General features: G+C 63.2%; 54 protein-coding genes and 4 tRNA genes (1 of these 58 running past the window's edge). 12 read left to right on the top strand and 46 right to left on the bottom strand.

Annotated elements, in window-relative coordinates; genetic code table 11:
* The 3 genes from rplX to L540_RS06775 form a co-directional block, all read right to left on the bottom strand.
* Window positions 1-134: the 5' portion of a 50S ribosomal protein L24 gene (gene rplX / locus L540_RS06785; protein ID WP_043207304.1), read on the bottom strand. Its footprint begins 187 nt before the window's first position; only the first 134 of its 321 coding nucleotides appear in the window; its start codon is at window positions 132-134; its stop codon lies beyond the left edge, outside the window.
* A 10-nt stretch (window positions 135-144) separates the two neighbouring features.
* Window positions 145-513 carry a 50S ribosomal protein L14 gene (gene rplN / locus L540_RS06780; protein WP_005017313.1) on the bottom strand — a complete coding sequence of 123 codons (369 nt, stop codon included), beginning with the start codon at window positions 511-513 and terminating at the stop codon, window positions 145-147.
* Window positions 514-881: 368 nt separating this feature from the next.
* A complete protein-coding gene (locus L540_RS06775; RefSeq protein ID WP_043207305.1) occupies window positions 882-1634 on the bottom strand; it encodes an aspartyl/asparaginyl beta-hydroxylase domain-containing protein in 753 nt (250 codons plus the stop codon).
* Window positions 1635-1924: 290 nt separating this feature from the next.
* Between L540_RS06775 and L540_RS06770 the strand changes: the two genes are divergently transcribed.
* On the top strand, window positions 1925-3352 hold the full coding sequence (locus L540_RS06770; protein WP_043207306.1) for an NAD-dependent succinate-semialdehyde dehydrogenase: 1428 nt from the start codon (window positions 1925-1927) through the stop codon (window positions 3350-3352).
* A gap of 35 nt (window positions 3353-3387) precedes the next feature.
* Here the strand turns inward: L540_RS06770 and L540_RS06765 are convergent, their stop codons facing one another.
* Window positions 3388-4359: an AraC-like ligand-binding domain-containing protein gene (locus tag L540_RS06765; protein WP_043207312.1), complete on the bottom strand. Its 972-nt coding sequence runs from the start codon at window positions 4357-4359 to the stop codon at window positions 3388-3390.
* A gap of 152 nt (window positions 4360-4511) precedes the next feature.
* Here L540_RS06765 and L540_RS06760 point away from each other — a divergent pair, with 152 nt between their 5' ends.
* From L540_RS06760 to L540_RS06735, 6 genes are read left to right on the top strand one after another with little or no spacing between them, the layout of a single operon-like run.
* Window positions 4512-5381, top strand: a complete 870-nt coding sequence (locus L540_RS06760) for an alpha/beta fold hydrolase (RefSeq protein ID WP_043207314.1) — start codon at window positions 4512-4514, stop codon at window positions 5379-5381.
* Window positions 5378-6550, top strand: a complete 1173-nt coding sequence (locus L540_RS06755) for a substrate-binding domain-containing protein (RefSeq protein ID WP_043207316.1) — start codon at window positions 5378-5380, stop codon at window positions 6548-6550. Before L540_RS06760 ends, L540_RS06755 begins: the two co-directional genes overlap by 4 nt.
* Window positions 6551-6554: 4 nt before the next feature.
* Window positions 6555-7310 carry an ABC transporter ATP-binding protein gene (locus L540_RS06750; protein ID WP_043207318.1) on the top strand — a complete coding sequence of 252 codons (756 nt, stop codon included), beginning with the start codon at window positions 6555-6557 and terminating at the stop codon, window positions 7308-7310.
* On the top strand, window positions 7307-8041 hold the full coding sequence (locus tag L540_RS06745) for an ABC transporter ATP-binding protein (RefSeq protein ID WP_043207319.1): 735 nt from the start codon (window positions 7307-7309) through the stop codon (window positions 8039-8041). The genes L540_RS06750 and L540_RS06745 overlap by 4 nt, the downstream gene beginning before the upstream one ends.
* Window positions 8038-9057, top strand: coding sequence for a branched-chain amino acid ABC transporter permease (locus tag L540_RS06740; protein WP_048026136.1), 1020 nt, complete (start codon window positions 8038-8040; stop codon window positions 9055-9057). Before L540_RS06745 ends, L540_RS06740 begins: the two co-directional genes overlap by 4 nt.
* A gap of 4 nt (window positions 9058-9061) precedes the next feature.
* Window positions 9062-10108, top strand: a complete 1047-nt coding sequence (locus L540_RS06735; protein ID WP_043207320.1) for a branched-chain amino acid ABC transporter permease — start codon at window positions 9062-9064, stop codon at window positions 10106-10108.
* A 126-nt stretch (window positions 10109-10234) separates the two neighbouring features.
* Here L540_RS06735 and rpsQ read toward each other — a convergent pair whose 3' ends face one another.
* From rpsQ to L540_RS06655, 16 genes are all read right to left on the bottom strand, one after another.
* Window positions 10235-10516, bottom strand: a complete 282-nt coding sequence (gene rpsQ, locus L540_RS06730) for a 30S ribosomal protein S17 (protein ID WP_012415741.1) — start codon at window positions 10514-10516, stop codon at window positions 10235-10237.
* Window positions 10517-10518: 2 nt separating this feature from the next.
* Window positions 10519-10710: a 50S ribosomal protein L29 gene (rpmC, locus tag L540_RS06725; RefSeq protein WP_012415740.1), complete on the bottom strand. Its 192-nt coding sequence runs from the start codon at window positions 10708-10710 to the stop codon at window positions 10519-10521.
* Window positions 10711-10721: 11 nt separating this feature from the next.
* Complete coding sequence (rplP, locus tag L540_RS06720) at window positions 10722-11138, bottom strand: 50S ribosomal protein L16 (RefSeq protein ID WP_029579982.1); 417 nt, start codon at window positions 11136-11138, stop codon at window positions 10722-10724.
* Between the two features lie 2 nt (window positions 11139-11140).
* Window positions 11141-11932 carry a 30S ribosomal protein S3 gene (gene rpsC / locus L540_RS06715; protein ID WP_032955621.1) on the bottom strand — a complete coding sequence of 264 codons (792 nt, stop codon included), beginning with the start codon at window positions 11930-11932 and terminating at the stop codon, window positions 11141-11143.
* 9 nt (window positions 11933-11941) lie between these two features.
* The gene (rplV, locus tag L540_RS06710; protein ID WP_029579984.1) at window positions 11942-12271 is read right to left on the bottom strand and encodes a 50S ribosomal protein L22; all 330 of its coding nucleotides are present in this window, start codon (window positions 12269-12271) and stop codon (window positions 11942-11944) included.
* Window positions 12272-12274: 3 nt separating this feature from the next.
* Window positions 12275-12550, bottom strand: coding sequence for a 30S ribosomal protein S19 (gene rpsS / locus L540_RS06705; RefSeq protein ID WP_005017283.1), 276 nt, complete (start codon window positions 12548-12550; stop codon window positions 12275-12277).
* A 12-nt stretch (window positions 12551-12562) separates the two neighbouring features.
* The gene (gene rplB, locus L540_RS06700; RefSeq protein ID WP_029579985.1) at window positions 12563-13390 is read right to left on the bottom strand and encodes a 50S ribosomal protein L2; all 828 of its coding nucleotides are present in this window, start codon (window positions 13388-13390) and stop codon (window positions 12563-12565) included.
* Window positions 13391-13687, bottom strand: a complete 297-nt coding sequence (gene rplW / locus L540_RS06695) for a 50S ribosomal protein L23 (RefSeq protein WP_005017278.1) — start codon at window positions 13685-13687, stop codon at window positions 13391-13393.
* On the bottom strand, window positions 13684-14301 hold the full coding sequence (gene rplD / locus L540_RS06690; RefSeq protein ID WP_029579986.1) for a 50S ribosomal protein L4: 618 nt from the start codon (window positions 14299-14301) through the stop codon (window positions 13684-13686). The genes rplW and rplD overlap by 4 nt, the downstream gene beginning before the upstream one ends.
* A 4-nt stretch (window positions 14302-14305) precedes the next feature.
* The gene (rplC, locus tag L540_RS06685; RefSeq protein ID WP_032955622.1) at window positions 14306-14995 is read right to left on the bottom strand and encodes a 50S ribosomal protein L3; all 690 of its coding nucleotides are present in this window, start codon (window positions 14993-14995) and stop codon (window positions 14306-14308) included.
* Window positions 14996-15311: 316 nt separating this feature from the next.
* Window positions 15312-15623, bottom strand: coding sequence for a 30S ribosomal protein S10 (gene rpsJ / locus L540_RS06680; protein WP_003806903.1), 312 nt, complete (start codon window positions 15621-15623; stop codon window positions 15312-15314).
* Window positions 15624-15686: 63 nt separating this feature from the next.
* Window positions 15687-16877, bottom strand: a complete 1191-nt coding sequence (tuf, locus tag L540_RS06675) for an elongation factor Tu (RefSeq protein ID WP_043207328.1) — start codon at window positions 16875-16877, stop codon at window positions 15687-15689.
* A 76-nt stretch (window positions 16878-16953) separates the two neighbouring features.
* A complete protein-coding gene (gene fusA / locus L540_RS06670; protein ID WP_043207330.1) occupies window positions 16954-19056 on the bottom strand; it encodes an elongation factor G in 2103 nt (700 codons plus the stop codon).
* Between the two features lie 18 nt (window positions 19057-19074).
* Entirely contained in the window at window positions 19075-19545 is a 471-nt protein-coding gene (gene rpsG / locus L540_RS06665) for a 30S ribosomal protein S7 (protein WP_029577156.1), read from the bottom strand.
* Between the two features lie 165 nt (window positions 19546-19710).
* Window positions 19711-20088, bottom strand: coding sequence for a 30S ribosomal protein S12 (rpsL, locus tag L540_RS06660; protein ID WP_005017264.1), 378 nt, complete (start codon window positions 20086-20088; stop codon window positions 19711-19713).
* Between the two features lie 445 nt (window positions 20089-20533).
* The gene (locus tag L540_RS06655) at window positions 20534-21223 is read right to left on the bottom strand and encodes a response regulator transcription factor (RefSeq protein WP_231584744.1); all 690 of its coding nucleotides are present in this window, start codon (window positions 21221-21223) and stop codon (window positions 20534-20536) included.
* Window positions 21224-21520: 297 nt separating this feature from the next.
* Between L540_RS06655 and L540_RS06650 the strand changes: the two genes are divergently transcribed.
* From L540_RS06650 to L540_RS06640, 3 genes are read left to right on the top strand one after another with little or no spacing between them, the layout of a single operon-like run.
* Window positions 21521-22219: a response regulator transcription factor gene (locus L540_RS06650; protein ID WP_043207335.1), complete on the top strand. Its 699-nt coding sequence runs from the start codon at window positions 21521-21523 to the stop codon at window positions 22217-22219.
* A 50-nt stretch (window positions 22220-22269) separates the two neighbouring features.
* On the top strand, window positions 22270-23373 hold the full coding sequence (locus L540_RS06645; protein ID WP_043207337.1) for a FecR family protein: 1104 nt from the start codon (window positions 22270-22272) through the stop codon (window positions 23371-23373).
* Between the two features lie 11 nt (window positions 23374-23384).
* Complete coding sequence (locus L540_RS06640; RefSeq protein ID WP_043207339.1) at window positions 23385-25688, top strand: CHASE2 domain-containing protein; 2304 nt, start codon at window positions 23385-23387, stop codon at window positions 25686-25688.
* Window positions 25689-25693: 5 nt separating this feature from the next.
* Here L540_RS06640 and L540_RS06635 read toward each other — a convergent pair whose 3' ends face one another.
* The gene (locus L540_RS06635) at window positions 25694-26875 is read right to left on the bottom strand and encodes a membrane protein (RefSeq protein ID WP_043207405.1); all 1182 of its coding nucleotides are present in this window, start codon (window positions 26873-26875) and stop codon (window positions 25694-25696) included.
* Window positions 26876-27088: 213 nt separating this feature from the next.
* Here L540_RS06635 and L540_RS06630 point away from each other — a divergent pair, with 213 nt between their 5' ends.
* Window positions 27089-27451, top strand: coding sequence for a TssQ family T6SS-associated lipoprotein (locus L540_RS06630; protein WP_180961716.1), 363 nt, complete (start codon window positions 27089-27091; stop codon window positions 27449-27451).
* A 125-nt stretch (window positions 27452-27576) separates the two neighbouring features.
* Here L540_RS06630 and rpoC read toward each other — a convergent pair whose 3' ends face one another.
* From rpoC to L540_RS21485, 19 genes are all read right to left on the bottom strand, one after another.
* A complete protein-coding gene (gene rpoC / locus L540_RS06625) occupies window positions 27577-31818 on the bottom strand; it encodes a DNA-directed RNA polymerase subunit beta' (RefSeq protein ID WP_043207343.1) in 4242 nt (1413 codons plus the stop codon).
* Entirely contained in the window at window positions 31818-35930 is a 4113-nt protein-coding gene (gene rpoB / locus L540_RS06620) for a DNA-directed RNA polymerase subunit beta (RefSeq protein WP_043207345.1), read from the bottom strand. The genes rpoC and rpoB overlap by 1 nt, the downstream gene beginning before the upstream one ends.
* Window positions 35931-36091: 161 nt before the next feature.
* Entirely contained in the window at window positions 36092-36472 is a 381-nt protein-coding gene (gene rplL / locus L540_RS06615) for a 50S ribosomal protein L7/L12 (protein ID WP_029577164.1), read from the bottom strand.
* A gap of 84 nt (window positions 36473-36556) precedes the next feature.
* On the bottom strand, window positions 36557-37081 hold the full coding sequence (gene rplJ, locus L540_RS06610; protein ID WP_029577165.1) for a 50S ribosomal protein L10: 525 nt from the start codon (window positions 37079-37081) through the stop codon (window positions 36557-36559).
* A 243-nt stretch (window positions 37082-37324) separates the two neighbouring features.
* Complete coding sequence (gene rplA / locus L540_RS06605) at window positions 37325-38023, bottom strand: 50S ribosomal protein L1 (protein WP_029577166.1); 699 nt, start codon at window positions 38021-38023, stop codon at window positions 37325-37327.
* A 2-nt stretch (window positions 38024-38025) separates the two neighbouring features.
* Entirely contained in the window at window positions 38026-38457 is a 432-nt protein-coding gene (gene rplK / locus L540_RS06600) for a 50S ribosomal protein L11 (protein WP_029577167.1), read from the bottom strand.
* 59 nt (window positions 38458-38516) lie between these two features.
* Window positions 38517-39050: a transcription termination/antitermination protein NusG gene (nusG, locus tag L540_RS06595; RefSeq protein WP_029577168.1), complete on the bottom strand. Its 534-nt coding sequence runs from the start codon at window positions 39048-39050 to the stop codon at window positions 38517-38519.
* Window positions 39051-39058: 8 nt separating this feature from the next.
* A complete protein-coding gene (gene secE, locus L540_RS06590) occupies window positions 39059-39439 on the bottom strand; it encodes a preprotein translocase subunit SecE (protein WP_029577169.1) in 381 nt (126 codons plus the stop codon).
* Window positions 39440-39496: 57 nt separating this feature from the next.
* Window positions 39497-39572 (bottom strand) — tRNA-Trp (locus L540_RS06585).
* Window positions 39573-39736: 164 nt separating this feature from the next.
* The gene (tuf, locus tag L540_RS06580; RefSeq protein WP_043207328.1) at window positions 39737-40927 is read right to left on the bottom strand and encodes an elongation factor Tu; all 1191 of its coding nucleotides are present in this window, start codon (window positions 40925-40927) and stop codon (window positions 39737-39739) included.
* A 56-nt stretch (window positions 40928-40983) separates the two neighbouring features.
* A tRNA-Thr gene (locus tag L540_RS06575) sits at window positions 40984-41058 on the bottom strand.
* Window positions 41059-41062: 4 nt separating this feature from the next.
* A tRNA-Gly gene (locus tag L540_RS06570) sits at window positions 41063-41136 on the bottom strand.
* A gap of 118 nt (window positions 41137-41254) precedes the next feature.
* Window positions 41255-41341 (bottom strand) — tRNA-Tyr (locus L540_RS06565).
* 84 nt (window positions 41342-41425) lie between these two features.
* Entirely contained in the window at window positions 41426-42427 is a 1002-nt protein-coding gene (locus L540_RS06560) for an asparaginase (RefSeq protein WP_043206728.1), read from the bottom strand.
* Window positions 42420-43334 carry a ParB/RepB/Spo0J family partition protein gene (locus L540_RS06555; RefSeq protein ID WP_043206733.1) on the bottom strand — a complete coding sequence of 305 codons (915 nt, stop codon included), beginning with the start codon at window positions 43332-43334 and terminating at the stop codon, window positions 42420-42422. Before L540_RS06555 ends, L540_RS06560 begins: the two co-directional genes overlap by 8 nt.
* Window positions 43335-43417: 83 nt before the next feature.
* Entirely contained in the window at window positions 43418-44212 is a 795-nt protein-coding gene (locus L540_RS06550; RefSeq protein ID WP_043206736.1) for a ParA family protein, read from the bottom strand.
* Window positions 44209-44880 (bottom strand): 16S rRNA (guanine(527)-N(7))-methyltransferase RsmG, encoded by a 672-nt coding sequence (rsmG, locus tag L540_RS06545; protein WP_043206739.1) that lies wholly within the window; start codon window positions 44878-44880, stop codon window positions 44209-44211. The genes L540_RS06550 and rsmG overlap by 4 nt, the downstream gene beginning before the upstream one ends.
* The gene (gene mnmG, locus L540_RS06540) at window positions 44877-46796 is read right to left on the bottom strand and encodes a tRNA uridine-5-carboxymethylaminomethyl(34) synthesis enzyme MnmG (RefSeq protein ID WP_043206742.1); all 1920 of its coding nucleotides are present in this window, start codon (window positions 46794-46796) and stop codon (window positions 44877-44879) included. The genes rsmG and mnmG overlap by 4 nt, the downstream gene beginning before the upstream one ends.
* Before the next feature lie 1098 nt (window positions 46797-47894).
* Window positions 47895-48101, bottom strand: a complete 207-nt coding sequence (locus L540_RS21485; protein WP_029577884.1) for a cold-shock protein — start codon at window positions 48099-48101, stop codon at window positions 47895-47897.
* Between the two features lie 372 nt (window positions 48102-48473).
* On the opposite strand from L540_RS21485, the gene L540_RS06535 reads away from it, so the two are divergent.
* Window positions 48474-49640, top strand: a complete 1167-nt coding sequence (locus L540_RS06535; RefSeq protein WP_043206747.1) for a pyridoxal phosphate-dependent aminotransferase — start codon at window positions 48474-48476, stop codon at window positions 49638-49640.
* Window positions 49641-49738: 98 nt separating this feature from the next.
* Here the strand turns inward: L540_RS06535 and L540_RS06530 are convergent, their stop codons facing one another.
* The 6 genes from L540_RS06530 to L540_RS06505 form a co-directional block, all read right to left on the bottom strand.
* Window positions 49739-51250, bottom strand: coding sequence for a tripartite tricarboxylate transporter permease (locus tag L540_RS06530; protein WP_043206749.1), 1512 nt, complete (start codon window positions 51248-51250; stop codon window positions 49739-49741).
* Window positions 51247-51684, bottom strand: a complete 438-nt coding sequence (locus L540_RS06525) for a tripartite tricarboxylate transporter TctB family protein (RefSeq protein ID WP_043206754.1) — start codon at window positions 51682-51684, stop codon at window positions 51247-51249. Before L540_RS06525 ends, L540_RS06530 begins: the two co-directional genes overlap by 4 nt.
* Before the next feature lie 76 nt (window positions 51685-51760).
* Window positions 51761-52762, bottom strand: a complete 1002-nt coding sequence (locus L540_RS06520; protein ID WP_043206756.1) for a Bug family tripartite tricarboxylate transporter substrate binding protein — start codon at window positions 52760-52762, stop codon at window positions 51761-51763.
* An 89-nt stretch (window positions 52763-52851) separates the two neighbouring features.
* On the bottom strand, window positions 52852-54309 hold the full coding sequence (locus L540_RS06515; protein WP_043206757.1) for a sensor histidine kinase: 1458 nt from the start codon (window positions 54307-54309) through the stop codon (window positions 52852-52854).
* A complete protein-coding gene (locus L540_RS06510) occupies window positions 54296-54976 on the bottom strand; it encodes a response regulator (protein ID WP_043206761.1) in 681 nt (226 codons plus the stop codon). The genes L540_RS06515 and L540_RS06510 overlap by 14 nt, the downstream gene beginning before the upstream one ends.
* 572 nt (window positions 54977-55548) lie before the next feature.
* A partial coding sequence (locus L540_RS06505; protein WP_048026122.1) for a phosphate acyltransferase occupies window positions 55549-56621 on the bottom strand: 1073 nt, incomplete at its 5' end.

Here is a 56621-nt window from a genome sequence, read left to right as displayed (position 1 = left end):
ATGTGCTTCTTCACGACGTTCACGCCTTCGACCAGCACGTGGTCGGCGTCAACGCGGGCCAGCACAACGCCGCGACGCTTCTTGTCGCGGCCGGTCAGAACGATGACTTCGTCGCCTTTACGGATGTTGTTCATCGTGGGCTCCTTACAGCACTTCCGGGGCCAGCGACACGATCTTCATGAACTTCTCGGTACGCAGTTCGCGCGTAACGGGTCCGAAGATGCGGGTGCCGATGGGCTCCAGCTTGGCATTGAGCAACACGGCGGCATTGCCACCGAAACGAATCAGCGAACCGTCTTTGCGGCGCACGCCCTTGGCGGTACGAACCACCACAGCGTTGTAGATTTCGCCTTTCTTGACGCGCCCGCGCGGGGCCGCATCTTTGACGCTCACCTTGATGATGTCGCCGATACCGGCATAGCGGCGCTTGGAGCCACCGAGCACCTTGATGCACATGACAGCACGCGCACCAGTGTTATCGGCCACGTCCAGCGTGGTCTGCATTTGGATCATGATTTTTCCTGTTCCAACTTAACTGAAAACACGTCCTTCCCGGTTGGATAGGCCCGCATTTCCTGCCAGTTTTGGTCCCGTCAGGTCCGCGCCGCCTGCTGGCGGCAACGACCCTGGGTTGAAATCCTGCTGGGGATTTCCCGCAAGTCAGTCAAACCGGCGCCAAGCCTATCTTTCCCCCGGGACTAATCCCTGGGATCCGTTTTGCGCGGCGCAACCTTAAGATCGCACTGCGGCTATGGCCTGGGCCAACCCAACTAACAATTTGGGAAAGCTGTTTATTCTATCCCAGCCCGCGAGGTAAAGCAAGCCGCTTTTGGGCGAAAAAACAAGGGCTTGTCCTTGCCGCGCAACATTCTGCACGCGCCTTAACCGGCCCCGTTTTTGTCGTAATAGGCTTTTTCCCAGGCATCGTGGTTGGCTTTGCCGCGCCGGATCTCATCGCTCATGGGCGCGGCGGCCAGCACCAGGCGGTTGAGCCAACGCACCGGCGCCCGGCACGGGCGCTCGAAATCCACGAAGAGGACGGCGCGCAGGCCTTGGGTGTCGTTATGCACCTGGTGGGGGTAGAGATCGTCAAAAATGACCGCCTCGCCCTCGCGCCAGGCGTAGCGCTGGCCGTCGACCTCGATCCAGCACTGTTCGCGCGGCTCGGGCACCCGCAGGCCCAGGTGCAGGCGCAGCACGCCGTTATACGGCCCTTTGTGCAGCGGGATGCGCTTGCCGGCCTCCAGGATGGAGAAAAAAGCGGTACGGACCCCGGGTATGCCCCGCAGCGCGCGGGCCGTGGCCGGGCAGCGCGCCAGGTTGCGCTCCGAGCGCATGCCATAGCCCATGAAGACAAAGGTCTTCCATTGGTCATCGCCGGTGATCATGCCCACATCAGGCGATATTTCGTGAAAGGCCGGCAAGCGGTCGCGCTCGGCGAGCAGTTGTTCCAGCTCGGCGCGGATGGCCGGCGTCTGCGCCTCCAGGGCCGGCACCCAGGGAAACAGGCGATTCTCGAAGATGGGCTGGTCCCCGACCTTGGAGGCCCGGGCGATCCTGACATGGAGCCAATCGATGAAACGAAAGAGGATTTTCGAAAACAGGCTTTGCTTGGTCTCGGTGGCTGGCTGCACGGTCTGAGGTCGGCTGGCAAAGTGGGTTTGACCGATCGTCCGGCTCTGGCCGGAGCCGGCAGTGATGGGCCCAAACGCGCTGGATTTCCGTATTAGTAGGGAACGATCATACCGAATCAGCCCCCCGCCGCGTCTACGGGCTATCCCCGCCCTCCGCGCATTGGATCCCCCTCTTGTGTCCGGAGTGGCCCCTCCCCACGGAACCAAGCTGGTTTAGACTGGCGCCACACCGGGCGCGGCACGCGCCTCGCGCTTCACCCCAATCCCCTCCTCCCCAAGGAAAGACAGGCATGTACGAACAGTTGGCTTTGTATATCGATGGTGAATTTCTGAGCGGCGACGGCCGCAAGACCCAGGATGTGGTCAATCCGGCCACGCGCGAAGTGCTGGGCCAGCTGCCCCATGCCACCCAGACCGATCTGGACCGCGCCCTCGAAGCGGCCGCCCGCGCATTTGAAACCTGGAAGCGCACCTCGCCAATGGAGCGCTCGGCCATCCTGCGCAAGGTGGGCGCGCTGTCGCGCGAGCAGGCCAAGGAAATCGGCCGCAATATGACGCTGGACCAGGGCAAGCCCCTGGCCGAGGCCATCGGCGAAGTGACCAGCTGCTCCGAGCATGCCGACTGGCACGCCGAAGAATGCCGCCGCATCTATGGCCGCGTCGTGCCGCCGCGCAATCCCGACGCCCGCCAGTTGGTGGTGCGCGAACCCATCGGGGTGTGCGCCGCCTTCACGCCCTGGAACTTCCCGTACAACCAGGCCATCCGCAAGATCTGCGCGGCGCTGGGCGCCGGCTGCACCATGGTGCTCAAGGGCCCCGAGGACTCGCCCAGCGCGGTGATGGCCATTGCCCGGCTCTTTCATGAGGCCGGGCTGCCCAAGGGCTGCCTGAATATCGTGTGGGGCGAGCCGGCCCGGATTTCCGACTACCTCATCCGCTCGCCCATTGTGCGCAAGGTGTCCTTCACCGGTTCGGTGCCGGTGGGCAAGCAGCTGGCCGCCCTGGCCGGCGCCCACATGAAGCGCGTCACCATGGAACTGGGCGGCCATTCGCCGGTGCTGGTTTTCGATGACGCCAACGTCAATCGCGCCGCCGAGATGCTGGCCCGCTTCAAGGTCCGCAACGCCGGCCAGGTCTGCGTGTCGCCCACCCGCTTCTATGTCCAGGAAGGCGCCTACGAATCCTTCCTGGCGCGCTTTACCGAGGTGCTGGCCGGCATCAAGGTGGGCAACGGCCTGGAAGCCGGCGTTGAAATGGGCCCGCTTGCCCATGAGCGCCGCGTTCCCGCCATGAAGCAATTCGTCGATGATGCCCGCAAGCATGGCGCCAAGGTCGTGCTGGGCGGCGAAGCGCCTTCGGACAAGGGTTATTTCTTCAGCCCCACGGTCGTGACCGATATCCCGGACCACGCCATGCTGATGACCGAAGAGCCCTTCGGCCCCCTGGCCCCGGTGGTGCGCTTCAAGGATACCGACGAGGTCATCAAGCGCGCCAACAGCCTGCCCTTCGGCCTGTCCTCGTATGTGTTCACGGAGTCGCTGAAGACCGCCACCAAGGTGTCCAATGCGCTGGAAGCCGGCATGGTCAACATCAACCATTTCGGCAGCGCCCTGGCCGAGACCCCGTTTGGCGGGATCAAGGACAGCGGCATCGGCAGCGAAGGCGGCCTGGAGACCTTTGACGGCTACCTCGTCACCAAGTACATCACCCAGATCTGAGCCGCGGCCCGGGCACGGCGGGCGGGCCGAGACAATCAGCCGCGCCCGCCCGCCGCGCGGTACTCGCGCGCCGTCACGCCGAAACGCTGGCGGAACGCGCGGCTGAAATGCGAAGGATGGGCAAAGCCGCTTTGATAGGCCAGTTCGGCAATCGAGCGATGGGCGTTGGCCGGATCCCGCAGCAGGCGCTGGCAATGCGCCAGGCGCAGCGCATAAAGCTGCGATTCCACCCCCAGGCCCGCGGCCTGGAACACCCGGTGCAGATAGCTGGCCGAAAGCCCGCAGGCCTGGGCAACCCGGGCCGGGGTCAATGCGGTGTCCGACAGATGGCGGCGCATATAGGCCAGGGCCCGTTCGCGATGCGCCAGGGTCACGCTGCTGTCGTTCTCCGAGGCTTGGGCGGCCTGCGATTGCACCAGGAAGAGCACGATGAGATCGATCAGGTGCTCGCCCAGGACGCCCACTTCGGCATCGCTCCAGGCGGCCATGCCGCCCAGCAGATGGTCCAGATAGCTTTTGAGCAGCTGCCCGCCGGGCGCGCCGCCATCGACGCGCAGCTTGTAGAAGGACTCCAGCCGCGCGGCGCGCTGGGCCAGCGCCGAGCGCGGAAAAGAGATGCTCAGGCTGCGATAGCCGCCCTGGCCCAGCGCCACGGCCTGATAGGGCGCGCTCTGGTTCATGAGATAGACACAGCCGGGCTCGACTTCGAAATGCCTGCCCGATTGGGTGACGGCCAGGGGGCCGGCCAGCGGCATGCCAAAAGTGTAGAACTCTTCGTCCAGCTGCGAGACGTTGCCGCGCGTGCGCTCCAGTTTCTGCCCCTGGTAGTGCAGGTCATTGAATTGCAGATTGGCCCGGCGCGCGTAGCGCAGGCTGCCGGCGAAGGAGCCGGCCCCCTGGCCGGCATGGACCTCGAAGGGGCCGAAGGCATGCGCGAGCGCATCGCGCCAGCTGTCCAGCTGCCGGCGCGCCTCAACCTGCGTCGTGGCGAATCGCGTATCAACCATGGTGTCTGCCTCCAGGCACGCCCGGGATTTGACTGAGCGTCCACATTCTCTTGACTGTGCCTCTTTGCGGGCCGCGGCGCATTGTCCGGGCCGCGCCGACAAGTCTATATTCGGGCCCAATAGAGAACAACCTGGGAAATCCGGGAGGAGACATGGCGGTAAACCAGCCGGCCTCGCGCTATCTGGGCGCGCAGGGCCGCGAACTGCATTACGTCGAATGGGGACAGCCCGAATCGCCCGCCATCGTCCTGTGGCATGGCCTGGCGCGCACCGGCCGCGACTTTGACGACCTGGCCCGGGCCTTGAGCGCCGATTGGCGCGTCATTTGCCCCGACACCCTGGGCCGCGGCCTGTCGCAATGGAGCCCCGCGCCGCGCCAGGAATACCAGCTGTCTTTCTATGTCCGCCTGGCCGAGGACCTGCTCGATGGCCTGGGCATCGGCCGCGCCGCCTGGGTGGGAACCTCGATGGGCGGCGCCATCGGCATGCTGGCCGCCGCCACGCGCCTGCGCGACCGCCTCACTCAGCTGGTGATCAACGACATCGGGCCCACCCTGCCGCGTCCGGCCATGATGCGCATCCAGGCCTATACGGGCAAGCCGCCGGCCTTCGACACGGTGACGGCGCTGGAGGACTGGCTGCGCGGCGCCTACAAGCCCTATGGCTGGCAGAGCGACGAGCAATGGCGCCGCATGACCGAAACCTCGGTGCGGCGCCTGCCCGATGGCCGCGTCACCCTGCACTACGACCCGGCCATCGTCGGCCAGTTCGAGCACCATCCCGACGATTATGAGCGCTGGGCCGAATACGACAGCATCCGGCAGCCGCTGCTGCTGCTGCGCGGCGAGCAATCCGACCTGCTGCTCGAAGACACCGCCCAGGCCATGACCGAACGCGGGCCGCGCGCGCGCCTGCTGACGTTTGCCGGCTGCGGCCACGCCCCCAGCCTGAACATCCCCGCGCAGATCGAACCCATACGCCAATTCCTGGCCCAGCATGGGGCCCAAGGAGAATCCGCATGAAACGCATCCTGGCAGCCGCCCTGACAAGCTTCGCCCTTGCCGCCCCCGCCCTCGCCGCCGACCTGGTGGTGGCGCATGTCTATGACAAGACCGGTCCCTTGGAAGCCTATGCCAAGCAGACGCACAATGGCCTGATGATGGGTCTGGAATACGCCACCCAGGGCAGCATGACGGTGGCCGGCCGCAAGATCCGCGTGATCGAGAAGGACAACCAAGGCAAGCCGGATGTCGCGCGCGCGCAGCTGGCTTCGGCCTATGCCGATGACAACGCCGACCTGGCCGTGGGACCGACCTCCTCGGGCGTGGCGCTGGCCATGCTGCCGATCGCCGAAGAGTACGAAAAAATCCTGCTCGTGGAGCCGGCCGTGGCCGACTCCATCACCGGCGAAAAATGGAACCGCTATATCTTCCGCACGGGCCGCAACTCTTCCCAGGACGCCATCGCCAACGCGGTGGCCTTCGACCAGGAAGGCACATCCATCGGCATGCTGGCCCAGGACTACGCCTTCGGGCGCGACGGCGTGCGCGCCTTCAAGGGCGCGCTCAAGCATGCCAAGATCGTGCATGAAGAATACCTGCCGGCCAACGCCACGGATTTCACCGGCGGCGCGCAGCGCCTGTTCGATGCGCTCAAGGACAAGCCGGGCCGCAAGATCATCTTCATCCTCTGGGCCGGCGCGGGCAATCCCTTCAAGATCGCCGATCTCGATCCCAAGCGCTATGGGATCGAGATCGCCACTGGCGGCAACACCCTGGCCGCCATGACGCCGCTGAAGAACCTGGCCGGCATGGAGGGCGCCACCTACTATTACTACGGCATACCCAAGAACCCCATCAATGACTGGCTGGTCGCCGAACACCAGAAACGCTTTGGCCAACCGCCCGATTTCTTCACCGCCGGCGGCATGTCGGCCGGCATCGCCATCGTCGAGGCCTTGAAGAAAACCCAGGGCAATTCGGCCACCGACACGCTCATCAAGGCCATGGAAGGCATGAGCTTCGACACGCCCAAGGGCAAGATGAGCTTCCGCCCGCAGGATCACCAAGCCATGCAGTCGATGTACCACTTCCGCATCAAGAACGATCCGGCCGTGCCCTGGGCCGTGCAGGATCTGGTGCGCGAAATCACACCCGATCAGATGGATGTGCCCATCCTCAACAAGCGCTGACGGCATGCTGGAGACTTGTTCGCTCACCATCCGGTTCGGCGGCCATACGGCCGTCGAGGACGTCAGCGCGCGCTATGCGCCGGGCACGCTCACGGCCATCGTCGGCCCCAACGGCGCCGGCAAGACCACTTACTTCAACCTCATATCGGGGCAGTTGCGCGCCAGCGCGGGATCCGTGCGGCTGGGCGGGCGGGACCTGACCCGCCTGGGCGTGGCCGCGCGCCTGCATGCGGGCCTGGGCCGCGCCTTCCAGCTGACCCAGCTGTTCCCGCGGCTGTCTGTCCATGAGAACGTAAGGCTGGCCCTGCAATCCCGCTCGCAAGGGCCCCGGCGGCTCCGCCTTTGGCGCTGCTGGCAGGATGACCGGGCGCTGATCGAGCGCGCCGACACGCTGCTGGCGCGCGCCCGGCTCGAACACCGGCGCGACCAGGCCGCCGCCGACCTGCCGCATGGCGACCAGCGCAAGCTAGAAATCGCCATGCTGGTGGCGCTGGACCCGGTGGTCTTCATGTTCGACGAACCCACCGCCGGCATGAGCGTGGACGAAGTGCCGGTCGTGCTTGACCTGATACGCGAGCTCAAGCGCGATCCCGAAAAGATCATCATGCTGGTCGAACACAAGATGGACGTCGTGCGCGAGCTTGCCGACCGCATCGTCGTGCTGCACAACGGCCGCCTCATGGCCGACGGCCCGCCGGCGGAGGTCATCGCTTCGCCGCTGGTGCAGCAGGCCTATCTGGGAACGGGAAGCGCCTCATGACGACGCCGCTGCTGCGACTGCGCGATGTGCACACGCATATCGGCGCCTATCACATCCTGCATGGCGTGGACCTGGATGTCCCCGAGGGCGCCGTCACCATGCTGCTGGGCCGCAATGGCGCCGGCAAGACGACGACACTGCGCACCATCATGGGCTTGTGGCGGGCCTCGCAGGGCGCGCTGGATTTCGCGGGCAGCCCGGTCAAGGCCCTGCCGGCCGACATGGCGCGCCGCGGCATCGCCTATGTGCCCGAAAACATGGGCATCTTCGCGGGGCTGTCGGTCAAGGAAAACCTCCTGCTGGCCGCCCGCCAGGCGCGTCACGCCAGGGACCTGGACAGCACCCGGCTGGAATGGATATTCGGATTCTTTCCAGCCCTGCGCAAGTTCTGGCTTTACCCGGCCGGCAACCTGTCCGGCGGCCAAAAACAGATGCTGGCCGTGGCGCGCGCCATCATCGAGCCCAGGCGGCTGCTTATCGTCGATGAGCCCAGCAAGGGCCTGGCGCCGGCCATCGTGCAGAACATGATCGCCGCCTTTGTCGAACTCAAGCGCGGCGGCACGACCATATTGCTGGTCGAACAGAATTTCGGCTTCGCCCGCCAGCTGGGCGACCACGTCGCCGTCATGGACGACGGACGTGTCGTGCACGCCGGCGGCATGGCCGAGCTGGCCGACGACGACGCCCTGCAACAACGCCTGCTGGGCCTGTCCCTGGGGAGTCACCAATGAATGCCGCGCTTTCCGCCGCCGACGCCAGCCTGCCTGCCGCGCGCCGCGATTATCTGCCTGTCCTGCTGGTAGTGGGCCTGGCCCTGCTGGCCCTGCCCCTGGTGGGCTCCTGGTCGACCTGGCTCACGCTCACCGTGGCCGGCCTGGCCATGGGCATGATCATCTTCATCGTCGCCTCCGGCATGACCCTGGTCTTCGGCCTGATGGACGTGCTCAATTTCGGCCACGGCCTGTTCATTGCCATCGGCGCCTATATGGCGACCACGGTGCTGTCGCTGATGGGCGGCTGGACAAACAACCCCAGCCTGCTGGCCAACCTGGGCGCCATCCTGCCGGCCATGATCGTCGGCATGCTGGTGGCCGGCGCGATAGGCGCGGTGTTCGAGCGCGTGATCGTGCGCCCGGTGTATGGACAGCATCTGAAGCAGATCCTCATCACCATGGGCGGCATGATCATCGGCGAGGAGCTCATAAAAATGATCTGGGGTCCGCAGACCATCGCGCTCGCCCTGCCCGAGGCCTTGCGCGGCGCCCTGCTTGTGGGCGATGCCGCCATCGAGAAATTCCGCCTGCTGGCCTTGGTGGTCGGCCTCATCGTGCTGGGCCTGCTGCTCTGGGTGCTCAACCGCAGCAAGCTCGGACTGCTGATACGCGCCGGCGTGGAAGACCGCGAAATGGTCGAAAGCCTGGGCTACCGCATCCGGCATCTCTTCGTGGCCGTGTTTGTCGCCGGCTCCATGCTGGCCGGACTGGGCGGCGTGCTCTGGGGCCTGTACCAGCAATCCGTGGTGCCTCAGCTCGGCGCCCAGGTCAATGTGCTGATCTTCATCGTCATCATGATAGGCGGCCTGGGATCGACGGCCGGCTGTCTCATCGGCGCGCTGCTTGTCGGCCTGATGGCCAACTACACCGGCTTCCTGCTGCCCAAGGCCGCCCTCTTCTCCAATATCGCCCTGATGGTCGCCGTCCTGCTGTGGCGGCCGCAAGGCGTCTATCCTGTCGCGCAACCGCGCTAGCGCCATGTCATTGCTCTCCGGCGACCCGCCCCGCAGCCGGCTCCTGGCCCTGCTGCTCGTCCTCATCCTGCTGCTGCTGGCCGCGGCGCCCTTTGCCTTTCCGGGCCCGCGCGCCCTGGCCGTGGCGGCCAAGATCCTGATCTTCATCGTGCTGGTCGCCAGCTACGACCTGCTGCTGGGCTATACCGGCATCGTCAGTTTCGCGCATACGATGTTCTTCGGCATCGGCGCCTACGGCGTGGCCATCGCCAGCACGCGCATGGAGCCGGGCTGGACGGCGGTCGGCGCCGGGCTGCTCTGCGCCCTGGCTGTCTCCCTGCTGTTCGCCCTGGTGATCGGCCTGGCCAGCCTGCGGGTAAGGGCCATCTTCTACGCCATGATCACCTTGGCCGTCGCCGCGGCCTTCCAGACGCTCAGCTCGCAGCTGTCCTGGCTGACCGGCGGCGAGGATGGCCTGAACTTCAAGGTGCCGCAGATGCTGCGTCCGGCCTACAAGGCCTACGCCCAGCCCGTGCTGGGCCTGAACATCGACGGGCGCATCATCACCTACTACCTGATTTTCCTGGCCGCGCTGCTGCTCTTTCTGCTGTTGCTGCGCATCGTCAATTCTCCCTTTGGACGGGTGCTGCAGGCCATTCGGGAAAATGCCTTCCGCGCCGAAGCCATCGGCTATCACACCGTGGTCTATCGCAGCGCCTCCAACGTCCTGGCGGCGCTCTTTGCCACCGTGGCCGGCGCGCTGTACGCGCTCTGGCTGCGCTACAACGGCCCGGACACCACGCTGTCCTTCGAGATCATGCTCAACATCCTGCTGATGCTGGTCATCGGCGGCATGGGCACGATGTATGGCGCGGTGTTGGGCGCGACCCTGTTCGTCTTTGCGCAGAGCTATCTGCAGGACGGCCTGCATGTGCTGCACGAAGCCGTCTCGGCCGCCGGCCTCATCGCGCCGCTGTTCGAGCCCGATCGCTGGCTGCTATGGCTGGGCGTGCTCTTCGTGCTGTCGGTGTATTACTTCCCTGGCGGGATCGCGGGCAAGCTGCGGCGCTGAACGCGGCCGCAAGGCGCGCCCCGATGGCGCGCTTTTTTTGGGGCAAAAAAAACGGCAGGGAATAATCCCTGCCGTTTTATTTCGCGGCACGCCGGAGCAAGCCCCGGAACGCCGCGAAGGCACAACTTAGATGATGCGCGCCGCTTCGACCAGACGCACCACACGCCACGCCTTGGAGCGCGAGATGGGGCGGCCTTCCGCGATTTCGACGGTATCGCCTTCGTTGTACTGGTTGGATTCGTCATGGGCCTTGTACTTGGCCGAACGCATGACGATCTTGCCGTAGATGGGGTGCTTGACGCGGCGCTCAACGAGCACGACGACAGTCTTGTCCATCTTGTTGCTGACGACCTTGCCGACCAGCGTACGCTGGCGCTTGGTAACCTGGGTGTTTTGCGTTTCGCTCATGTTTATTTCCCTGCCTTCTGGGTCAGCAAGGTACGCACACGCGCGATATCGCGACGCACGTTGCGCAGCTGGCTGGTGTTGGCAAGCTGCTGCGTAGCCTTCTGCATGCGCAGACCAAATTGCGCCTTCAGCAGGCTTTCGAGCTCTTTGCCCAGCTCGGCGGCGTCTTTCGAACGGAGTTCGCTAGCTTTCATATTTGTACTCCTTAAGCACCGATATGACGCGCAACGAACGTGGTCGAGATCGGCAGCTTGGCGGCGGCCAAGCGGAACGCTTCGCGCGCCAGCTCTTCGCTGACCCCTTCCATTTCGTAGAGCACCTTGCCGGGCTGGATTTCCGCGACCCAGTACTCGGGGTTGCCTTTACCGTTACCCATCCGGACTTCAGCCGGCTTTTGCGAGATCGGCTTATCCGGGAAGATACGAATCCAGATACGGCCGCCACGCTTGATGTGACGGTTGATGGCACGACGAGCGGCTTCGATCTGACGGGCGGTCAGACGGCCACGGCCGGTGGCCTTCAGGCCGAATTCGCCGAAGGACACGTTGGTGCCGCGAGTCGCCAGGCCGGTGTTACGGCCTTTCTGCTCTTTGCGATACTTTCTGCGAGACGGTTGCAGCATTGTTATTCTCCTTCAGGCGCCGGAGCCGCGTCCGCCTTGCGGGGACCACGGCCACGACCACCCGGACGGCCGTTGCGGGCACCATCCGGACGATCGCCACGGGGGGCGCGACGCGGACGACGCTCTTCTTCACGCGGGGCGGCGGTTTCAGGGGGCAGCTCGCCATTGGCCAGCATGTCGCCCTTGTAGACCCACACCTTGATGCCGATCACACCATAGGTGGTGTGGGCTTCGGAGGTGCCGTAGTCGATGTTCGCCTTCAGCGTGTGAAGCGGCACGCGGCCTTCGCGATACCACTCGGTGCGAGCGATTTCGATACCGTTCAGACGGCCCGAGCTCATGATCTTGATGCCCTGGGCGCCCAGACGCATGGCGTTCTGCATGGCGCGCTTCATGGCGCGGCGGAACATGATGCGCTTTTCGAGCTGCTGGGCGATCGAGTCGGCGATCAGCTGAGCGTCGGTTTCCGGCTTGCGGATTTCCTCGATGTTGACGTGCACGGGCACGCCCATCAGACGCTGCAGATCAGCCTTCAGGCTTTCGATGTCTTCGCCGCGCTTGCCGATCACCACGCCCGGACGAGCCGAGTAGACGGTGATGCGGGCGTTCTTGGCGGGACGCTCGATGACCACGCGACCGACCGAAGCGCTCTTGAGCTTCTTCTTCAGGTATTCGCGCACGCGGATGTCTTCGGCCAGCATGCCGCCGAAAGCCTTGTCGTCAGCGTACCAACGCGAGGACCAGTTACGGGTGACCGCGAGACGGAACCCAGTGGGGTGAATTTTCTGACCCATCTTGACTCCTTAAGCTCCGACCTTGACCGTGATGTGGCAGGTCTGCTTCTCGATACGGTTGCCACGGCCCTTGGCGCGAGCCGAGAAACGCTTCATCGATTGAGCCTTGTCCACGTAAATCGTGGTGACCTTCAGCTCGTCGATGTCGGCGCCGTCGTTGTGCTCGGCGTTGGCGATGGCGGATTCGACAGCCTTCTTCAGGATGCCGGCAGCCTTCTTCGGCGAGAAGTTGAGGATGTTCAGCGCCTGGGCGACCGACTTGCCGCGGATCAGGTCCGCGACCAGACGGGTCTTCTGGGCCGAGATGTGAACCCCACGGATAATGGCAGTAGTTTCCATCGCTTACCTCTTCGCCTTCTTGTCCGCGGCGTGACCCTTGAACGTACGGGTCAGGGCGAACTCGCCAAGCTTGTGACCGACCATGTTCTCGTTGATGTAAACGGGAACGTGCTGGCGGCCGTTGTGCACAGCGATCGTCAGACCGATGAACTCGGGCAGGATCGTGGAACGGCGCGACCAGGTTTTGATCGGCTTCTTGTCTTTGCCCGTCACGGCCGCTTCCACCTTCTTGATCAGGTGCGCGTCGACAAACGGGCCTTTCTTGATCGAACGTGACATAGTGTTCGCCTCTTACTTGCGCTTGCGCCGTTGGACGATCATATTGTTCGTCCGCTTGTTGCGACGGGTCTTGTAACCCTTCGACGGAGTACCCCACGGGCTGACCGGCTCGCGAGCTTCACCAGTACGGCCCTCACCACCACCGTGCGGGTGGTCGATCGGGTTCATGGCGACACCACGGACCGTCGGGCGGATACCACGCCAACGCATGGCACCGGCCTTACCGATTTGGCGCAGGCTGTGTTCTTCGTTACCGACTTCACCGATGGTGGCGCGGCACTCGATGTGCACGCGGCGCACTTCACCAGAGCGCAGACGGACCTGGGCGTACGTGCCTTCGCGGGCCATCAGCACGGCGGAAGCGCCGGCCGAACGGACCATCTGAGCACCCTTGCCGGGGATCATCTCGATGCAGTGAATCGTCGTACCCACCGGGATGTTGCGGATCGGCAGCGTGTTGCCGGCGCGGATCGGGGCTTCGATGCCCGAGATCAGCGTGGCGCCCACTTCCAGGCCGCGCGGCGCGATGATGTAGCGGCGCTCGCCGTCGGCGTAGCACAGCAGGGCGATGTGAGCCGTGCGGTTGGGGTCATATTCCAGACGCTCAACCTTCGCAGGGATACCATCCTTGTTGCGACGGAAGTCGACAACGCGGTAGTGCTGCTTGTGGCCACCGCCACGATGACGAACCGTGATGTGACCGTTGTTGTTACGGCCCGAACCACGGGTCTTCTTTTCGAGCAGAGCAGCGTGAGGCGCGCCCTTGTGCAGCTTGGGGCTGACAACCTTCACCATGCCACGGCGGCCAGCCGAGGTCGGCTTAACTTTAACGAGGGCCATTTACTTCACCTCCGCAAAGTCGATTTCCTGGCCGTCCTTGAGCGAGACGTAGGCCTTGCGCTCATTGCGACGACGGCCAACGAAACGGCCAAAGCGCTTGACTTTGCCCTTACGGTTGAGGACCTGCACGGCTTCGACCTGCACCTTGAAGAGCAGTTCGACGGCAGCCTTGATCTCCGGCTTGGTAGCGTCGGCCACCACACGGAAAGCGATTTGCTGGTTCTTCTCGGCGACGAACGTGGCTTTTTCAGTCACGACCGGCGCGAGAATGACTTGCATCAAGCGTTCGGCGTTCATCCGAGCATCTCCTCGAGTTGCGCGATGGCCGGCTTGGTGATCAGCACTTTCTTGTAGTGGATCAGCGACAGCGGATCGGCATAGCGGGGCTCGACCACGGCAACGTGCGGCAGGTTGCGCGTGGCGAGGTAAACATTTTCATCCACCGTGTCGGTGATGATCAGCACGGAATCCAGGCCCAGGGTCTTCAGCTTGGCGGCGGCCAGCTTGGTCTTGGGCGACTCGAGCGAGAAGGTGTCAACCACGGCGATGCGGTCTTCACGAGCCAACTGCGACAGGATCGAACGGATCCCGGCACGGTACATCTTCTTGTTGACCTTCTGGCTGAAGTTTTCTTCAGGCGAATTCGGGAACGTGCGACCACCCCCACGCCACAGCGGCGACGAGGTCATACCGGCGCGAGCGCGGCCGGTACCCTTCTGGCGCCAGGGCTTCTTGGTGGAGTGCTTGACTTCAGCGCGGTCCTTCTGAGCGCGGTTGCCGCTGCGAGCGTTGGCCTGGAAGGCGACAACGATCTGGTGCACCAGCGCTTCGTTGAAGTCGCGGCCGAAGACGGTGTCGGGCGCGCTAAACGTGGCGGCCTGACCTTGGTCGTTCAGGAGCTTGAGATCCATTTACTTACGCCCCCTTCTTGGCCGGCGCCTTGACTGCCGGACGCACGATGACATCGCCACCAGCGTGGCCAGGGACAGCGCCCTTGACCATCAGCAGGCCGCGCTCAGCGTCGACGCGAACGACGTCGAGGTTCTGAACGGTACGGGTCACATCGCCCAGGTGGCCAGCCATGCGCTTGCCGGGGAAGATGCGGCCCGGATCCTGTGCTTGGCCGATGGAGCCAGGCACACGGTGCGAGCGCGAGTTACCGTGCGAGGCACGTTGCGAGCCGAAGTTGTGGCGCTTGATGGTACCGGCAAAGCCTTTACCGATCGTGGTGCCCGTGACGTCGACTTGTTGACCGGCTTCGAAGACGGATTCCACGGCGATGACCGAGCCAGCCGCGAATTCGGCGGCGCGGGCGGGGTCGAGGCGGAATTCCTTCAGGATGCTGCCGGCTTCAGCGCCAGCCTTGGCGAAGTGACCGGCCTCAGCCTTGGTCACGCGCGAGGCGCGGCGATTGCCATAAGTCACTTGGATGGCGGCGTAGCCGTCGGATTCCAGGGACTTGACTTGGGTCACGCGGTTGTTGGACACGTCCAGCACAGTGACCGGGATGGACTCGCCTTCCTCGGTAAAAATGCGGGTCATGCCGACCTTGCGACCCACCAGACCCAGCCGATGGGCGGCGGGCGTGGGCGTCGTATTCGACATTGTTTTCTCCATTCCCGACTGCGATTGGTCGGGGCTAATCAGGCAAAGGGTAACGGCCCTCACCCTACAGGACAAAGAACCAAGCATCGTTCGATGCCATAGTTTCTCTTGCCACAAAATGGCAAGCTTCGCATATTAGCACGTTTTTCGCAGCTGGCACAAGCACTTAGCCATTTCAGGCTCCAGTGTCTGACCCAGGCCACAGGCCAAAAATCGGGCCGGATGCTGGCCGGTCTGCAAAAACAAAATGGCCGCACTTCGGAAGAAGTGCGGCCATTTCTTGGGTCTCGCGCGAGGCGAAACCCTCAAGCCTTGCTTACTGCAGAGCGATCTCGACGTCGACGCCGGCCGGCAGGTCCAGACGCATCAGGGCGTCAACGGTCTTGTCGGTGGGATCCACGATGTCCATCAGACGCTGATGGGTGCGGATTTCGAACTGGTCGCGCGACGTCTTGTTGACGTGCGGCGAACGCAGCACGTCGTAGCGACGGATGCGCGTGGGCAGGGGAACCGGACCGCGGACGACAGCGCCGGTACGCTTGGCGGTGTCAACGATTTCCGCTGCGGACTGGTCGATCAGTTTGTAATCGAAAGCCTTCAGACGGATGCGGATCTTTTGGTTTTTCATGGCGTTTCCTAAAGAACGAAAAACGAAGGCGGCCGGCAAGCCTGACCGCCCCCTTGATGGGTATTACTTGAGGATCTTGGCGACGACGCCGGCGCCGACGGTACGACCGCCTTCACGGATGGCGAAACGCAGACCTTCTTCCATGGCGATCGGGGCCAGCAGCTTGACCGTCATCGTCACGTTGTCACCCGGCAGAACCATTTCCTTGTCCTGCGGCAGGTCGATCGTGCCCGTCACGTCCGTCGTGCGGAAGTAGAACTGCGGACGATAGCCGTTGAAGAACGGCGTATGACGGCCGCCTTCTTCCTTGGACAGAATGTACACCTCGGCCGTGAAGTCCGTGTGCGGCGTGATCGAACCCGGCTTGGCCAGCACCTGGCCACGCTCGACGTCTTCACGCTTGGTGCCGCGCAGCAGAATGCCCACGTTGTCGCCCGCTTGACCTTGGTCCAGCAGCTTGCGGAACATTTCCACGCCCGTGCAGGTCGTCTTCACCGTCGGCTTGATGCCCACGATTTCGATTTCTTCGCCAACCTTCACCACGCCACGCTCGATACGGCCAGTCACCACCGTGCCGCGACCCGAGATCGAGAACACGTCCTCGACCGGCATCAGGAAGGCGCCGTCAACCGCGCGCTCCGGCGTCGGAATGTACGTGTCCAGCGCCTGGGCCAGCGACAGAATCGCCTGCTCGCCCAGCTCGCCCTTGTCGCCCTCGAGCGCCAGCTTGGCCGAACCCTTGACGATCGGCGTGTCATCGCCCGGGAAGTCGTACTTGCTCAGCAGCTCGCGAACTTCCATCTCCACCAGCTCGAGCAGCTCGGCGTCGTCAACCATGTCAGCCTTGTTCAGGAAGACAATGATGTACGGCACGCCAACCTGGCGGCTCAGCAGAATGTGCTCGCGCGTCTGCGGCATCGGGCCGTCAGCGGCCGACACCACCAGGATCGCGCCGTCCATCTGCGCCGCGCCCGTGATCATGTTCTTCACGTAGTCAGCGTGGCCCGGGCAGTCAACGTGCGCGTAGTGGCGCGTCTCCGTCTCGTACTCAACGTGAGCCGTGTTGATCGTGATGCCGCGAGCCTTCTCTTCGGGCGCCGCGTCAATCTGGTCGTAGCCCTTGGCTTCGCCACCGAACTTCGTCGACAGCACCGTCGTGATCGCCGCCGTCAACGTCGTTTTGCCGTGGTCAACGTGACCAATCGTACCCACGTTCACGTGCGGCTTGGTACGTTCAAACTTGCCTTTTGCCATGATCTATATCCTTTAACTTTCAAGGAAACTTGGATATTTGCCGCGCCCCGGATCACGGGGTCGCGGCGACGGTTATTTACTTGGCCCGAGCGGCGATGACTTCGTCAGCGACGTTCTTGGGAGCCTCGGAGTAATGCTTGAATTCCATCGTGTACGTGGCACGACCTTGCGTCAGCGAACGCAGGTTGGTGGCGTAACCGAACATCTCGGCCAGGGGAACCTCGGCCTTGATGATCTTGCCGCCGCCGACCATGTCGTCCATGCCCTGGACCATGCCGCGACGCGAGGACAGATCGCCCATCACGGTGCCAGCGTAGTCTTCCGGCGTTTCGACTTCAACAGCCATCATCGGTTCGAGCAGGACCGGGCTGGCCTTGCGCATGCCTTCCTTGAAGGCCATCGAACCGGCCATCTTGAACGCATTTTCGTTCGAGTCCACGTCGTGGTACGAACCGAAGAACAGCGTGACCTTCACGTCCACGACCGGGTAGCCGGCCAGGATACCTGCGGGCAGGGTTTCCTGGATGCCCTTGTCCACCGCGGGGATGAATTCGCGAGGAACCACACCGCCCTTGATCGCGTCGACGAACTCGTAGCCGCCGCCGGGCTCCAGCGGTTCGACCTTGAGCACCACGTGACCGTATTGGCCACGACCGCCCGACTGCTTGACGAACTTGCCTTCGACTTCTTCGCAGACCTTGCGGATGGTTTCGCGGTAGGCCACCTGGGGCTTGCCGACGTTGGCTTCCACGCCGAATTCGCGCTTCATGCGGTCGACCAGGATTTCCAGGTGCAGCTCGCCCATGCCCGAGATGATGGTCTGGCCGGATTCTTCGTCGCTGCGCACGCGGAACGACGGATCTTCCTGAGCCAGGCGCGACAGGGCCAGGCCCATCTTTTCCTGGTCAGCCTTCGACTTGGGTTCAACGGCCTGCGAAATCACGGGCTCGGGGAACTCCATGCGCTCCAGCGTGACGTGGGAATCGACGTCGCACAGCGTTTCGCCGGTGGTCACGTCCTTCAGACCCACCACGGCGGCGATGTCGCCGGCGAGAACTTCCTTGATTTCTTCGCGGTTGTTCGCGTGCATCTGCAGAATGCGGCCGATACGTTCTTTCTTGCCCTTGATGGGGTTGTAGACCGTGTCGCCCGACTTCAGCACGCCCGAGTAGACGCGCACGAAGGTCAGCTGGCCGACGAAGGGATCGCTCATCAGCTTGAACGCCAGCGCCGAGAACTTCTCGTTGTCGTTGGCGTTGCGCTTGACTTCGTTGCCGTCATCGTCGGTGCCTTCGACCGGCGGAATGTCGACCGGCGAGGGCAGGTAGTCGATGACCGCGTCGAGCATGCGCTGCACGCCCTTGTTCTTGAAGGCGGTGCCGCACAGCATCGGCTGGATTTCGCCAGCGATGGTGCGTTGACGGATGGCCAAGTTGATCTCGGCTTCGTCCAGCGAACCGGTTTCGAGGTACTTGTTCATCAGTTCCTCGGACGATTCGGCGGCGGCTTCGACCAGCTTTTCGCGCCATTCTTCAGCGGAGGCTTGCAGTTCGGCCGGGATGTCGGCGTAGTCGAACTTGGTGCCTTGGCTGGCTTCGTCCCAAATGATGGACTTCATCTTGACCAGATCGATCACGCCGGTGAACGTGTCTTCGGCGCCGATGGGGATCACGATGGGCACGGGATTGGCGCGCAGGCGGGTGCGCAGCTGCTCGTAGACCTTGAAGAAGTTGGCGCCGGTACGGTCCATCTTGTTCACGAAGGCCAGACGCGGCACGCCGTACTTGTTGGCTTGGCGCCAAACGGTTTCCGACTGCGGCTGCACGCCACCCACGGCGCAATACACCATGCAGGCACCGTCCAGGACGCGCATGGAACGCTCCACCTCGATGGTGAAGTCCACGTGTCCCGGGGTGTCGATGATGTTGATGCGGTGTTCGGGATAGTTGCCGGCCATGCCGCGCCAAAACGCCGTCGTAGCCGCCGACGTAATGGTGATGCCACGCTCTTGCTCTTGTTCCATCCAGTCCATGGTGGCGGCGCCATCATGCACTTCGCCAATCTTGTGATTGACGCCGGTGTAGAACAGGATGCGTTCGGTCGTGGTGGTCTTCCCTGCATCGATGTGCGCAGAGATACCAATGTTGCGATAGCGCTCGATCGGGGTTTTGCGGGCCATGGTGGGTTAATCCTTAAATTACCAGCGGAAATGGCTGAAGGCCTTGTTGGCTTCGGCCATCTTGTGCGTGTCTTCGCGCTTCTTCATTGCGGCGCCACGACCTTCGGAGGCGTCGATCAGTTCGCCAGCCAGACGCAGATCCATCGACTTTTCGCCACGCTTCTTGGCGGCTTCACGGAGCCAACGCATAGCCAGGGCCAGGCGGCGCACGGGGCGCACTTCAACCGGCACTTGGTAGTTGGCACCGCCCACGCGGCGGCTCTTGACTTCGACGATCGGCTTGATGTTGTTGATGGCCAGCGTAAACACTTCGATCGGCTCTTTGCCGGTCTTGGCCTGGACCTGAGCCAGGGCACCGTAGACGATACGCTCGGCGACGGCCTTCTTGCCGTCCAGCATCACAACGTTCATGAACTTGGCGAGCTCGACGCTGCCGAACTTGGGATCGGGCAGGATCTCGCGCTTGGGTACTTCGCGACGACGGGGCATTTTTGCTTCCTTGTGTCTGTTCAGTTGAACCGCGCTTTCGCACGGCCATGGTCATCCATCCAGAATGACCCCTTACGTGCTGCACACTATTCCAGCGTTCACTGGCGCAGCTGCACACTTTCCGGGCTGCGGGACATCCCGCGACCGGGGTACTGCGTATAAGGCTTAGGCCTTCTTCGGGCGCTTGGCACCGTACTTCGAGCGGGCTTGCTTACGGTCCTTGACGCCTTGCAGGTCAAGGGAGCCGCGCACGATGTGATAACGCACACCGGGCAAGTCCTTCACACGACCGCCACGCACCAGGACGACCGAGTGCTCTTGCAGGTTGTGGCCTTCGCCGCCGATGTACGAAATGACTTCGTAACCGTTGGTCAGACGCACCTTGGCAACCTTACGCAGAGCGGAGTTCGGCTTCTTGGGGGTGGTGGTGTAGACACGGGTGCAAACGCCGCGACGCTGGGGGCAATTCTCCAGCGCGGGGCTCTTGCTCTTGATGATGCTGACTTCGCGCGGCTTGCGCACGAGTTGGCTAATGGTAGGCATGACCTTTGAAATCCCTTTTACGTACCACTGGTAAGTACTTACGTACTATGTCCTCCGGACGCCTGATGCTTAGACGCCTGGCGGAGGCAGTTTGCGCAAAACCGCCTCTGACGTGGGTGACGTAAAAGAGCGGGTCTTGCAGACAAGCGCGCAAAGTGTGAGAGATGCCTGTTTCACTGCTATTACCCACACAGGCATCGCTGCGCCGGAACCATCTACGATGGCCTGGCGGGCGGCCCCCTGCTGTGGGTGGTTGCGGACAACACTGCCTGAACTCGTGACGCATCCGGCAGTCTTGCTCAATCCGCAGCACCTGTACTTTGCGCGCATAAAGCAGTAAGCCCTTTAGCTTAACTTAGTTATCCACCGCTGTCAAAGGTCCTGCGCAAAAAATGCGCGTAGGCGTTGGCAAGGGCGTCCCCTTTTATTGGGGACGCGCCCTGAGTCAAGTGTGGGCGAACAGGTAGCCGCTGCCGTAGACCGTGCGGATGGGCAGGATGAGGCCGGCCAATTCGGCCTTGCGGCGCAGGCGGCTGATCACGACGTCGATGCTGCGCGCCCCCGTCATGCGGGCGTTGGCGCCGTCGGCGCTGAGTTCATCGGCCAGCGCGCCGCGGCTGACGGCGCGGCCTTCGGCCTGCAGCAGCGCCCGCACGATCAGCCTTTCGTTGGTCGAAAGCGACAGCGTGGCGCCCGTGGGCGCGGCCAGGGTCCAATCCTGGTCGCGCAGCTCCCATTTGCCGGAGGCCATCAATTCCATGCCGACGTCCTCGACAGGCTCGTCCTGCCAGACCGGCAGGCGGCGGGCCAGCGCCAGAAGCACGCAGGCCAGTTCACGGTCGTCGACCGGTTCGGCCAAGGCGGCGTCGGCGCCGCTTTGCAGGCAGCGCAGGCGCATTTCGACCGGCATGTCCTCGCCCTTGACGATGACTCCCAGTTCCGAGGATCCGCGCAAACGCGCGATCAGGGCGAAACCCAGTTCGCCCAATGTACTCACATCAAGCACGACAATGTCGTAGTGCTCTTCGTTAAGCATGCCGAAGAGTTCCAGCGGCGTGGAACAACCCTTTGTGGAGATGCCAGCTTGCAGCAGCACCGAAATGGTCCGAGCGCGGCTGGCTGAATCCGGCACCATGATTAAAGTGCTCAATTGCTTCATGACCAGGCCCTATCTCACCGTTAGGTGGTTACGCACCCCGGGTATGCGAAACACAGACCTTGATGCGATTGGAGATAGTGTGACGCTCTATTGCGCAAAGCCGTGAGTCAAACTTCGTCAATTTTGCAATGATTGACAGTGTTATTTCATCGCGCTTTTCGGCAATGTAGACAAGATATGACAAAGGTTATGATGAAGGGGTAAGAGGAGTCGCTGCGCGACGGTTTTCTCAGGCCGGTAATAACTGGCCCCAACCTTTAAGAAACACGGCCCATGAGAATCGCCTCATTAGAAGATGACCTGGACCAGGCCCGGCAAATACAGCAATTGCTGCAGCATGCCGGGTATGAGTGCAGCAGTTTTCAACAGAGCCAGGATTTATTGGCGGCGCTGCGCAATGAAACCTTTGACTTGATTCTTGTCGATTGGCAGCTGCCCGACATGGACGGCGACGAGGTTGTTCGATATTTGCGTTCGCGCTACGGCATGGGCCTGCCGATTATTTTCGTGACCAGCCGCGACCAGGAAGAAGACCTGGTGCAGGGATTGCAGGCCGGCGCCGACGACTACATCGTCAAACCCCTGCGCCCGGCCGAGCTGCTGGCCCGTGTTTCCGCCTTATTGCGCCGCACGCAGCCCGCCGCGCAGGACAGTCCGCCTTTTGACGTGGGCCCTTACCACGTCGACCCGGCGCGCCGGATCATCGAATTGCACGGTGAGCCGGTCACCCTGGCGCCCAAAGAATATGAACTGGCGCTGCTGTTCCTGCGCAATATCGGCCGCCTGCTGTCGCGCGACCTGCTGGCCGAGACCGTGTGGAATCGGGAAATTCCACCGACCTCGCGCACGCTGGATACCCATCTGTCCAATGTGCGCCAGAAACTGCAGCTGCGCCCCCAGAACGGCCTGCGCCTGACCTCCTCCTACGCGCTCGGCTATCGCCTGGAAGCGGTGACCGAACCGTCCAATTAATGACAAGCGCGGGAAACACCGCGCGCGCATCTACACACAGGAGCGTCGCTATGAACCGGAGTATCCGGTATGCGTCCCTGGCGCTGAGCATTGCCCTGGCCGCTGGCGCGGTCCAGGCTCAGCCTGCGGGCACATTGAACGAAGACTTCATTTATCGCGTGCGTCCGGGCGATACCCTGATCGGCCTGGCCACGACCTATACCGGCAAAGAAAGCAATTGGCCGGCGTTGCAGCAGCTGAACAAGATCGCCGACACCCTGGCCCTGCCGGTCGCGATGGAGCTGCGCATTCCCCTGGCGATGATCCCCGAAGTGCCGGGCGCGGCCCAGATCGTCAGCGTGGCGGGCAGCGCCAGCGTCAACGGGCAGCAGGCCAGCCCGGGCAGCCCGCTGCCCGAAGGCGGCGTACTGTCGACCGGCGCCGGCGGCTTCGTCACGGTGCGCCTGTCGGACAACAGCGAGATCACCCTGCCGCCCAACAGCACCGTGCAGCTTCAGCGCCTGCGCCGCTTCGAGCGTGTGCCGATCACCGACACCGTGGTCTCGGTGGAGGAAGGGTCGATGGAATCCCGGGTCGCGCCGGAAGGCGCGGGCGTGGGCCGCTTCGAGATCCGCGCCCCCGTGGCTGTCACGGGCGTGCGCGGCACGCGCTTTCGCGTCGAGGCCCGCCGCGACGGGGCCAGCCAGGCCGTGCTGGAAGGCAATGTGCGGGTGCAGGCCCATGCGCGCGGCCAGGCGCCGGCGCAAGTGACCACCGTGCGCCAGGGCCAGGGCGCCCGCGTCAGCGGCGACGGCAGCCTGCTTGGCGTGCAGCCCCTGCTGGCCGCGCCCGTGCTGGAGACGCCGCAACGCAACGGCGGCAGCTGGACCAGCCGTATTGCGCCCGTGCCCGGCGCGCAGGCCTACAACGTGCAGGTCTCACGCGATGCCCAAGGCATGCACGTGGTCTCGGCCCAGCGATTCACGGCGCCGGATATCCGCTTTACCGCTCCGGGCCCCGGCACCTATTATGTGAACGTCAGCGCCGTGGACCAGACCGGCCTGGCGGGCTATGAGACACGCCAGCCGTTTGAAGGCGCCCTGGCATTATTGAGCAGCGACGGCCAGGCCGTGGCCAACGGCACTGGAGGCCTGATCACCTTGCAAGACTACTGACGAGCCACGCAATGCCAGCGGATCGACGCGCGCTCACTCCCCGCTCGGGTTTCCTCCTTACGGCGCTGCTGACCTTGCTGGCCGCGCTGCTGGGCGCCTTTACGGGCCTGGGCCGCGCCGACCAGACGCTTTATGACCGCGCCCTGTCATTGATCAGCCGGCCTGCCCAGGCCAATATCGTGCTGGTCACGATCGACGACGACAGCATCGCCATGCTGGGCCGGTGGCCCTGGAAACGCCAGGTCCACGCGGCCTTGATCGACAAACTGCACGAGGCGCGCGCGGTCGGGCTGGACCTGATTTTTTCCGAGGCCGACCAGACCGACCCGGCCGCCGACGCCGCCCTGGCGCGCGCGATGCGCGCCCATGGCAAAGTGGTGCTGCCCATCGTCCTGGACAAACTGGACGCGCCCGCGGGCTACCAGCCCCCCATCCCCATGCTGGCCCAGGCGGCCGCCGACATGGGCTTTATCAACATCCCGGTCGACGCCGACGGCGTGGTGCGCCATACGGCCTGGCAGCGCAACGTCGACGGCCACCGCTGGACGCATTTTTCGCTCGCTTTGCTGCGCGCCGGCGGCCAGGCCGAACAGGCCCGGCGCTTCGCCGCCGGTATCGAGGATGACAGCGAGGCCCTGATCCCCTTCGCCGGACCGCCGGGCCACTATGCCATGGTGCGTTACCTGGATGTCCTGGAAGGCCGCGTCCCGCCCAGCCGGTTCCGGGACAAATACGTCATTGTCGGCGCCTGGGCGACCGGCATGACCGATACCTTCCCCACGCCGGTGTCGCACCGCGCCAACGGCACGGCGGGCATGGAGATATTGGCCAATCTTCTACAGGCGGCCAACGAGGACCGCTCCTTGCGCACCGCCTCGTCCTGGGAGAACGCGCTGGCCACCGCGCTGCCCGTGCTGCTGCTCTGCCTGGTGATGCGCCATGGTTCGCCCAAGCTGTCGCTGGCCCTCAATGGCGTGCTGCTGGTGCTCATCCTGCCCGGCGCGGCGCTGATGCTGCGCTACGGCCAGATTTGGTTTCCGCCCTCGGCCGCGCTGTTCAGCCTGGCGCTTTGCTATCCGATCTGGAGCTGGCGCAGCCAGGAAGCGGTGTTGCGCTATATGGATGATGAACTCAAGCGCCTGCGCAAGGACTATGCGCCGGTGCTCGACCGGCGCCCGGCTTCGCTGCTGCTGGGCCACCGCTCGGTCGAGGACAGGCTGGGACAGTTCCGCCGGGCGCTGGCCCTGGTGCGCAACCTGCGCCAGTTCCTGACGGACGGCCTGAACGGCCTGCCCGACGCCACGCTGGTGTTCGACCAGGAAGGACGCCTGCAATTCCGCAATCGCGCCGCCGCGCAATTCTTCAGGCAGCTCAAGCGGCGCGCGCCGCATGCGGGACAGCGGTTGGATGAAATCCTGACACCCCTGCTGCCCTCGGACGCCACGCGCGAGCGCATTGCCGCCTCCATGCAGGAAGCCGCCGCCAAACCGCCGCGCTCGGGCTGGAGCGCCGATGTCGAGGCGCGCGTGCACGGTTCGCGGGACGTGATCTTCAAGTGCGCCCCCATTCATTCAGGCGAAGGCGAATTCGTCGGCACCATCCTGACGCTGAGCGATATCAGCGACATCCGGCATGCCGAACGCCAGCGCGAGGAGACGCTGCGCTTTATTTCGCATGACATGCGCGCGCCGCAGAATTCCATCCTGGCCCTGGTGGCCATGCACGAGCACGATCCGGCGGACCAGGACCAGGCCGAGACCCTGCAGCGCATCGCGCAGCTGTCGCGGCGCACGTTGCATTTGGTCGAGGGCTTCGTGCAGCTGACCCGCGCTGAATCCATGAAGATCCATCCGGTGCCGCTGGACCTGGCCGAACTCTTGCGCGAAGTCTGCGATGATTTCTGGGCGCCTTCCCAGGCCCGCGGCATCACCATCGAGCTGCGGGAGCCGCAGGCGCCGGCCTTCGTGATGGGAGACCAGACCCTGTTGCGGCGCGCCTTGTCCAACCTCCTGGACAACGCCATCAAGTACAGCCCCGGGGATAGCCGCATCCATTGCGATATCCAGCGCGACGGCACGCAATGGGTGCTCAGCATTGCCGACCAGGGGCCGGGCATCGCCGCAGACCAGCTGGAACAAGTCTTCCAGCCCTTTACGCGCGCGGCTTCGGCGGTGCAGGCCGATGCCGGCGGCGCCGGCCTGGGGCTGGCTTTTGTGCGCGCCGTGGCCCAACGGCATCACGGCCAGGCCGATGTGCGCAGCACGCCGGGCCAGGGCTCGACCTTCATGCTGCGCCTGCCCTGCCAGCCCGCCTGAGCCGCTTACCGAAAGGTGTGGCCGATCGCGGCCGGACGGCCGGCCTTGACCTCCAGCGTCGTCTGATAGGCCGGCAGATCCGCATTACGCACCACCACGCGGTATTTGCCGGGCGCCAGCTTGAGTTCGCGCAGCGGCGGCGAGATGCCGCGGTTCACGCCATTGACCCAGACCTCGCCCCAGGGCTGGATATGGACGGCCACGGCGACACGCGCCACGGCGGCGCTAGGCGGCTGCAGCAACTCGCCGGGCGAGGCGGTGGCCGTGGGCGGTTCGGCCTGTTCGCTCGCCGCGGGCGCGGCGGGGGGTTGTGGCGCGGCGGCCGGCGCAGGAGGCGGCTCGACCGTTTCGACGGGCTGCGGCTTAGGCGCGGGAGCCTGCGCAATATGCACCAGCTGGGACCCGGCGATCACCGGCGAGGCCGTGCTGGACAGGCGCTCCCACCAGTAGACACCCACGCCGGCCGCGGCCAGCAGCAGCACTCCGGCCAGCAGAATGCGGCGCGTATAAGAGGTTGCCGGATGCACCGGCACATACTCGGCGCGCGGCATGGGGGTATGCAATTCGATGGGCGGAATGGTGGCCAGTTCGGTGTTGTCCACGGCCGGCGCGAACGCCAGGCTGTCGGCGAAATCGGATACCGATTGCGGCCTGTCCGCCGGACGCAGCGCCAGGCCGGCATCGATGGCCCGCAGGAAGTCGGCGTCATAGCGCTTGAGACCGCGTTGGGCCAGGGGCAGGTAGCCGTCGTGCTCGATGCGCTCCATGGCCGGCGGCGGCAGGTCCCCTGTGACCAGGGAATGCGCCACGGCGCTCAGGCTATAGATATCGCTCCAGGGGCCGCGCGGCCATTGGGCCGACTGCAGATAAAACTCATAGGGCGCGAAGCCCGCCGCGGTCGTGGGCGCCGCGCCTTCGCTTTGGCGCGGCTGGGTGTCGACCGCCATCAGGTGGGCCCTGCCATTTTCATCCAGGCCGACCGAGGCAGTCGTGATATCGCCGCAAATACGGCCTCTGTCGTGCAAAGCCTGCAGGGGCGCGAATAGTTCGCCCAGCAGCCGCTTGATGCGGGCCTCGGGAACACCTCCGCCTGCCGTGGCGGCAATGGCATTCAGTGGCCTGTGGGCCAACGGGGCAGCGCCGGCAAACGGACTGCGCGATATTGATGGACCGGCTGGTAAAGACATTTCAATCAAATATGCGCGGCGAAAACTGCCCGCGGCCACTACTTGTCCTGAAAGATTTCCGCACGGAAATCACACACGAGATTGTCGACAATTGGGTATTATGCCACCCAGATCGCACTCCTTTGCAGGAGTCCGAGGCCAAGCATAAACTACCTCGTACCCTGATCGAGATTCCAGTTGAAACGTATAAACATCCAACTGTTTCCGCTTGGCATGCTCGTCCTGTCTTGCGGCCTGGCCGCCTGCACCGGGCCGAGAACCGCCGCCGAGCTGCCGCCCACCCCCGCCGCGCAACAGGCGCTGGAGCGGGTGCAAACCGACTACCAGGCCGGCCGGTATGGCGACGTCATCCGCTATGTCGCCAGGTCGGATGACCTGGCCAGCGCTCCGGCCAGCGTGAAGATACCGGCTCTCAAGCTGCAGGCCTTCAGTTATTGCGTGAGCAATTATCCCCAACTGTGCCAGGATGCTTTTGCCCGCATTCTCGATCTCGACCCCGGCTTCGAATTGACGCCCGCCGAAATTGGCCACCCCATTTGGGGACCGGCCTATAAGCGCGCCAAACAAGCGAGCTGATCCCGCCTTCGGCGGCCAAGCTAAAAAAGCCAGCCGTCAGGGCTGGCTTTTTTGCATGGCGCTCGCTGTCCGCAAAAGAAAACTGCCGGCACAAGGCCGGCAGTTTCCCGTTGGCAGGCGACGGCTTATTCGGCCGGCGTCTCGTCGTCGGACGACAGCGGACCATCCGAATCGATGCCAGCCGAAACCGGCACGTCTTCGAAGGGGTTGGCCTGCTGGCGGGCGGCTTCGCGTTCGGCCGCTTCCAGCGCCTCCTTGTCCTTGCGGGCAAGGTGGTAGGCCAGACCGGTACCGGCCGGGATCAGACGGCCCACGATGACGTTTTCCTTCAGGCCACGCAGGTCGTCGCGCTTGCCCATGATGGCCGCTTCGGTCAGCACGCGGGTCGTTTCCTGGAACGAGGCCGCGGAGATGAAGGAGTCCGTGGACAGCGAGGCCTTCGTGATACCCAGCAGAACGTTGTCGTAATGCGCCGGACGCTTCTCTTCGGCGACCACGCGGTCGTTCTCGTTGAGCAGCTCGGAACGCTCGACCTGTTCGCCCGGGATGAAGGAGGTATCGCCCGGATCGGTGATGTTCACACGGCGCAGCATCTGACGAACAATCACTTCGATGTGCTTGTCGTTGATCTTCACGCCCTGCAGACGGTAGACGTCCTGCACCTCATCGACGATGTAGGTCGCCAGCTTTTCGATACCCTGCAGACGCAGGATGTCGTGCGGGTCGGCCGGACCGTCGACGATCATTTCGCCCTTGTTGACCACTTGGCCGTCGTGCACCAGAACCTGCTTTTCCTTCGGAATCAGGAACTCGTGGCTCACGCCTTCCAGGTCGGTGATGACCAGGCGCTGCTTGCCCTTGGTGTCCTTGCCGAACGAAACCGTGCCGGTGACTTCGGCCAGCATGCCGGCGTCCTTGGGCGAACGGGCTTCGAACAGTTCGGCCACGCGCGGCAGACCGCCGGTAATGTCGCGGGTCTTTTGCGATTCTTGCGGAATACGCGCCAGGACCTCGCCGACCGCCACCTGCTGGCCATCACGCACCGTGATCAGCGCGCCAACCGGGAAGGAGATGTTCACCGCATGGTCGGTGCCCGCGATGCGCACATCTTCGCCGTTTTCGTTGACCAGCTTGATCTGCGGACGCATGACGGTCTTGCCGCCGCGCGTCTTGGGCGTGATCACGACCAGCGTGGACAGGCCGGTGACTTCGTCGACCTGCTTGGCCACGGTCACGCCCTCTTCGATGTTCTCGAAGCGCACGGCGCCGCCGTATTCGGACACGATCGGACGGGTCAGCGGATCCCAGGTCGCCAGACGGGTGCCGGCCTTGACGGCTTCGCCGTCGCCCACCAGCACGGTCGCGCCGTAGGGGATCTTGTGGCGTTCGCGCTCGCGGCCGTTGTCGTCGTAGATGGCCAATTCGCCGGAACGCGAGATCGCCACGCGCTCGCCCTTGGCGTTGGTCACGTAACGCATCGTGCTGGCAAAGCCCACCGTACCGTTGGACTTGGTTTCCACGGCGCTGGCCAGGGCCGAACGCGAGGCCGCGCCACCGATGTGGAAGGTACGCATCGTAAGCTGCGTGCCCGGTTCACCGATGGACTGGGCGGCGATGACGCCGACGGCTTCACCGACGTTGACGTGCGAACCGCGGCCCAGGTCGCGGCCATAGCAGTGCGCGCACAGGCCATGACGGGTTTCGCAGGTCAGCGGCGTGCGGACCTTGACTTCGTCCACGCCCAGGCGATCGATCAGGTCGACCAGATCTTCGTCCAGCAGCGTGCCGGCGGTGATCGCGGTTTCCTGGGTATCAGGGTTGACGATGTCGATGGCGGCCACGCGGCCGAGGATACGGTCGCGCAGCGGTTCGATGACTTCGCCGCCTTCGACCAGGGCCTTCATCGAGTAGCCATGCGAGGTGCCGCAATCCACTTCGGTGATGACCAGATCCTGCGTCACGTCGACCAGACGGCGGGTCAGGTAACCCGAGTTGGCGGTCTTCAGTGCCGTATCGGCCAGACCCTTACGCGCGCCGTGCGTCGAGATGAAGTACTGGAGTACGTTCAAGCCTTCGCGGAAGTTGGCGGTAATGGGCGTTTCGATAATGGAGCCGTCCGGCTTGGCCATCAGGCCGCGCATACCGGCCAGCTGGCGGATCTGGGCGGCCGAACCGCGGGCGCCCGAGTCAGCCATCATGTAGATGGAGTTGAACGATTCCTGGCGCACTTCTTCGCCATGACGGTTCACGACCGGCTCGGTGGCCAGTTGTTCCATCATCGCCTTGCCGACCTTGTCGCCCGCCTTGCCCCAGATGTCCACAACGTTGTTGTAGCGCTCTTGCGAGGTGACCAGACCCGACGAGTACTGCTTGTCGATTTCCTTCACTTCGCGGCTGGCTTCGGCCAGGATGACTTCCTTGGCCTTGGGGATCAGCATGTCTTCCATGGCGATGGAAATACCACCGCGGGTCGCCAGGCGGAAACCGGATTGCATCAGCTTGTCGGCGAAGATCACCGTGTCGCGCAGGCCGCAACGGCGGAACGACTGGTTGATCAGGCGCGAGATTTCTTTCTTCTTCAGGGCCTTGTTCAGGACCGTGAAGGGCAGGCCGCGCGGCAGGATCTCGGACAGCAAGGCACGGCCGACCGTCGTCTCGTGACGGCGGATGACGGGCTGCCATTCGCCCTGCTCGTCGCGCTCGTGCTCCTTCAGGCGCACGGTGATGCGGGTCTGCAGCTCGACTTCGCCGTTGTCATAGGCGCGCTGGACTTCGGCCACGTCGGCGAAGAAGATGCCTTCGCCGCGGCCGTTGATGCGCTCGCGGGTCGTGTAATACAGACCCAGCACGATATCCTGCGACGGCACGATGGACGGTTCGCCGTTGGCCGGGAACAGCACGTTGTTCGAGGCCAACATCAGCGTGCGCGCCTCGAGCTGGGCTTCCAGCGAGAGCGGCACGTGCACGGCCATCTGGTCACCGTCGAAGTCGGCGTTGAACGCGGCGCAAACCAGCGGATGCAGCTGGATGGCCTTGCCTTCGATCAGGACCGGCTCGAAAGCCTGGATGCCCAGGCGGTGCAGCGTCGGCGCGCGGTTGAGCATGACCGGATGCTCGCGGATCACCTCTTCGAGGATGTCCCACACCACCGGTTCCTGGCTCTCAACCAGCTTCTTGGCCGCCTTGATGGTCGTGGCCAGACCCATCATCTCCAGACGATTGAAGATGAAGGGCTTGAAGAGCTCCAGCGCCATCAGCTTGGGCAGGCCGCACTGATGCAGCTTGAGCTGCGGACCCACCACGATGACCGAACGGCCCGAGTAGTCCACGCGCTTGCCCAGCAGGTTCTGGCGGAAACGGCCGCTCTTGCCCTTGATCATGTCGGCCAGGGACTTGAGCTGGCGCTTGTTGGCGCCGGTCATGGCCTTGCCGCGACGACCGTTGTCCAGCAGCGAGTCGACGGCTTCCTGCAGCATGCGCTTTTCGTTGCGCAGGATGATCTCGGGCGCCTTCAGTTCGAGCAGGCGCTTGAGGCGGTTGTTGCGGTTGATGACGCGACGATAGAGATCGTTCAGGTCGGAGGTCGCGAAGCGGCCGCCATCCAGCGGCACCAGCGGACGCAGGTCCGGCGGCAGCACGGGCAGCACTTCCATGACCATCCAGTCAGGCTTGATGCCCGACTTCTGGAAGCCTTCGAGCACCTTCAGGCGCTTGGAGATCTTCTTGATCTTGGCTTCGGAGCTGGTGGCCTTGAGTTCGCCGCGCAGCGTCTCGACTTCGCGGTCGATGTCGATCGTGCGCAGCAGCTCGCGCACGGCTTCGGCGCCCATCAGGGCACGGAAGTCGTCGCCGTATTCTTCGGTCTTGGCCAGGAAATCGTCGTCCGACATGATCTGGCCGCGCTTGAGCGGCGTCATGCCGGGTTCGATCACGCACCAGGCTTCGAAGTAGAGCACGCGCTCAATGTCGCGCAGCGTCATGTCGAGCACCATGCCCAGGCGCGACGGCAGGCTCTTGAGGAACCAGATGTGCGCAACCGGGCTGGCCAGCTCGATGTGGCCCATGCGTTCACGGCGAACCTTGGCGACGGTGACTTCGACGCCGCATTTTTCGCAGATCACGCCGCGGTGCTTCAGGCGCTTGTACTTGCCGCACAAGCACTCGTAGTCCTTGATCGGGCCAAAGATCTTGGCGCAGAACAAACCATCGCGCTCAGGCTTGAAGGTACGGTAGTTGATCGTCTCGGGCTTGCGGACTTCGCCGTAGGACCACGAACGGATCTTCTCCGGCGAGGCGATGCCGATCTTGATGGCATCGAATTGCTCGTCTTGCGAGACTTGCTTGAAGAGATCGAGTAGCGCTTTCATTAGTTACGCTCCAAATCCATGTCCAGGGCCAGCGAGCGGATTTCCTTGACCAGCACGTTGAACGATTCCGGCATGCCGGCGTCGATGACGTGATCGCCCTTGACGATGTTTTCGTAAACCTTGGTGCGGCCGGTGATGTCATCGGACTTCACCGTCAGCATTTCTTGCAGGGTGTAGGAAGCGCCATATGCCTCCAGCGCCCACACTTCCATTTCACCGAAGCGCTGGCCACCGAACTGCGCCTTGCCGCCCAGCGGCTGCTGGGTCACCAGGGAGTACGGACCGGTCGAACGGGCGTGCATCTTGTCGTCGACCAAGTGGTGCAGCTTCAGGTAGTGCATGTAGCCGATGGTGACCGGGCGCTCGAATTTCTCGCCGGTGCGGCCGTCGAACAGCCATGCCTGGGCGCGCGAGGGCGTCAGTTGCATACGCTTGGCGACTTCGTCCGGATAGGCCAGTTCGAGCATCATGCCGATTTCTTCTTCGGTCGCGCCGTCGAACACCGGAGTCGCGAACGGCACACCCTTCTTCAGGTTGCTGGCCAATTCGATGACTTCGTCGTCCGACAGCTCATTGATGCGCGCGCCGGTGCCGGTCGTGTTGTAGACCTGCTCCAGGTAGGCACGGATGCTCTTGACCTGGGCGGTGCGCTCGTCCTGCAGCAGATCGGCGATGCGCTGGCCCACGCCCTTGGCGGCCCAGCCCAGGTGAACTTCCAGCACCTGGCCGACGTTCATCCGGGACGGCACGCCCAGCGGGTTGAGCACGATGTCCACGGTCGTGCCATCCGCCATGTGCGGCATGTCTTCGACCGGGGTGATGCGCGAGACCACGCCCTTGTTGCCGTGACGGCCGGCCATCTTGTCGCCAGGCTGCAGACGACGCTTCACGGCCAGGTAGACCTTGATCATCTTCAGCACGCCCGGGGGCAGCTCGTCGCCCTGCGTGAGCTTCTTGCGCTTTTCTTCGAAGGCGAGATCGAACTGGTGGCGCTTCTGCTCCAGCGATTCCTTGGCCTGCTCCAGGATGACGGCGTGCGGCTCGTCGGCCAGACGGATGTCAAACCATTGCCAGCGGTCCAGGTCGGCCAGGTAGGCCTTGGTGACCGTGGCGCCCTTGGCCAGCTTGCGCGGGCCGCCGTTGACGGTCTTGCCCACCAGCAGCTTCTCGATACGGTCGAACTGGTCGTTCTCGACGATGCGCAGCTGGTCGTTCAGGTCCTGGCGGTAGCGGCGCAGTTCATCGTCGATGATGGACTGGGCGCGCTTGTCGCGCACGATGCCTTCGCGGGTGAAGACCTGCACGTCGATGACGGTCCCGGTCATGCCCGAGGGCACGCGCAGCGAGGTGTCCTTAACGTCGGAGGCCTTTTCGCCGAAGATGGCGCGCAGCAGCTTCTCTTCCGGGGTCAGCTGGGTCTCGCCCTTGGGCGTGACCTTGCCCACCAGCACGTCGTCGGCGCTGACTTCGGCGCCGATGTAGACGATGCCGGACTCATCCAGGCGGTTGAGCTGGGTTTCGGCGAGGTTGCTGATATCGCGCGTGATTTCTTCAGGTCCGAGCTTGGTATCGCGAGCGACCACGGTCAGCTCTTCGATGTGGACCGAGGTGTAGCGGTCATCCGCCACGACACGTTCGGAGATCAGGATCGAGTCTTCGAAGTTGTAGCCGTTCCAGGGCATGAAGGCGATCAGCATGTTCTGGCCCAGGGCGAGTTCGCCCAGGTCCGTCGATGCGCCGTCAGCCAGCACGTCACCCTTGGCGACACGATCGCCACGCTTGACGATGGGACGCTGGTTGATGTTCGTGTTCTGGTTGGAACGGGTGTACTTGATGAGGTTGTAGATATCCACACCCACTTCGCCCGCGACGTTTTCTTCGTCGTTGACGCGGATCACCACACGCTCGGCGTCGACGTGGTCGACCAGGCCGCCGCGCAGCGCCTGCACGGTCGTGCCCGAGTCCACCGCGACGGTGCGCTCGATACCGGTGCCGACCAGCGGCTTTTCCGGACGCAGGCAAGGCACGGCCTGGCGCTGCATGTTGGCGCCCATCAGTGCGCGGTTGGCGTCATCGTGCTCCAGGAAGGGAATCAGCGAGGCCGCGACCGACACGATCTGCGACGGCGCCACGTCCATGTAGTGCACGTTGGCCGGCGAGGTGAGCATGGTTTCGCCCGCTTCGCGGCAGGCGACCAGGTCGTCGACGAAACGGCCTTCGGCGTCCAGCGCGGCGTTGGCCTGCGCGATCACGTAGTGGCTTTCTTCGATAGCCGACAGATAGTCGATCTGGTCGCTGACCTTGCCGTCGATGATCTTGCGGTACGGCGTCTCCAGGAAGCCATACTCGTTCAGGCGCGCATACAGCGCCATCGAGTTGATCAGACCGATGTTCGGGCCTTCCGGCGTTTCGATCGGGCAGACGCGGCCATAGTGGGTCGGGTGCACGTCGCGGACTTCGAAGCCGGCGCGCTCGCGGGTCAGACCGCCAGGGCCCAGGGCGGAAACACGGCGCTTGTGCGTGATTTCCGACAGCGGGTTGGTCTGGTCCATGAACTGGGACAGCTGGCTCGAACCGAAGAACTCCTTGATGGCGGCCGAGATCGGCTTGGAGTTGATCAGGTCATGCGGCATGAGATTTTCGGTCTCGGCCTGGCCCAGGCGTTCCTTGACGGCGCGCTCGACACGCACCAGGCCGGCGCGGAACTGGTTCTCGGCCAGTTCGCCGACACAGCGCACGCGGCGGTTGCCCAGGTGATCGATATCGTCGATCTGGCCACGGCCGTTGCGCAGCTCGACCAGCACCTTGATGGTTTCAAGGATGTCTTCGTTGGTCAGCGTCATCGGGCCGTTGGCGTCGTCGCCACGACCCAGACGGCTGTTGACCTTCATGCGGCCCACGCGCGACAGATCGTAGGTTTCTTCGCTGTAGAACAGACGCTGGAACAAGGCCTCGACGGCTTCTTCGGTCGGCGGCTCGCCGGGGCGCATCATGCGATAGATGGCCACGCGGGCAGCGGTCTGGTCGGCCGTTTCATCGGTGCGCAGCGTCTGCGAGATGTAGGGACCGCGATCCAGGTCGTTGGTGTACAGGGCCTGCAGGTCCAGGACCTTGGCGGCGCGCATGGCGGCCAGCACGCTTTCGGTGATTTCGTCGTTGGCGTGCGCGATGACCTCGCCGGTATCGGCGTCGACGACGTTCTTGGCAAGCACGCGGCCGTAGAGGAACTCTTCGGGCACGGAGATGCGCTGGATGCCGCCGTTGGCGAGATCACGCAGGTGCTTGGCGTTGATGCGCTTGTCCTTCTCGACGATCACCTTGCCGGAACGGTCGCTGATGTCGAAACGGGCCATTTCGCCCTTCCAACGCTCAGGCACGAATTCCATCATGGCGCCTTCGCTCTTCAGCTCGAAATTATCGAAGTCGAAGAAATGGGCCAGGATGGATTCCGGGGTCATGCCGATGGCCTTCAGCAGGATCGTCACGGGCATCTTGCGGCGACGGTCCACACGGAAGAACAGCACGTCCTTGGGATCGAATTCAAAGTCCAGCCAGGATCCGCGATAGGGGATCACGCGGGCCGAGAACAGCAGCTTGCCCGAGCTGTGGGTCTTGCCGCGGTCGTGTTCGAAGAACACGCCGGGCGAGCGGTGCAGCTGGGACACGATGACACGCTCGGTGCCGTTGATCACGAAGGAACCGGTGCTGGTCATGAGCGGAATTTCGCCCATGTAGACTTCCTGTTCCTTCACTTCCTTGATGGTGGGCTTGCTGACTTCGCGGTCCAGCAGCACCAGGCGGACCTTGGCGCGCAGTGGCGAGGCATAGGTCAGGCCACGTTGCTGACATTCCTTGACATCGAACACCGGTTCGCCCAGCGCGTAGCTGACGAACTCCAAGCGCGCCATACCGTTGTGGCTAACGATCGGGAAAATCGACGAAAACGCCGCCTGCAGGCCTTCATTGACCCGTTCCGCCGTGGCGGTCTCGGCTTGCAGGAAAGTTAGGTAGGATTGAAGTTGCGTCGCGAGAAGAAAAGGAACGTTTTGAACGTCTTCACGCTTGGCGAAACTTTTGCGGATGCGCTTTTTTTCGGTGTACGAGTAAGGCATGAGCACTCCGACTCGAGGTTGCATGGGCCGTCAACCACGGCCCCAGGTGATACGACTCCAGGAAACACCCCTAAAACTACTGCCATCAGGAGGGGTTTCCTGGAAACGCAAAAGCCCGGGGACGGCATACTGCGCTGTCCCCGGGCAGATGACGCAAAGGTTTACTTGACTTCGACCTTGGCGCCAGCTTCTTCCAGCTTCTTCTTGGCGGCTTCGGCGTCAGCCTTGGCCAGACCTTCCTTGACGGGCTTCGGAGCGCCGTCGACCAGGTCCTTGGCTTCCTTCAGGCCCAGACCGGTCAGCTCGCGCACGGCCTTGATCACGGACACCTTGTTGGCGCCGGCTTCAGCCAGCACAACGGTGAACTCGGTCTGCTCTTCAGCAGCGGCGGCGGCGCCACCGGCGGCCGGAGCGGCCACGGCCACAGCGGCGGCAGCAGCCGACACGCCGAACTTCTCTTCCATTTCCTTGATCAGCTCGGACAGTTCGAGCACGGTCATGCCAGCGATGGCGTCAAGGATTTCAGCTTTGCTAAGTGCCATTTTCTTTAGAACTCCAAAATTGGGTAATGCCAGGGTTGGGTGTCGCTTTGTCGTTCAGCGAGGATCCGCAAACCGCGCCTGATATCAGGCGGCGGCCTTCTGGTCGCGCACGGCGGCGAGGCCACGGGCGAACTTGGTCGGAACTTCGTTGAGCGTACGCACGAATTGCGCGATCGGGGCTTGCATGGTGCCCAGCAGTTTCGAGAGCAGCTCTTCGCGCGAGGGCATCGTGGCCAAAGCCTTGACGCCATCTTGGCTCAGCAAGTTGTTGGGCAGAGCGCCCGCCTTGATGACCAGCTTGTCGTTGCTCTTAGCGAAACCGGCGAGAACCTTGGCCGCCGCGACCGGGTCGTTGCTGATACCGTAGATCAGCGGACCGGTCAGTTGCTCGGACAACGGCTCGAAAGCCGTGCCGGCAACCGCACGACGGGCCAGCGAGTTCTTCAGAACACGCAGGTAAACGCCCGATTCACGCGCAGTTTTGCGCAGTACGGTGACAGAGGCGACGTCCAGACCACGGTACTCGGCGATAACAATCGATTGGGCCTTGGCGACTTGCGCCGAGACTTCCTCGATTACCACCGCTTTCTCTTGGCGATTGAGACTCACGGTTTGAACACTCCATCAAAAGACGCCTGGGGCCTGAGCCTTGCGCGTCAACCGAATGCGGCGCCTGGTTGAGTTCTTCGGGTAAAGAATTCTTCCTGGGGACGCCGTCTACGCTGGATCCGGCCTATGAGAGCTCCGGGATTAAGCCGTCCGTCCAGTGCTTGCGACGGACCGCTCCAGCGGTCTTTGACAGCAGCATCCGAAAATCCCGGATGCGGCCCAAAGTACTTTTTGCCAGCGGCCTTAGTTGGCCGACAGCGAAGCGATTTCCACGCGAGCACCGCCGCCCATGGTCGAGGACACGGCGAGCTTGCGCAGGTAAATACCCTTGGCGGCAGCCGGACGAGCCTTTTGCAGGGCGTCGACCAGAGCGGCCAGGTTGGATTGCAGTTGTTCGATGCCGAACGAAGCGCGGCCAATGGTGGCGTGGATGATACCGGCCTTGTCGGTACGGTATTGCACTTGACCAGCCTTGGCGTTCTTGACGGCGGTGGCGACGTCCGGGGTCACGGTGCCGACCTTGGGGTTCGGCATCAGGCCGCGCGGGCCCAGGATCTGACCCAGGGCGCCGACGACACGCATCGTGTCGGGCGAGGCGATGACCACGTCGAAATCCATCTGGCCAGCCTTGATCTGGTCAGCCAGGTCGTCCAGGCCGACCACATCGGCGCCGGCGGCGCGGGCGGCTTCAGCCTTGTCGCCTTGGGCGAACACGGCGACGCGAACGCTCTTGCCGGTACCGGCGGGCAGGACCACGGAGCCACGAACCAGCTGGTCGGACTTCTTGGGGTCGATGCCGAGCTGCACAGCCACGTCGATGGACTCATCGAACTTGGCGGTGGCGGTTTCCTTGACCAGGGTCAGGGCTTCGGCGACCGGATACAGCTTGGTGCGATCGATCTTCTGGGCGATGGCGGCGGCGCGCTTGGACAATTTAGCCATGATTAGACCCCCTCAACGGTGATGCCCATGCTGCGGGCGCTGCCAGCGATCGTGCGAACCGCGGCATCCAGATCGGCAGCGGTCAGGTCAGGCTGCTTGGTCTTGGCGATTTCTTCGGCTTGCGCGCGGGTCAGCGTGCCAACCTTGTCGGTATGCGGCTTGGACGAACCCTTTTGCACGCCGGCGGCCTTCTTGATGAGGACCGTCGCGGGCGGGGTCTTCATGATGAAGGTGAAGCTCTTGTCCGCGAAGGCGGTGATCACCACGGGGATCGGCAGACCCGGCTCCATGCCTTGGGTCTTGGCGTTGAACGCCTTGCAGAATTCCATGATGTTCAGGCCACGCTGACCCAGGGCCGGGCCAATCGGGGGGGAGGGGTTTGCCTTACCAGCCGGTACTTGCAGCTTGATAAAGCCGACGATCTTCTTCGCCATGCTTTGCTCCTAACGGGTGATAGCGCCCGCCTTGGCGGCGGGCTCCCCGGGGTTGAAAATCAGGTCTTTTCGACCTGGCTGAAATCGAGCTCGACGGGGGTGGCACGACCGAAAATCGTGACCGACACACGCACCTTGCTCTTTTCGTAATTGACTTCTTCGACGTTGCCGTTGAAGTCCGCGAACGGGCCTTCCTTGACGCGGACCATCTCGCCCACTTCGAAGAGAATCTTGGGCCGCGGCTTCTCGACGCCCTCTTCCATCTGCGACAGGATCTTCTCGACCTCGCGCTCGGAAATCGGGGTCGGGCGATTGCCCGAGCCACCCAAAAAGCCGGTGACCCGATTGGTGTTCTTGACCAAGTGCCAGGTTTCGTCGGTCAGGTCCATTTCGACCAGGACGTAACCGGGGAAAATCCGGCGCTCGGTGATCGACTTTTGACCACCCTTGACCTCGACGACTTCTTCGGAGGGCACAAGGATGCGGCCAAAAGACGTTTGCAGCCCCGCACGCTCGATACGCTCGTTCAGGGCCTTTTGTACGCTTTTCTCCATGCCGGAATACACATGGACGACATACCAACGTTTACTCATGCCTGTCCTTATTTCCAGCCCAGCAACAGGCCGTAAAGTATCCACTCGATGCCCTTGTCGAGCACCCACATGAAAATGCCCATCACCGCGACGAACGCGAAAACAATCCCAGTCATCTGGAATGTTTCTTTGCGCGTGGGCCAGGAGACACGCTTGACTTCGTTGTACGACTCTTGGGCGAAGCTGATGGTGCGCCGGCCGGGTTCGCTGAACCAGGCAATGACGGCAGCGATCACCAGACCGCCAACAAATACGCCGATGCGGGCCACCATGGGTTGCGCGCTCAGCACGGAAAACCCAACGATGCCAGCAATAACGACAAGAACCGCCAACCCGAGCTTGATCCGGTCAGCGGTACTAGTAACGGTTTCTACGCTGGTATTAGACATTTTGCGACACGAGCCCGCCGTGAATGTGCGCAACTCGCGGTACTCTCCGGCGGGTGGTGGCAGGGGCAGTAGGAATCGAACCTACAACCTTCGGTTTTGGAGACCGACGCTCTGCCAATTGAGCTATACCCCTATGGCTTTCACTTGATTTGCAGCAAGGTTAATGCAAGACACCGCTGCAATTCGCATGGCACCTCGCGGAACCATACATAGTACTACTTTTTTAAGCCTGTGTGCAAGTTTTTGTGCACAAGGAAATGGGGCCTTGCGGCCCCGTTTCCTTAGGCTTGATGGGTATTACTTGAGGATCTTGGCGACGACGCCGGCGCCGACGGTACGACCGCCTTCACGGATGGCGAAACGCAGACCTTCTTCCATGGCGATCGGGGCCAGCAGCTTGACCGTCATCGTCACGTTGTCACCCGGCAGAACCATTTCCTTGTCCTGCGGCAGGTCGATCGTGCCCGTCACGTCCGTCGTGCGGAAGTAGAACTGCGGACGATAGCCGTTGAAGAACGGCGTATGACGGCCGCCTTCTTCCTTGGACAGAATGTACACCTCGGCCGTGAAGTCCGTGTGCGGCGTGATCGAACCCGGCTTGGCCAGCACCTGGCCACGCTCGACGTCTTCACGCTTGGTGCCGCGCAGCAGAATGCCCACGTTGTCGCCCGCTTGACCTTGGTCCAGCAGCTTGCGGAACATTTCCACGCCCGTGCAGGTCGTCTTCACCGTCGGCTTGATGCCCACGATTTCGATTTCTTCGCCAACCTTCACCACGCCACGCTCGATACGGCCAGTCACCACCGTGCCGCGACCCGAGATCGAGAACACGTCCTCGACCGGCATCAGGAAGGCGCCGTCAACCGCGCGCTCCGGCGTCGGAATGTACGTGTCCAGCGCCTGGGCCAGCGACAGAATCGCCTGCTCGCCCAGCTCGCCCTTGTCGCCCTCGAGCGCCAGCTTGGCCGAACCCTTGACGATCGGCGTGTCATCGCCCGGGAAGTCGTACTTGCTCAGCAGCTCGCGAACTTCCATCTCCACCAGCTCGAGCAGCTCGGCGTCGTCAACCATGTCAGCCTTGTTCAGGAAGACAATGATGTACGGCACGCCAACCTGGCGGCTCAGCAGAATGTGCTCGCGCGTCTGCGGCATCGGGCCGTCAGCGGCCGACACCACCAGGATCGCGCCGTCCATCTGCGCCGCGCCCGTGATCATGTTCTTCACGTAGTCAGCGTGGCCCGGGCAGTCAACGTGCGCGTAGTGGCGCGTCTCCGTCTCGTACTCAACGTGAGCCGTGTTGATCGTGATGCCGCGAGCCTTCTCTTCGGGCGCCGCGTCAATCTGGTCGTAGCCCTTGGCTTCGCCACCGAACTTCGTCGACAGCACCGTCGTGATCGCCGCCGTCAACGTCGTTTTGCCGTGGTCAACGTGACCAATCGTACCCACGTTCACGTGCGGCTTGGTACGTTCAAACTTGCCTTTTGCCATGGCTGACTCCTGGACCTGGATTGAAGCTTCTGACTGAAGAAAAGATTAGAGAATTTTGGTGCCCATGACGCGGATCGAACGCGTGACCTCTCCCTTACCAAGGGAGTGCTCTACCACTGAGCCACATGGGCATTTTGGAGCGGGTGAAGGGAATCGAACCCTCGTCGTAAGCTTGGAAGGCTTCTGCTCTACCATTGAGCTACACCCGCGGCTACCCTTTCACCTTGCTTCACTACCACTTCGCGTGTGGTTCGCAGCATCGAGGCATTGTCTGCCTCAGATGCAAATCCAGGCCAATACCGCGCCTGGATTTGAAATGGTTTCTCTTGGTGGAGGAGGTTGGATTCGAACCAACGTAGGCGCAAGGCCAACAGATTTACAGTCTGCCCCCTTTAACCACTCGGGCACCCCTCCTGAGAGAAACGAGATTATGAACACATTTATTATCGGTGTCAAACCGCGCCAGGCGGGCCGGGGCAGTCCTGTTTCCGGGGCGGATCAATAGTGGTTAAAAAGCTGCTGCAGCGCGGCCGGGTCCTGTGAATGCATCAGGCCCAGCGTGAGGAGGATGCGCGCTTTTTGGGGATTGAGTTCGCCGGCGGCGATGGTGCCGTGGCCGTCGTCGTCGACTTCGACATTGCGCACGACGCGGCCGGAGCCGGTGCGCGTGGCGCGCACCACGATCACGCCATTGGCCACGGCGCGGTCCAGCGCCAGGATGGCATCGGCCGTGGCATTGCCGTCGCCCACGCCCGCCAGCACGATGCCCTGCGCGTAGCTGGCCATGAAGTCGATGAGCTTGCCGTCCATGTCCACGCAGGCATAGGCGATCTCGACCCGGGGCCAGTTGCGCGCCGGAGGCAGCGGCAGGCTGAACACCTGCTTGGCCGCGGCGCTGGCGATGCCGGCCGATCCATAAAAGCCCACCTGGCTGCCGCGCACCCACCCTGCCCGGCCGCTGTTGGGCGAGGCGAAGGCGTCCACGCCGCCGCAGGACATCTTTTGCACCGCGCGCGCGTAGTGGATATCGTCGTTCATGGTGACCAGGGGCCCGCGGCCGCGGCTTTGGGCATGGGCGGCGATGGTCACCGCATTGAACAGGTTGCGCGGGCCGTCGGCGCTCAGGGCCGTGGCCGGACGCATTGCGCCGACCAGCACCACCGGCTTGTCGAAAGGCAGCACCAGGCTCAGGAAATAGGCGGTCTCTTCAAGCGTGTCCGTGCCATGGGTAATGACCACACCGTGGACACTTGAGTCGGCGCAGAGTTCGCCCACGCGGGCGGCGAGCGCGCGCCACACATCGTAGGTCATGTTCTGGCTGCCGACATTGGCCAGCTGCTCCGGGAAGACCTGGGCGACGCGCTGCAGGCCCGGCACGGCCTGCAGCAGGGCTTCGGCGCTCACGCTGCCGGCACGATAGGAGGCGCTGCCCGCGCTGTCCTGGACACCAGCGATGGTGCCGCCCGTGGCCAGCAGCGCGATGCGCGCGCGCTCAGGCATCGATCACTCCCGCCAGGCCCTGGCGCTCCAGCAGGGCATTCAAGTGATCCCAGCCATGGAAGTCGATCATGATCTGGCCTTTTTCGCGCGCGCCTATCTTCAGCGTCACGCGCGTGCCGAGATGATCGGAAAGCGCTTCTTCGAGGCGGGTGACATCGCGCGATGCGCTCACGCTCTTTTTCTTGGGCGAAGCTTCGGCGTCCTTGACGGTCTTGGCCACCAGCTTCTCGGCCTCGCGCACGGACAGGCGGCGCGCGATGATGAGATTGGCCAGCTGGATCTGCATGGCGGCGTCGACGGCCAGCAGGGCCCGGGCATGGCCCATGTCGATATCGCCGGCCAGCAGCATGGTCTGCACGGGCGCGGCCAGGTTGAGCAGGCGCAGCAGATTGCTGGTCGCCGAACGCGAGCGGCCGATGGCCTGGGCAGCCTGCTCATGGGTCAGGCCGAATTCATCGAGCAGGCGGCGCACGCCGTGCGCCTCTTCAAGCGGATTGAGATCTTCGCGCTGGATGTTTTCGATCAGCGCCATGATGGCCGCGTTTTCGTCGGCCACCTCGCGCACCAGCACCGGCACTTCTTTCAGGCCGGCCAGCTGGGCGGCGCGAAAGCGCCGCTCGCCAGCGATGATTTCATACACGCCGGCCGCGCCGCCGGCCAGTTCGCGCACCAGGATGGGCTGCATGATGCCCTGGGTGCGGATGGACTCGGCCAGCTCATTCAGGGCGCCCTCGTCCATGCGGGTGCGCGGCTGGTATTTGCCTGCGCGCAGCTTGTCGATGTCCAGCACGGTGGGCGGGCCCTCGGGGCGCGCCGTCGCCTTGCCGATATTGTCGATCACCGGGGCATCCGCCCCGAGCAAGGCATCCAGCCCTCGGCCCAGGCCCTTGGGTTTCTTGGTAGCCATCTTATGAGTCCTCTTTCTTCAACGCAGCAAGATGCATTGTCTTGTATCGTCTGGCGGCGGGGCCCGAGGCCCGGCGCCGCTTACTACATCGCCTTCACGCGCTCTATCATCTCGGCGCCAAAGGAGATATAGGCCTGCGCGCCACGCGAAGCGCGGTCATATACCACGCCCGGCATGCCATAGCTGGGCGCTTCGGCCAGCCGCACATTGCGCGGCACGACCGTGTTGAACACCTTGTCGCCAAAGTGGGCCTCCAACTGGGCCGAGACCTGTTGCTGCAGCGTCATGCGCGGGTCGAACATCACGCGCAGAAGGCCGATGACGCGCAAATCGTTGTTGATATTGCGATGCACGCGCTTGATCGTGTTGACCAGGTCGGACAGGCCTTCCAGGGCGAAATACTCGCACTGCATGGGAATAATCACCCCGTGCGCCGCTGCAAGCCCGTTGAGGGTCAAAAGCGACAGGGTCGGCGGACAATCGATCAGCACGAAGTCGTACTGGCCGGCAATGCTTGCGATGGCGAGCTTGAGCTGGCGCTCGCGCTCTTCCATTTGTACCAGATCGATCTCCGCGCCGGAAAGCTCGCGATTGGCGGGCAGCACATCGTAGCCGCCGGATTCCGAACGCACGCGCGCATCCTCGATGCTCGCCTCGCCGATCAGGACCTGATAAAGATTGGACTGCAAGGAATTCTTGTCGATGCCGCTGCCCATGGTCGCATTGCCCTGAGGATCCAGATCGACCAGCAGGACACGTTGTTGATGGGTGGCCAAACCCGCCGCGAGATTGATCGCCGTCGTGGTCTTGCCCACGCCTCCTTTCTGGTTGGCGATACAAAATACACGGGCGGATTTGGTGGGCGGAATATTGTTCATAGGGTTCCTTGACTACGGCGCATCCAGATGAGGCAGCGCTCGGCATCGAGTTCTGGCACGTGCAATGACTGAATGCGTTCGACCTGCCAGGCGGCCGGCAATGCTTCGATTTCCTCGCCCGGGACCTTGCCCTTCATGGCGACGAGGGTACCACCCGGACGGACGTGACGGCCGGCCCAATTTGCGAAATCCTGCAACGATGCGAAGGCGCGCGAGATCACGACATCGCAATCCGCGGGCGCCACGCGCTCGATGCGCGCATGCATGGCATGCAGATTGGGCAGCATCAGGGCGCCGGCCATCTGCTGCACGAAAGCCGTCTTTTTCTCGACGGCGTCCACGCAGGTGATGTCCCAGTCCGGCTGCATGATGGCCAGGACCACGCCGGGCAGGCCGCCTCCCGAGCCGACGTCGTAGATCTTGGCCGGCCGTCCCTGCAGGGACTGGGCCAGGGGTTCCACGACGGACAAGCTGTCGAACAGATGCTGGATCAGCATCTGCTCCGGATCGCGTATGGCGGTGAGGTTGTAGGTGCGGTTCCAGCGTTGCATCTGCGCCATATAGCGCAGCAGCTTTTCCTGCTGGTCCGGGCTGGCCGACAGCTGCAATGCCTGGCAAGCCTGTTCCAGCCGCTGCGGGGCGGCGATATCTTCGGGCAAGTCGCTCATGCGGCCTGCTTGCGCGAGCCGTAATGCAGGCGCTTCAAGTGGATAAGCAGCAAGGAGATCGCCGCTGGCGTCACGCCCGAAATGCGCGCGGCCTGGCCCACGGTCTCGGGGCGATGGGTCTTGAGTTTCTGGCGGACTTCAAAGGACAGGCTGGTCACCGCGTCGTAATCAATGTCGGCCGGAATGGCTTGTTGTTCGTGCGAGGCGTGCTTTTGCACCTCGTCGCGCTGGCGGGCGATATAGCCGGCATACTTGATCTGGATCTCGACCTGTTCGGCCAGCACGGCATCGCCGAACACGCCCGGCCCGGCAAGCAGCTGCCCTTGCCCATCGTGGGCCTGCATCAGGGCTTCATAGCTGATGTTGGGGCGCTTGAGCAGATCGGCCAAGGAGTACTCGCGTTCGATGGCCTTGCCCAACAGGGCCTGGGCGGCGTCTTCGGGCAGCAGGCGCGGATTGACCCAGGTCGATTGCAGACGCTGCACTTCGGCCTCGACCGCGTCGCGCTTGCGGTTGAACGCATCCCAGCGGGCATCGTCGACCAGGCCCAGCTTGCGGCCGATTTCGGTCAAACGCAGGTCGGCATTGTCTTCGCGCAGGCTCAGGCGGTATTCGGCCCGGGAGGTGAACATGCGGTAGGGCTCGGTCACGCCACGGGTGACAAGGTCGTCGACCAGCACGCCGAGATAGGCTTCGTCGCGCCGCGGCACCCAGATTTCGCGTCCATTGGCATGCAGGGCGGCATTCACGCCCGCCAGCAGGCCCTGGGCGGCGGCCTCTTCATAGCCGGTCGTCCCATTGATCTGGCCCGCGAAGAACAGCCCCGAGATTGCCTTGGTTTCCAGGCTGGACTTCAATCCACGTGGATCAAAGTAGTCGTACTCGATCGCATAGCCGGGGCGCAGGATATGGGCCTGCTCCAGGCCGGGCAAGGAGTGGATCAGCTCGTACTGCACGTCGAACGGTAAGCTGGTGGACACCCCGTTGGGATAGACCTCATGGGTGTCCAGGCCCTCGGGTTCCAGGAATACCTGGTGCGAGCTCTTGTCGGCAAAGCGGTGGATCTTGTCTTCGATGGATGGGCAGTAACGAGGCCCCACGCCTTCGATCACGCCGCTATACATAGGGGAGCGGTCCAGTCCGCCGCGGATAATCTCGTGGGTGCGCTCATTGGTGTGGGTGATCCAGCACGGCAATTGACGCGGATGCAGGTCTGCCGACCCCATGAAAGAGAAGACAGGCACGGGGTCGAGATCACCGGGCTGCTCTTCCAGGATGGCGTAATTGATGGTGCGGCCATCAATGCGCGGCGGCGTGCCGGTCTTCAGGCGGCCTTGCGGCAGCTTGAGTTCCTTCAGGCGTTGGCCCAGGGATATGGCGGGCGGATCCCCTGCCCTGCCCCCGGAATAGTTCTGCAGCCCCACGTGGATCAAACCGTTGAGGAAGGTGCCCGCCGTCAGCACGACGGCGCGGGCACGGAACTTCAGACCGATCTGGGTGACGGCGCCGACGACTTTATCGCCCTCCACCATCAGGTCTTCGACCGCCTGCTGAAATAGCCAGAGATTGGGCTGATTCTCGAGTCGGTGCCGGATCGCCTTGCGGTAGAGGACGCGATCGGCCTGGGCGCGAGTCGCGCGCACAGCCGGGCCCTTCGAGCCATTGAGAATGCGGAACTGGATACCCGCTTCGTCGGTCGCGATCGCCATGGCGCCGCCCAGGGCGTCCACCTCTTTGACCAGATGGCCCTTGCCTATCCCTCCTATGGAGGGGTTGCAGGACATCTGGCCTAGCGTCTCAATGTTGTGCGTCAGCAGCAGGGTCTGGGCGCCAGTGCGCGCAGCAGCCAAGGCCGCCTCAGTGCCGGCGTGGCCGCCACCGACGACAATGACGTCAAATTCGCGGGGGTAATCCATGGTGTGGGGGGAAGCAAGAATGGGCTTTCAGGAGGCATTATAGAGTCAGCCCCCACGATGTTTCACGTGAAACATCGTAAGCCGAGCAAATCCGTGGGGTGGTGGGTACGAAAATCGCGATGAACGCCATACCACTGTATGGATACTCAGGTACGGGAGTGTTCCACGTGAAACCTTGGCGCGATGTTGAATGTTTCACGTGGAACACTTAACCCTTATCACGGATCCGTAAAAAGGATGTTTCACGTGAAACATGAGCCGACAAAAAGCTGAAATGCCCTTTATCGGGAAAAGACTAGCGGACAGGTGCAACAAGATGTCCACCGTGTCAGGCGGATAGATATTAGAGTGTGTCGCGGTGGGATAGTTCCACGCCACTTCTTCCGCCAAAGAAAACTATTGCGCCAATAGTGTTTATCTTTTCCACAGACTTGTTCACGCCCCGGATGCCACGGATAAGTCTGTTGATAAACCCTGGTGCACCAGAACGAGAGCATGTCCCGCATGGCCTGGATATTAATCCCCAGAACTATCCACAAGCCAAAACGATACACAGCCCAACAACGGGACTACCGGGCGTCGGGGCAGATGGGGATATCTTTGTGAAGAACCGGGCCGCGCGGCCGGTGGAAAACTCCGCCCTTGCCCGCCCGGCGCCGCAACAGTTATTCAGCTCTTGCGGGACCTCCCCTTCGTGATAGGTCCCGTAATTCCGTGATAATGCACGGTTTTTTCGATGGCGCTTACGGCAACGCGCAAGTATTGCGCAATCATGGATGGCTATTCATTCTGGGTAAAACAATGTGGAAATCCCATCCCAGCTTTTGTGCAAAACCGCCGCGCCATATCCAGGAAGCCGCGCTCGGAGTGGTCTGAAAATCGCCCGCCTCGGATTTTTATCCACAAAGTTATCCAAAGGCTGGAACCGCGCCCGCGCGACAAAATACCGCCGCCATGAGGGACGGCCCCCAAATGAGGAGTGTGCGGGTTAGTGCGCGCTAACAGGGGAGCGGAAATGACAACGCCCCAGACTTTGGGTCTTGGGGCGTTGCGCCAGGGGGTTAGGCCTGGCGTACCGGGAAAAAGGGATTTCCCGACTTAGAGCGGGCGAATTTCGGCCGCTTGAGGTCCTTTCGGACCATCTTTGACTTCGAATTCGACTTCCTGGCCTTCGTTGAGGCTGCGATAGCCTCGGCCTTGAATCGCGGAGAAGTGCGCGAACACATCAGTACCACCGCCGTCCGGCGTAATGAAACCGTAACCCTTATCGGCGTTGAACCACTTAACTTTGCCCTTTTGAGCCATTTTTATAGCGTCCTGGAAAAAAAAACGAATTGCAAGTGAATCAAGGACGCTGACACCAACTTATCGTACAACTTTGCGGCTGCACGTTTCGTTTGTCGCTTGCCGACAATGGCATTAACCGGGCTTGCGCACTGCTTGAATCAACTGCACGGCCAGCATACTCATCCGGAGTTGGGCATACATATTATTGTTTACCCGTATGTGGCTTTTTTTCACTTGTCTCACAAGTGAAGCCCTCATCAGACCACAACTTTGTTGCAGTACTGTGCCGCGTCCGCCGGGCATGAGCACATATCCGCCCGTGCTTTAAAGTTTTGGGATACTTATGCCCGAACCCAGACGCCGATCCACCGTCCCCTACCCTTCAGAACCATGATCCGCTCCAAGCTGCCCGATGTCGGGACCACTATTTTCACTGTCATGAGCCGCCTGGCCATCGAACACCAGGCCATCAACCTGGGCCAAGGATTTCCTGACTTCGATCCCGATCCCAAGCTGCGCGAACTTGTCACCAAGGCCATGGACGCGGGACACAATCAATATCCCTATATGCCCGGCGTGGCGCCGCTGCGCGCGGCCATCGCCGACAAGGTCGCCACGCTTTATGGTCATCGCTATGACCCCGAGACCGAGATCACCGTCACCAGCGGCGCCACCGAAGCGTTGATGGCCACCGTGCTGGCCGCGGTGAACAGCGGGGATGAGGTCGTCGTCATCGAGCCCTGCTACGACTCCTACCTGCCGGCGATCCGCCTGGCCGGCGGCACCGCCGTGCCCGTGCCCATGCGCGCGCCCACCTTGAATGATCCGCATTATCGTGTGGACTGGCAGCGGGTGCGCGACGCCGTCACGCCGCGCACCCGGCTGTTGATGCTGAACTTTCCGCACAACCCGACCGGCGCCATCCTGGACGACAGCGATCTGGACGCCCTGGAGGCCATCGTGCGCGATACCGGCATCCTGCTGCTGGCCGACGAGGTCTATGAACACATCGTGTTCGATGGCAAGCCGCATGCCAGCATCGCACGCCGCCCGCTCCTGGCCGAACACGCCTTCGTGATTTCCTCCTTCGGCAAGACTTATCACACCACCGGCTGGAAGATCGGTTATTGCTGCGCCCCGCGGCAGCTGAGCGCCGAGCTGCGCAAAGTGCATCAATTCATGGTGTTCACCGTGTCCTCGCCCATGCAGTACGCACTGGCGGCGTTCATGGCCGATCCCCGTCCCTACCTCGATCTGCCCGCCTTCTACGAGACCAAGCGCAATCGCCTGGCCGAAGGCCTGGCGGGCACGCGCTTCCGCGCCCTGCCCAGCCCTGGCACCTTCTTCATGCTGGCCGACTACAGCGAGATTTCAAAGGAAAAAGAAGGCGATTTCGCCCAGCGCCTGACCATCGAACACGGGGTGACTGTGATCCCGGTCTCGGCCTTCTATCGCGATCCGCAAGCGGATGGTTCCAACCATCACATCGTGCGTTTCTGTTTCGCCAAGAAGGACGCCACCCTGGACGCCGCCATCGAGCGCCTGGCAAAGGTCTGAGGCGCCGCACAAGCGGCGCGGCTAACAAAAACGGGTTTCCCGCCATGTTGCGGGAAACCCGTTTTGCATGCCGGCCGCCTGGACCGGCCCTGCCAGGCTTAGGCCTGCTGGCGTTTGCGCAGATAGCGCAGCGATTGCGGCACCACCACCACCGCCAGCGCGGCGATCCACAGACCGATCGACACGCCGCTCTGGAACAGCACGCTGATCTCGCCATTGGTAATGGACAGGGCGCGGCGCAGGTTCTGTTCCATCATGTCGCCCAGCACCACGCCAAGCACCAGCGGCGCCATGGGCACTTCGAACTTGCGCAGGAAGTAGCCCAACGTACCGATCACCACCACCATCATGAGATCAAAGCTGCCCGCGTTGATCGCATAGACGCCGATATAGCTGATGCACAGGATGCCGGGCACCATCAGCCAGGCCGGCACCGACAGCACTTTGGAGAAGACCCGCACCATGGGCACGTTCATCACGAAGAGCAGCACGTTGGCGATGAAGAGCGAGGCGATCAGGCCCCACACCAGCTCCGGCTTGCTCTCGAACAGCACGGGGCCCGGCGTGATGTTGTAGAGGGTCAGCGCGCCCATCATCACGGCGGTGGTGCCCGAGCCGGGCACGCCCAGCGTCAGCATGGGCACGAAAGAACCGACCGCCGAGGCCGTGGCAGCCGCTTCCGGCGCCACCAGCCCGCGCATATCGCCCTTGCCGAACTTGGCATTGGGATCCTTGCCTTCGATGATGCGTTTTTCTTGCGAATAGGCCACGGCGGCCGCCACGCTGGCGCCCGCGCCCGGCAGCACGCCCACGCCAAAACCCACCAGCGCGCTGCGCACCACGCTCCACCAGGTGAAGGCGAGTTCTTTCAGATTGAAGAGTTTGCGTCCGCTGGGCTTGACCTCGACGCTTTGTCCGCCGATGACTTTTTCCAGCATCTCCAGCATTTCGGCCACGGCAAACAGCGCAATGACCACCACCACGAAGTCGATGCCATCGGCCAGATGCACCGACTCGAAGGTATAGCGGTAGACGCCCGAGTTGGAATCGACGCCGATGACGGAAATGCCCAGGCCTATCATGGCCGCCAGCACGCCCTTGACCGGTTGCTTGCCCAGCAGGCTGGTCAGGCAGCAGAAGGCGAAGACCATCAGCACGAAATACTCGGCCGGCCCGAAGGCCAGCGCCCACTTGGCGAGCGTGGGCGCCAGCAGGATGATGCCGCTGACCGACACGATGGCGCCGAAGAAGGCCGACCAGGCCGACAGCGACAAGGCCACGTTGGCCATGCCCTGGCGCGCCAAGGGATAGCCGTCCAGCGTCGTCATGATGGCGCTGGCCTCGCCGGGCACGTTCAGCAGGATGGAGGTGATGCGACCGCCATACTCCGCGCCCACATAGACCGCGGCCAGCAGGATGAGCGCCGTTTCCGGCGGCAGGTTCATGGCGAAGGCAATGGGGATGAGCATGGCCACGCCGTTGATCGGACCCAGCCCGGGCAACACGCCCACCATGGTGCCGAAGAAGGAGCCGATGGCCGCCACGAGCACATTGGTGAGCGAGAACGCCACACCAAAGCCCATGGACAAATGATCGAGAACGCCGCTCATATCAGACCCTCCAGCAGGCCGCCCGGCAATACGACATCCAGGACCTTGTCAAACAACAGAAAGAAAAACAGACCCATTACCAGGCCGCCCACGGTCGCCTTGATCCAGGACCCGCCGAACAGGCGGCCGACGGCCACGGTCATGACGGCCGTGGAGATGATGAAACCAAGCCACTGGAAGAGAAAGGCATAGGCCGCCGCGAACAACACCATCAGCGCGATGCGCGCATTGGCGCCGGGCGGATTGGCTTCCACGGGATGCCCGCCCTTGATGGCCAGGCGCAGGCCGCACAGGCCGATGATGAGCGCGATCAGCAGCGGGAAGGCGCGCGGGCCCACGGGTTCGTAGGCGAAAGGCGCCTCGATATCCCAGCCCACCCATGTCATGAAGGCGGCCAGGACCAGGGCAATGATGCCCAGCAAACGATCATTCATGATCCGGGATCCAAGCAAGGAAAATAGCAGCGACGCCGCGCGCGGCCCGAAGGAGCGCGCGGCGCCGTGGAGAGGGTTACTTCTTGATCAGGCCGAAGGAGTCCGCCAGTTCGGTGTATTGCTTGACCTGTTCCTTGACGTAGTCGTCAAGCTCCTTGCCCGTCTTGGCGAAGGGGAACAGGCCTTGCTGCTCGCGCAGCTTGGCGTATTCGGGCGAGGCCATCGCCTTGTTGAAGGCATCGACCCAGAACTGGTAATCCTCATCCGACACCTTGGGGCCCACATAGAAGCCGCGGATGATGGGCCAGACGATGTCGTAGCCCTGCTCCTTGGCGGTGGGGATGTCGGCCAGCTTGCCCGGCAGGCGTTCGCTGTTGAACACCGCCAGCACGCGGATGGGCGCGCCGCCCTCGAGCATGGTGAAGGCTTCGGCGGCGTCGCCCATATAGGCCTGAATATGGCCGCCGCGCAGCGCCGTCACGGCTTCGCCGCCGCCTTCAAACGCCACGAAACGCATCTTGCGGAAATCCACGCCGGCCGCCTTGGCGGTCAGCGCGGCCTTCATCCAATCCTGGCTGCCCACGGTGCCGCCGGCGCCCAGGACAATCTTGGTCGGATCCTGCTTGAAAGCCTCCATCAGGCTCTTCAAGTCCTTGTAGGGCGAATCATTGCGCACCACGGCAACGCCATAGTCCGAACCGATACCGGCCAGCCAGCGGACATCGTTGACGTTGTACTTGCCGAACTTGCCCTGGGCCAGGTTGAGCAGCGAACCTCCCGAGAAGGCCACGATGGTGCCCGGCTCCTTGGGATGCTGCGCGACGATGTTGTTGTAGGCCACCGCCCCGATGCCGCCCGGCATGTAGACGATGCGCATGGGCGCCTTCAGGGCGCCGCTTTGCTTCAGGCCTTCGGTGGCCAGGCGGCAGGTCAGGTCAAAGCCGCCGCCAGGCTGGGCCGGCGCGATGCACTCGGGGCGGCGCGGTTCGCCGGCGGCGTGCGTGGTCAGGCTGGCCCCCAGGCCGAGGATACCCAGGGCCGCCACGGCGCCAATACGGATTTTTTGCAGGATCTGCATGAGATGCGGTCTCCGATTGTTGTTGGATTCTTGGCCGGCATGCGCCGACAGGAACCGCACCGTACAAAATCCACCCTTTCCGTTTGCTTTCAAGTCTGGCCGTTTTTCTGCTGCAAAGCAGCATCCGCCGTAAAACCTAGGGAAAACACTAATGTGGCGCGCAAGCCTGGCCCGGGTTCGCGGTTTTCAAGTTTGAGCGTTCCGCCATGCAGGCCGACGATGGTCCCCACGATGGCCAGCCCCAACCCGGCGCCGGGCTTGTTCTTGCCCGCCGCTCCGCGGCGAAAGCGCACGCTGGCGTGCGCAATGTCTTCCGGAGACATGCCCGGCCCGGCGTCTTCCACGCAGATCCAGGCCTGTCCCTGCCCGCTGCCGACCCGGATGGTGACCTCGCTGCCAGCCGGGCTGTAGCGCAGGGCATTGTCCAGCAGATTGGACAGGGCTTCGCGCAGCAGGCCCTCGGCGGCCTGGATGCGGACGGGTTCGGCAGGCCGCTCCAGGCCGAAGTCGATACGCTTCATGCGGATGGCCGGCAGCAGCGAGCGGCTCACGCTGTCGGCCAGCTCGGCCAGGTCCACCGTCTCCAGCGGCAGGCCGCCTTCGGCCCAGGGGGCGTCCTTGGCCCGGGCCAGGGTCAGCATCTGGTTGGTCGTGCGCACGGCCCGGTCCAGGCCTTCTTTCATGGCGAGCAAGGCGGCATGGATCTCCTGGGGGTCGGTTTCCCGCAGGGCATAGGCGGTTTGCGTGCGCAAAACCGACAGCGGCGTGCGCAGTTGGTGCGAAGCGTCATCCAGGAACTGCCTCTGCACCCTCGCCTGAGCCTCAAAACGGCCCGTGTGGAGATTAATCGCCTCCAGCAGGGGTAGGACCTCACCCGGCACGTCGGACGCGCTGATGGGGCTTAAATCGTCCGCGGAACGGCTGGCGACTTCGTCCCTGAGCCGCTCAAGGGGCCTGAGAGCCATCAGAACGCTCCATATGACCGCCAAAACGCTGATCAGTAGCAGGGCGACGTCCCGCTCCACCGAACGCAGCAGCGCTCGATTTAAGAAGTCCTCGCGGGTTTCCAGGCCTTCGGCCACCTGGACGATGACGCGCCCGCCCTGGTTGGCATACAAGGGCGGGTCCATCGGCCGGGCCAGCGCCGCGACCCGCAGCGGCTGGCCCTCATAGTTGGCGTAGAAGAATTCCGGTTTGCCGGACTGCAGCGGATGGTCGGGCATGGGCAGGTCCGGATTGCCGATTTCGGCCAGCCCGTCCTCGGTGGCCACCCGGTAATACACGCTGCCATTGGCCGTCAGCTCGAAGAATTCCAGCATGAGGTAAGGCAGCTCCAGACTTAATCCACCGCTCGCTGTGGATATGTTGTGGTCGATGGAACGCAGCGCGCCGGCAAGCGCGCGATCGTAGGCAATATCGACCTGTTCGCGCAGCTGCTGGTTGGACAGCCACAGGCCGGCGACCAGGATGGTGACCAGCGCGGGAATGAGCCACAGCAGCAAAGTGGCGCGCAATGTGCGCGCCGCCGGCGTATCACGAGTTTTCAACAGCCGCCTCCAGGCTGTAGCCCATGCCGCGCATGGTGACGATCTGCACGCCGGTGTCGGTCAGTTTTTTGCGCAGCCGGTGCACCAGGACTTCGATGGCTTCCAGGTTGACATCGCTGTCCTCGCCCTGGATGCGGTCCAGGATTTGCTGCTTGTTGATGGGTTCGCCGCTGCGTTGGATGAGTACGCGCAGCACCGCGTATTCCTTTGGGGATAACTGCAGGTTCTGTCCGCTGACCGTAAATCGCTGGGCTGAAGTATCCAGGACCAGATTGCCCAGCGACAGACGGGGATGGTCGCGTCCGCGGCTGCGTCGTATCAAGGCGGTGAGCCGGGCCTCGAGTTCTTCGAGCACGAAAGGTTTGGGCAAAAAATCGTCGGCGCCTTCGTGCAGTGTACCCACTCTTTCGGCCAGCGAGTCTCTTGCGGTCAGCACCAGAACCGGCGTGCGGTCATCGCGAGCCCGCATTTTGGTGAGCAATGTATGCCCATCCATGCCCGGCAGGCCGAGGTCGAGGATGACGGCATCGAATTCTTCCAGCGCCAGGCGGCGTTCGGCAAGCAGGCCATTGTCGGCCCAGTCCACGACGAAGCCCGCGTGGCGGGCGAGGCTGCGTGACAGCCAGTGCGCCAGGTCGGCTTCGTCTTCGATCAACAGAATGCGCATAGCGGGGACCCCGTGGGGCGGTGGCGGTGGGAAAGCATGTTTTGGCTTTTCCTTTTTTTTTCTTTATATAAAGACTAATGATTAATAAGGGCTGTGGATAACTACCTTAACGTTGAAAACCGTATCTTTTTCAACGGCTTGGACGGATTTTAGGCTGTGCAAGAACTCTGTTTGGCGAGAAAGCCCAAGTTGAACAAGTTTTTGGACGGATGCCAAAAGCCCGGCTTGTTCAACATGGGTGCACACAATGTGCACAAGCACGCGCCCTAGTAGTTATCCACAGGTCGGTTTCCTTGCCTGGCCCATTTTTCGACCCGTTTTTCCGGCACAACAGCCCGGTCCGGGAGCATGAAAATCCGGCCCGGCAAGGGGAAAAATCGGGTCTCTGGGCGGCGCAAAACGCTCGGGAGCGGGCGGGCGCGCGCTCGCCGGCCAAGGCCTGCAAGACGCCATGGCGCTCAGAAATTGAGCAAGAAAAATCGCTGTCCGATCTTTGCTTTTGCCCTTGGCCGCGCGTCGCGGGCGAAAAAAAACCGCCCCGTCGGGGGCGGCTTGGGACAGGCGCTAGGACCTCAGGCCGGCCGATTGGCGTCAATGACGGTCAGCGCGGCCATGTTGACGATACGGCGCACGGTGGCGCTGGAAGTCAGGATGTTGACCGGCGCATTGGCCCCCAGCAGGAAGGGGCCGACCGCCACATTGCCGCCGGCCGCCGTCTTGAGCAGGTTGTAGGCGATATTGCCCGCGTCCACGTTGGGGCAAACCAGCAGATTGGCCGTCCCCTTGAGCGTGGAGGACGGCAGGATGCGCAGACGCAGCGCTTCGTCCAGCGCGCAGTCGCCATGCATCTCGCCATCGATTTCCAGGTCGGGCGCTTGCTGGCGCACGCGCTCCAGCGCTTCGCGCATCTTGGCGCCGGAAGCCGAACTGCCCGAGCCGAAGTTGGAGCGCGACAGCAGGGCCACCTTGGGCGCCAGGTTCAGGCGCTTCATTTCTTCGGCGGCGGCGATGGTGAATTCGGCGATCTGCTCGGCCGTGGGATCGTCGTTGACGTGGGTGTCGACCAGGGCGATGGTGCGTTGATCCAGCAGCAGGATGTTCATGGCCGCATAGGTCTTGGCGCCAGGACGTTTGCCCAGCACCTCATCGATGAAACGCAGGTGGTCGTGATACGCGCCCACCGCGCCGCAGACCATGCCGTCGGCATCGCCCAAGCGCACCATCATGGCGCCGATGAGCGTCATGCGGCGGCGCATTTCGACGCGCGCCATCTCCTTGCTGATGCCGCGGCGGTTCATCAGTTCCCAGTAGGTGGTCCAGTACTGGTGGAAGCGCTCGTCGTATTCGGGATTGGTGACTTCGACATCTTCGCCCAGGCGCAGGCGCAGGCCGTATTTTTCGATGCGCGACAGCAGCACGGAGGGTCGGCCCACGAGGATGGGTTTGGCGATTTTCTCGTCGACGATGACCTGCACGGCGCGCAGCACGCGCTCGTCTTCGCCTTCGGTAAAGACGATGCGCGCGCGGCCCTGATCGCGCACCACCTGTTTGGCGATGGCGAACAGGGGTTTCATAAAGGCGCCGGAGTGATAGACGAATTGCTGCAGCTGCTCGACATAGGCGTCGAGATCGGCGATGGGCCGGG

The organism is Bordetella pseudohinzii, from assembly GCF_000657795.2.
GTDB lineage: Bacteria > Pseudomonadota > Gammaproteobacteria > Burkholderiales > Burkholderiaceae_B > Bordetella > Bordetella pseudohinzii.
Note: the sequence above shows the minus strand (reverse complement) of the source record. Positions and strands in the feature narration are given on the sequence as shown.

Bases quoted from the DNA above. Each gene is read 5' to 3' on its own strand.
- rpsC (WP_032955621.1), bottom strand. From the start codon at position 11,932: ATGGGTCAGAAAATTCACCCCACTGGGTTCCGTCTCGCGGTCACCCGT.
- rpsS (WP_005017283.1), bottom strand. From the start codon at position 12,550: ATGTCACGTTCGATCAAGAAAGGCCCGTTTGTCGACGCGCACCTGATC.
- L540_RS06560 (WP_043206728.1), bottom strand. From the start codon at position 42,427: ATGCCTGAGCGCGCGCGCATCGCGCTGCTGGCCACGGGCGGCACCATC.
- nusG (WP_029577168.1), bottom strand. From the start codon at position 39,050: ATGAGTAAACGTTGGTATGTCGTCCATGTGTATTCCGGCATGGAGAAA.
- mnmG (WP_043206742.1), bottom strand. From the start codon at position 46,796: ATGGATTACCCCCGCGAATTTGACGTCATTGTCGTCGGTGGCGGCCAC.
- L540_RS06755 (WP_043207316.1), top strand. From the start codon at position 5,378: ATGAAACGCATCCTGGCAGCCGCCCTGACAAGCTTCGCCCTTGCCGCC.
- L540_RS06770 (WP_043207306.1), top strand. From the start codon at position 1,925: ATGTACGAACAGTTGGCTTTGTATATCGATGGTGAATTTCTGAGCGGC.
- L540_RS06510 (WP_043206761.1), bottom strand. From the start codon at position 54,976: ATGCGCATTCTGTTGATCGAAGACGAAGCCGACCTGGCGCACTGGCTG.
- L540_RS06740 (WP_048026136.1), top strand. From the start codon at position 8,038: ATGAATGCCGCGCTTTCCGCCGCCGACGCCAGCCTGCCTGCCGCGCGC.
- rplP (WP_029579982.1), bottom strand. From the start codon at position 11,138: ATGCTGCAACCGTCTCGCAGAAAGTATCGCAAAGAGCAGAAAGGCCGT.
- rsmG (WP_043206739.1), bottom strand. From the start codon at position 44,880: ATGAGCGACTTGCCCGAAGATATCGCCGCCCCGCAGCGGCTGGAACAG.
- L540_RS06765 (WP_043207312.1), bottom strand. From the start codon at position 4,359: ATGGTTGATACGCGATTCGCCACGACGCAGGTTGAGGCGCGCCGGCAG.
- L540_RS06735 (WP_043207320.1), top strand. From the start codon at position 9,062: ATGTCATTGCTCTCCGGCGACCCGCCCCGCAGCCGGCTCCTGGCCCTG.
- L540_RS06640 (WP_043207339.1), top strand. From the start codon at position 23,385: ATGCCAGCGGATCGACGCGCGCTCACTCCCCGCTCGGGTTTCCTCCTT.
- rplK (WP_029577167.1), bottom strand. From the start codon at position 38,457: ATGGCGAAGAAGATCGTCGGCTTTATCAAGCTGCAAGTACCGGCTGGT.
- rpsG (WP_029577156.1), bottom strand. From the start codon at position 19,545: ATGCCCCGTCGTCGCGAAGTACCCAAGCGCGAGATCCTGCCCGATCCC.
- rplD (WP_029579986.1), bottom strand. From the start codon at position 14,301: ATGGATCTCAAGCTCCTGAACGACCAAGGTCAGGCCGCCACGTTTAGC.
- tuf (WP_043207328.1), bottom strand. From the start codon at position 40,927: ATGGCAAAAGGCAAGTTTGAACGTACCAAGCCGCACGTGAACGTGGGT.
- L540_RS06650 (WP_043207335.1), top strand. From the start codon at position 21,521: ATGAGAATCGCCTCATTAGAAGATGACCTGGACCAGGCCCGGCAAATA.
- fusA (WP_043207330.1), bottom strand. From the start codon at position 19,056: ATGGCCCGCAAAACCCCGATCGAGCGCTATCGCAACATTGGTATCTCT.
- rpoB (WP_043207345.1), bottom strand. From the start codon at position 35,930: ATGCCTTACTCGTACACCGAAAAAAAGCGCATCCGCAAAAGTTTCGCC.
- rplW (WP_005017278.1), bottom strand. From the start codon at position 13,687: ATGAACGCCGAACGCTTGATGCAAGTCATTCTCGCGCCGGTCGTGACT.
- L540_RS06630 (WP_180961716.1), top strand. From the start codon at position 27,089: ATGCTCGTCCTGTCTTGCGGCCTGGCCGCCTGCACCGGGCCGAGAACC.
- rplB (WP_029579985.1), bottom strand. From the start codon at position 13,390: ATGGCCCTCGTTAAAGTTAAGCCGACCTCGGCTGGCCGCCGTGGCATG.
- rpoC (WP_043207343.1), bottom strand. From the start codon at position 31,818: ATGAAAGCGCTACTCGATCTCTTCAAGCAAGTCTCGCAAGACGAGCAA.
- L540_RS06520 (WP_043206756.1), bottom strand. From the start codon at position 52,762: ATGCAGATCCTGCAAAAAATCCGTATTGGCGCCGTGGCGGCCCTGGGT.
- rplA (WP_029577166.1), bottom strand. From the start codon at position 38,023: ATGGCTAAATTGTCCAAGCGCGCCGCCGCCATCGCCCAGAAGATCGAT.
- L540_RS06550 (WP_043206736.1), bottom strand. From the start codon at position 44,212: ATGAACAATATTCCGCCCACCAAATCCGCCCGTGTATTTTGTATCGCC.
- rpsQ (WP_012415741.1), bottom strand. From the start codon at position 10,516: ATGAGCGAAACGCAAAACACCCAGGTTACCAAGCGCCAGCGTACGCTG.
- rplN (WP_005017313.1), bottom strand. From the start codon at position 513: ATGATCCAAATGCAGACCACGCTGGACGTGGCCGATAACACTGGTGCG.
- L540_RS06525 (WP_043206754.1), bottom strand. From the start codon at position 51,684: ATGAATGATCGTTTGCTGGGCATCATTGCCCTGGTCCTGGCCGCCTTC.
- L540_RS06535 (WP_043206747.1), top strand. From the start codon at position 48,474: ATGATCCGCTCCAAGCTGCCCGATGTCGGGACCACTATTTTCACTGTC.
- rpsJ (WP_003806903.1), bottom strand. From the start codon at position 15,623: ATGAAAAACCAAAAGATCCGCATCCGTCTGAAGGCTTTCGATTACAAA.
- tuf (WP_043207328.1), bottom strand. From the start codon at position 16,877: ATGGCAAAAGGCAAGTTTGAACGTACCAAGCCGCACGTGAACGTGGGT.
- rplC (WP_032955622.1), bottom strand. From the start codon at position 14,995: ATGTCGAATACGACGCCCACGCCCGCCGCCCATCGGCTGGGTCTGGTG.
- rplV (WP_029579984.1), bottom strand. From the start codon at position 12,271: ATGGAAACTACTGCCATTATCCGTGGGGTTCACATCTCGGCCCAGAAG.
- L540_RS06745 (WP_043207319.1), top strand. From the start codon at position 7,307: ATGACGACGCCGCTGCTGCGACTGCGCGATGTGCACACGCATATCGGC.
- L540_RS06530 (WP_043206749.1), bottom strand. From the start codon at position 51,250: ATGAGCGGCGTTCTCGATCATTTGTCCATGGGCTTTGGTGTGGCGTTC.
- rplL (WP_029577164.1), bottom strand. From the start codon at position 36,472: ATGGCACTTAGCAAAGCTGAAATCCTTGACGCCATCGCTGGCATGACC.
- L540_RS06635 (WP_043207405.1), bottom strand. From the start codon at position 26,875: ATGTCTTTACCAGCCGGTCCATCAATATCGCGCAGTCCGTTTGCCGGC.
- L540_RS06760 (WP_043207314.1), top strand. From the start codon at position 4,512: ATGGCGGTAAACCAGCCGGCCTCGCGCTATCTGGGCGCGCAGGGCCGC.
- rpmC (WP_012415740.1), bottom strand. From the start codon at position 10,710: ATGAAAGCTAGCGAACTCCGTTCGAAAGACGCCGCCGAGCTGGGCAAA.
- L540_RS06655 (WP_231584744.1), bottom strand. From the start codon at position 21,223: ATGGTGCCGGATTCAGCCAGCCGCGCTCGGACCATTTCGGTGCTGCTG.
- L540_RS06750 (WP_043207318.1), top strand. From the start codon at position 6,555: ATGCTGGAGACTTGTTCGCTCACCATCCGGTTCGGCGGCCATACGGCC.
- L540_RS06645 (WP_043207337.1), top strand. From the start codon at position 22,270: ATGAACCGGAGTATCCGGTATGCGTCCCTGGCGCTGAGCATTGCCCTG.
- rpsL (WP_005017264.1), bottom strand. From the start codon at position 20,088: ATGCCTACCATTAGCCAACTCGTGCGCAAGCCGCGCGAAGTCAGCATC.
- L540_RS21485 (WP_029577884.1), bottom strand. From the start codon at position 48,101: ATGGCTCAAAAGGGCAAAGTTAAGTGGTTCAACGCCGATAAGGGTTAC.
- secE (WP_029577169.1), bottom strand. From the start codon at position 39,439: ATGTCTAATACCAGCGTAGAAACCGTTACTAGTACCGCTGACCGGATC.
- L540_RS06555 (WP_043206733.1), bottom strand. From the start codon at position 43,334: ATGGCTACCAAGAAACCCAAGGGCCTGGGCCGAGGGCTGGATGCCTTG.